Consider the following 57,671-nt stretch of genomic DNA (forward strand, 5'->3'; position numbering starts at 1 on the left):
TTGTTATTGTCCTTGGACTCGCGGATGAGGTCAATGATGCTATCTGCGGTGATAACATCCAACCCAGAAGTGGGTTCGTCAAAAATCAATACTTCTGGGTCATGAATTAGCGTTCTGGCAATGGAAACTTTTTGTTTCATCCCTGTACTCATTTGACCCAAACGCTTTTTTCTAAACTCGTTAATGCCCAATTTTTCAAAAAGATATTCTTTGCGCTCTTGATATTCCTTAATTGGTAACTGATAGATTTTCCCTATAAAATCCAAGGTCTCATCTGGGTTTAAACGTTCATAAAGCCCGGTGGATCCAGTAAGGAAACCAATCCGTTTTTTTACTTCATTATTGCCCTTGGCTATAGCTATGTTATCCACTACGGCAGTACCGGACGTAGGTTTAATGATACCGGCGATCATCCTTAAGGTAGTGGTTTTGCCGGCACCATTGGGGCCCAACAAGGAGAAGATCCGTCCTGGCTTACATTCAAAGGAAACCGAATTTACCGCGTTTACCGTTACCGTTTCTTTCTTAAGGCCTTTGCCTGTTTTTGAAGTGAACGATTTGGTAAGATTTTCTATTCGTATCATGTCATTGGTTTAAAATGATGTAAGTTAGAGTTATCTTGACCCAAAATGTTACATCAAAATAAAAATTATTTTCATTTATGGGATGTTGTACTTTCGTTATCACTGGCAGAATTGAAAAATGAATCAAAAAACCACATATGCCCAACAGATAAAAAAAGAGGCCAAACGCCTTGGTTTTTTGTCTTGTGGCATATCTAAGGCCCAATTTTTAGAGGAGGAGGCACCACGGCTAGAGCATTGGTTAAAGGAAAACAGGCATGGCAAGATGCAGTATATGGAGCGTTATTTTGATAAACGCCTAGACCCGCGTTTGTTGGTGGATGACGCAAAATCCGTGATCTCGGTGCTGTTAAATTACTATCCTTCTGAAACGCAAGGCACGGAAACCTATAAGATTTCCAAATATGCCTACGGACGTGATTATCATCATGTCATAAAGGGAAAACTTCGAGAGTTGTATGAATTTATCCAAGATGCCATAGGCGAGGTTAACGGACGGGCTTTTGTGGATTCTGCGCCAGTTCTGGATAAGGCATGGGCAGCAAAAAGCGGCTTGGGTTGGATGGGGAAACATAGTAATTTGTTGACCCAGCAGGTAGGCTCTTTTTACTTTATTGCTGAATTGATTGTTGACTTGGAATTAGCATATGATACGCCGGTAACCGATCACTGTGGCACTTGTACTGCTTGTATGGATGCTTGCCCTACGGAGGCCATTGTGGCCCCATACCAAGTAGATGGCAGTAAGTGTATTTCCTATTTTACCATAGAGCTAAAAGAGGAATTGCCCACTGAATTTTCCGGTAAATTTGATGAATGGATGTTTGGCTGCGATGTGTGCCAAGATGTCTGTCCTTGGAATCGCTTTTCCAAACCACACAGTGAACCACTGTTTGACCCACATCCAGATTTGCTCTCCATGACCAAAAAGGACTGGGAAGAAATAACGGAAGATGTGTTTAAGAAGGTATTTAAAAAATCTGCGGTAAAACGCACCAAGTTTTCAGGATTACAAAGGAATATCAAGTTTTTAAAGAAGGCAGACCGATAGCCCTCGGTTCTAGTACACCTGAATTATCGGGTAAAATTGCTATATTCAACCTTTACATCACAACCAACAAAGGAAACAAACTAACAAATGAAGATCAATAAACCTAAATTAAACTTTTGGCAAATTTGGAACATGAATGTTGGTTTTTTTGGAATCCAATTTAGTTTTGGATTGCAACAGACTGCAATTAATCCAATTTTTGAATTTTTGGGTGCGCATCATAATGAATTACCCCTATTAAATTTAGCAGGTCCCGTTACCGGACTTCTTATTCAGCCTATAATTGGTGCGATTAGTGATAAAACTTGGTTGCCAAAGTGGGGCGGCCGTAGGAAGCCATTTTTCTTAATCGGCGCAATTGCCGCCAGTTTATGTCTGTTTGCCTTTCCTTTTAGCCCTGGATTATGGTTTGCTGTTGGTCTGCTATGGGTTTTAGACGCTGCAAACAACACTGCAATGGAGCCGTATCGTGCTTTTGTTGGTGATAAACTGCCCGATGAACAATTGACTTTTGGTTATCAAATGCAAAGCCTCTTTGTAGGAGCGGGTATTACTTTGGCTAACTTCTCCCTGTTTTTGTTTCAGGACTGGTTCAGTGTACCTGCGGATGCTGCGGCTAGTCTATGCTCCGTGGGTGCGGATGATGTCAATGCAATTCCAACTTGGGTGTATTATTCTTTTTTTCTAGGTGCTTTTGCCTCCGTAGCCACAGTTCTTTGGTCTGTATTTAAAACCCCGGAAATTCCTCCAACCGATGAGGAATTGGTTAAAATGAAACAAGAAAAAGCAGATACCTCTTTTGGTAAAAGGTTATTTTTCCCCATACTTGAAATAGTCCACGCAATAGGTAATATGCCAAAGTTAATGTGGCGTTTAGCTGCAGTATATTTCTTTCAATGGTATGCTTTATTTTGTTATTGGCAGTTTATTACACCCATGGTAAGAAAAAGTTTAAAAGGCATCAGTGATGCGGATACAGATCGTTATGAAGGGATAATGGAAGCTTGTAAAAGCGGTGCGGAGATTAGCACTGTTGATACTGCGTTTGCTCAAAATATTCAGCTATTGTCTGAACAGGCTTTGGCGCAAACAGGTTTAATGAACGGTACTTATAATTTTGTTACTATGATAACTGCATTGGCTTTAGTACCCCTTGCTGTCAAATACAGCTCAAAAATAGTATATGTGGTCAGTTTGATTTTAACTGGTATAGCAATGTTAAGCATGCCATACATTAACAATGAGTATGCTTTATTAATACCAATGGTGCTCTTTGGAATAGGTTGGGCGGCAATGATGGGTATACCTTACGCTATGGTATCCCAAGTAATACCAGAGGATCGCAGAGGGGTATATATGGGTATCGTAAATATGATGATAGTCATTCCCATGTTGATTCAAACGGTAACTTTTGGAACAATTATTGAAAATTTTCTTGGAAACAACGCGGTAAATGCTATTTTATTTGGCGGGGTATTCTTTATAATAGCTGCATTATTGGCCACACGACTGAATGTAAAGAATAGTCATAGGGCTACGTGATGTAATTCTGTAAATAAGGGCCTTTCCAAAAGAACAATACTCTTCCCGAAAAATTCTTTTTTGGCCGAATACCTGTAACTTTACACCCTTTGAAAATGAAGCAATGAGCAAAGAGAAGAATCGCAGGGAAGCATTGGTTTATCATGCAAAACCCCAACCGGGAAAAATAAAGGTGGTTCCTACAAAACCCTACGCCACACAACGGGATTTGGCCCTGGCATATTCGCCGGGCGTTGCCCAACCCTGTTTGGAAATAGCAAAAAACAAGGAGGAGGTCTACAAGTATACGGCAAAGGGCAATGTGGTAGCGGTCATCTCCAATGGTACTGCCGTTTTGGGATTGGGAAATATTGGTCCGGAAGCTGCAAAACCTGTCATGGAAGGTAAAAGCCTGCTCTTTAAGATTTTTGCGGATATTGATGGAATTGATATTGAACTGGATACGGAGGATGTGGACAAGTTTGTGGAAACGGTCAAAACCATTGCGCCCACCTTTGGTGGCATCAATTTAGAGGATATTAAGGCCCCGGAAGCCTTTGAGATAGAAAGGCGATTAAAAGAGGAGCTGGATATTCCGGTTATGCACGACGATCAGCATGGTACGGCCATTATATCCGCCGCAGCCCTTTTGAATGCGCTGGAGCTCATTGGCAAGAAAATGGAAGATATCAACATTGTGGTAAGTGGTGCCGGCGCAGCTGCCATTTCCTGCACCAGATTGTACCAAGCCTTTGGGGCAAAAAGGGAACATATTGCGATGTTGGACAGTAAAGGGGTCATCCGTTCGGATAGGGAGAATTTAAGTCAGCAGAAAGCGGAGTTTGCCACCGACCGTGATATTTCTACTTTAGAGGACGCCATGAAGGATGCCGATGTTTTTATTGGGCTTTCCATGGCAGATATCGTAACTCCGGAAATGCTCTTGCTCATGGCCAAAGACCCTGTGGTATTTGCCATGGCCAATCCCAACCCAGAGATTGAGTATGGGTTGGCTTGTAAGACCAGGGAAGATATTATCATGGCAACGGGACGATCGGACCATCCCAACCAAGTGAACAATGTTTTGGGCTTTCCTTTTATTTTTAGGGGGGCTTTGGATGTTAGGGCAACCAAAATTAACGAGGAGATGAAGATGGCAGCAGTGAGGGCGCTGGCAGATTTGACCAAAGAGCCTGTGCCAGAGCAGGTAAATATTACCTATGATACCACGCGTCTTACGTTTGGTAAAAACTATATCATCCCCAAACCGTTTGATCCTAGGCTTATTGCAAAAATACCTCCGGCGGTTGCCAAGGCCGCCATGGAAAGTGGTGTGGCCAAAGCACCCATTCAAGATTGGAAAAAATATGAGGAAGAGTTACTGTTGCGTTCCGGTAATGATAACAAAGTGGTGAGGATGCTGCACAACCGGGCAAAAGTAAACCCAAAACGCATCGTTTTTGCGGAGGCGGAGCTGTTGGATGTACTTAAAGCCGCTCAAATAGTGTATGAGGAGGGTATTGCCACGCCTATTCTTCTTGGGCACAAGGAGACTATTTTAAAACTAAAACAACAGTTGGAGTTTGATGCGGATGTGGAAATCATTGACCCCCGATCGGAAGATTCCAAGGATATACGCACCATGTATGCGGATAAACTTTGGCAACAGCGCAAGCGCAAGGGGGAGACCCGTTACAGTGCCCGGGTCAATATGGGCAAGCGAAACTATTTTGGCTCCATGATGGTTCTTACCGGAGATGCGGATGGTATGATATCTGGGTATTCCCGGGCCTATCCTAAGGTATTAAAACCTGTATTTGAGGTCATTGGCAGGGCCAATAACGTAGGTAAGGCCTCCACCGTGAATATTATGATAACGGAAAGGGGCCCTATATTTTTAGCGGACACCTCGGTGAATATCAATCCCAATGCCGAGGAGTTGGCAGAGATTGCACAAATGACGGCCAATGTGGCCAGTACCTTTGGATTTAATCCCGTTGTGGCCATGCTGTCTTATTCCAACTTTGGTTCCTCCAACGATGCCGATGCCAAAAAAGTGAGGGAAGCGGTTAGGATTTTGCATGACCAAAACCCGAGTTTGGTGGTTGATGGTGAAATTCAAACGGATTTTGCGCTGGACCAAGAGTTGTGCTACAATAATTTTCCGTTTTCAAAATTGGCAGGAAAAAAGGTAAATACCTTTATACTTCCCAATCTAGATGCTGCCAATATTACCTATAAACTAATGAAGGGGCTTAACAAGGCCAGTTCTATAGGTCCCATTATGGTAGGCTTAAGAAAATCCGTGCACATTTTGCAATTAGGAGCCAGTGTGGATGAAATGGTGAATATGAGTGCGGTGGCCGTCATTGATGCCCAAGAGCGGGAAAAACGAAAAAGGGCAAAAGCTAGTGGAAATTAAGCGCCTGGTCATCCTTAATCAGTTGCCCTTGCCGCAAGTATCACTTGGAGCCAACCTTAACTCAAGTATCCATACAAAAGAAATAAAAAGAATATGATTCATCATCTTAAAGGGAAACTAGTAGAAAAATCGCCCACATATGTAGTTGTGGAATGTGGGGGCGTAGGATATTTTTTAAACATATCATTACATACGTTTTCCCAGCTTAAGAATGAGGAATCTACCCACCTATTCACCCACTTACAGGTTAAGGAGGACGCTCACACCCTTTTTGGTTTTGTCACCAAGGCAGAACGTGAAATTTTCCGCCTGTTGTTATCCGTTTCCGGTATAGGCGCCAGTACCGCCAGAACTATGCTATCCTCTTTAAACCCCAATCAGGTAAAAGAGGCCATAGCAGGGGGTGATGTAGCTACCATACAGGGTGTCAAAGGGATAGGGGCCAAGACGGCCCAACGTGTAATTTTAGACCTCAAGGACAAGATTCTTAAAGTCTATGATATGGACGAAGTTTCACTACAATCAAACAATACAACAAAGGATGAAGCGTTATCTGCTTTAGACGTTCTTGGTTTTGCAAGGAGGCAATCTGAAAAGGTGGTCGATCGGGTCCTTGCGCAAGATAGTGCTATGAGCGTGGAAGCTGTGATTAAACAGGCGCTGAAAAATTTGTAATTAGTTTGAAAAGAGGGGTAATACCACAACTTAAATCCAATAGATTTAAGCTCACTTTTATATGCTTTTTATTCTTGTCCCTATCCTATATAAGGGGTCAGGACCAAGACGCTGACCAAGCGGTGGATTCGGTTAAAACCGGTGCGGCCTTGGGCAGGTTGTTGTTGGAAAATCCCAACAGTATAGTCTCCAAGTACAGTTATGACGCCTCTATTGACCGCTACGTGTACACGGAAAGTGTTGGGGATTTCAATGTAAACTATCCGTTATTTCTTACTCCGGAAGACTATTATAAATTGGTCCGTGCGGAGGGTATAAAATCCTATTTCAAGGAAAAAATTGATGCATTTTCCGGTAAAAAGGAAGGTGCAGAAGAGGCACGCAAAAATCTACTTCCCAATTTTTACGTGAACAATAATTTCTTTGAGTCCGTTTTTGGTGGCAACACCATAGAAGTGATTCCACAGGGTTCCGTTGCCATGGATTTGGGTGTGATTTGGCAAAAGAATGACAATCCTGCCCTATCCCCAAGAAATAGGACCAACCTATCCTTTGATTTTGACCAGCGAATTAGTCTTAGCATGCTGGGAAAGGTAGGGGAGCGGCTTCAGGTAACGGCCAATTATGATACGGAGGCCACGTTCGATTTTCAAAACCTGGTGAAACTGGATTACACCCCTACCGAAGATGATATCATACGCTCCATTGAAGTGGGTAATGTGAACATGCCCTTGAACAGTTCCTTGATTACTGGGGCCCAGAGCTTATTTGGTATAAAGACCCAATTACAGTTTGGTAGGACCACGGTAACCGCCGTCTTTTCCGAGCAACAATCCCAAAACAATACCGTAGTGGCCCAAGGTGGTGGTACTATAAACGATTTCTCCCTTACCGCATTGGATTATGATGAAGACAGGCATTTCTTCTTGGCCCAGTATTTTAGGGACAATTATGATGCGGCCCTTGCCCAGTACCCTTTTATTCAGAGTCGTACCCAAATTACACGTTTGGAGGTTTGGGTAACCAACAGGAACCAGTTGACCACCAACGTGCGTAATGTAGTGGCCATCCAAGATTTAGGGGAAGGGGAAATAGGTCCAGACGGGCAGGCAAAAACTAGGATAGGTCGCCAAAATGGTGCGCCAACCGGCTTCTTTAATGTTGCTGGTACTGGGGTCTTACCGCAAAATAGGGCCAATGATTATGATCCAGCTGCTATTGGAGCCGGTGGTGCTTTAAATGAAAATATAAGGGACATTGCCACTGTGGCCAATGGTTTTGATATTCCTGGCTATACCGTTAATGAAGGTTTTGACTATGCTATTCTGGAAAACGCCAGAAAGTTGGAAGTGGGCAGGGATTACAGGTTTGATAGTCAGCTTGGGTATATTTCCCTAAACCAAAGGTTGAGCAATGATGAGGTGCTGGCCGTTGCGTTTCAGTACACTACCTTGGATGGTGATGTTTTTCAGGTAGGAGAATTTGCCAATGGCGGGGTAGAGGCCACTACCGTGACCGGTGGGGCAAACCCCATTATCGAAAATAATACGCTGGTATTAAAGCTTTTAAAGAGTAATATCACCAATGTGAGTGATCCCATTTGGGATTTGATGATGAAGAATATTTATTCCACCGGTGCTTTTCAGTTAAGTCAGGAAGACTTTCGGTTAAACATCCTATATTCCGATCCAACCCCAAGAAACTATATCACCCCAGCTAGGGATGAGAGCGGCGTGCCCGTGCCTTTTCCCGCAGCAGCCTCGGCCAATGGAAAACCCTTGGAAGAACGTATTCTTTTAAACGTATTTAATTTAGACCGCTTAAATCTGTATAATGATGTGCAGGCCGGAGGTGACGGTTTCTTTGACTATGTGCCGGGGATCACCGTGGATACACAAACGGGACGCATCATTTTCACCAAGGTAGAGCCCTTTGGGGAATACCTGTTTGATCTTTTGGGTGGTGGGACCTATGAGGTAGAGAATGATCAAGGATATAATGCCAATCAGCAACGGTACGTATTTAGGAACATGTACGCAAAAACCAAGGCCGCCTCATTGCAGGACGCCGAGAAAAATCGGTTTCAATTAAAGGGGCGCTACAAATCACAGGGCAACAACGGTATCCCGATCGGTGCCTTTAATGTGCCAAGGGGTTCCGTTAGGGTTACCGCAGGTGGTAGGCAATTACAGGAAGGTATTGATTATACGGTAAATTATCAGGCTGGTACGGTGCAATTGCTGGACCAGAGCTTGGAGGCTTCCAACGTGCCCATTAATATTTCCGTGGAAAACAATGCGGTTTTTGGGCAACAGACCAGACGGTTTACGGGCATAAACGTAGAGCATAAAATCAGTGAAAACTTTGTACTGGGTGGAACCTTGTTAAATTTAAACGAGCGCCCACTCACCCAAAAGGCAAATTTTGGGGTGGAACCTGTAAATAATACCATTTTTGGTTTTAACGGTAATTTTAGTACGGAAGTGCCATTTTTAACCCGTTTGGCCAACAAATTGCCCAATATTGACACGGACGTACCTTCTAACATCTCCATTCGTGGTGAGGTGGCGGTGTTGCAGCCCAATTCTCCAAAGAATGCGGATTTTTTGGGGGAGACCACCACCTTTTTGGACGATTTTGAAGGAGCCCAGGCATTGATAGATATCCGTTCTTCCTTAGGGTGGTCATTGGCAAGCCCGCCGGTTGGTGTGCCGCAAAATCCAGAAGGGCTAAGTGCCGGCTTTGAACGTGCCAAAATGGCCTGGTACACGGTTGACCCCATATTTTATACCAACCAAAGACCAGATGGGGTAACGGACAATGATGTGTCTTTAAACAGCACACGTAGGGTTTTTATTGATGAGGTTTTTCCCCAGATAGATATTGCGCAAGGCCAGACTACCGTTCAGGGAACACTGGACGTGGCCTATTATCCCAATCAAAAAGGCCCCTATAATGCCAGTGATACCTTTGGTGCCAATCCAGAGCGCCATTGGGGAGGTATTATGCGGTCCTTGAGCAGTACCAATTTTGAACAAAGTAATGTGGAATTTATCCAGTTTTGGGTTTTAGACCCTTATGTTGATGGTGAGACCACTGGGGCCAATAGTGGTGAGCTGGTATTGAATTTGGGTAATATTTCAGAGGATATTCTGCCAGATGGCAGAAAACAATATGAAAACGGGTTGCCAAGCCCTACCTCAACCGAAAATCCTAGGCCCACGGTCTGGGGTCAGGTGCCTTCCACCCAATCTTTGGTCTATGCCTTTGATGCAGATGAGAACAATCGTGAAATACAGGATATTGGTTTTGATGGGCTCAGTGATGCTGATGAGGCAAGTATCTATAATGGACCGGCAGAAGATCCTGCATTGGACAACTATGTGTATTACCTGAACAGGGAAGGCGGTATTCTGGAAAGATATCTGGATTTTAATAATCCAGATGGTAACTCGCCGGTGGAAGTGACCAATACCAATAGGGGTTCCACCACCCTTCCTGATGTGGAGGATGTGGATCGGGACCTTACCATGAACACGGTCAACAGTTATTATGAATACCGAATCCCGATCCGTCCCAATACCACAATAGATGATGAGTATGTGACCGATATCCGTGAGGGAGAAACACCCACACTTCCCAACAATACGCAATTAAATAGGCGATGGATTCAATACAAGATTCCTTTAAGTGATTTTACCGATGCCATTGGGGGTATTACGGATTTTAGGTCCATAAGTTTTATGCGGATGTACATGACTGGGTTCACGGATGATATCGTTCTACGGTTTGCTACCTTGGACTTGGTTCGGGGAGATTGGCGTACCTATACCAATAACCTGCAGGATGAGACCGTGGACGCCAATCCTTCAGATGACGGAACGGTTACCGATGTCAATGCCGTAAACATTGAGGAAAATGCAGGTAGGACCCCAATCCCTTATGTACTGCCACCGGGGGTCATCAGGGAACAATTGAATAATAACAATACCATTATACGCCAGAATGAGCAGTCGTTGTCCTTTTTGGTGGAAAACTTGGAGCCTCAGGACTCAAGAGGGGTTTTTAAGAACGTAAACATTGATGTGCGGCAGTATGAGAAGATAAAGATGTTCATGCATGCAGAAAAGGTGGTGAACAGTGACTATGCGGATAGTGATACACCTCTGGTGGGTTTTTTAAGGATAGGTACAGATTTTTCAGAAAACTTTTACCAATTGGAACTGCCCTTGCAGTTTACTCCTTTTGGCAGCACAGATGCAGAGGTTATCTGGCCAAGCGTTAACGAGCTAGATGTGGTCTTGGCAGATTTGAACAAGGTGAAATCTCTGGGCATTGCCAACGGTTCCCTTAACCAACTAAATTTTTATGAGGTGGTGAACGGTGAAGTGGTTCCTGTTGATGAGTTTGCCCCAAGGGATTTGGGTAGGTTACGCATAGGAATCCGAGGTAACCCCTCTTTGGGAAGCATCCGCGGGATGATGGTAGGTGTAAAAAATATTGATAATATTCCGGCAAGAGGTGAAGTTTGGTTCAATGAGCTCCGCTTGGCGGGGTTAGATAACAATGGAGGTTGGGCGGCCATTGCGGCCATTGATGCGAACATGGCAGATTTTGCCAACGTTACCGCTACCGGAAGCACCAGCACCTCCGGTTTTGGGTCCATAGATCAAATGCCCAATGAGCGGGCCAGGGAAGATGCCATGTCCTATGACGTGGTGACCAATGTTAACGTGGGCCAATTGTTTCCAAAGCAATGGGGCTTGCAAATACCCTTCAACTACGGTATTTCGGAAACATTGATTACCCCAGAGTTTGATCCGGTCTATGATGATTTAAAACTGGCCGATAGGATTGCTGCCGCAGATACACAAGAAGATGCGGAGACTATTAGGGAGCAGGCAGAGGATTACACCAAACGCACTAGCGTTAACCTTATAGGAGTGAGAAAAAATAGGGGGGACGAAGCAGAAGAGAATTTCTACGATATTGAAAACTTTACCTTTAATTTTTCACATAACGAAACCAATCATCGGGATTTTGAAGTGGCAGAGCTAATAGACCAAAACGTACAAACGGGCTTTGTGTACAATCACAATTTTAAACCCTTGCCCGTGGCGCCCTTTGCCAAAAAAGATTCCATATTTAAAAGTGATTATTGGAAATGGCTAAAGGAGTTCAATCTAAATTTGATGCCCACCAGCGTGTCCTTAAATGCCAATTACAATAGGTCCTTTAACCAGCAGCGTTTTAGGGATGTATTGGAACCGGGCGTAGAGGCACTGGATCTACCCTTGTTGCAGCAACGTAATTACCTGTTTAATTGGCAATACGCCCTTAATTACAGCTTGTCAAAATCGCTTAGGGTAAATTTAACCGCATCCAATAATAATATCGTTAGGAATTATTTTAATGTGGATGATGATGCGGATTCTGGTATCAATGAAATGTTGGACCTGTGGGATGGCTTTTTTGATATAGGGGAGCCCAACAGGCATTCCCAACAGATGCAGTTAAACTACGAGTTGCCATTTGATAAGTTTCCATTTTTGAGTTTCATCAACGGCCAATATACCTATACCAGTAATTTTGATTGGCAACGGGGCGGTGATGCCCTGTTTGAGGTGGCCGGGGAGGATATCAACACCGTCCAAAATGCCAGCACCCATACCCTTACCGCAAACATGACCATGCAAGGGTTCTATGATTATCTGGGCTTAAAAAAGCGAACGGGCAAAGGCGATACAAGGACCCGCCGTGGCACCAACAACACCGATGGGGATGGGGAAAAGGAAAAGACCAAGAAAAAAACCAGTAAAGGGGTAAACACGCTTATAGATATTGTGACCATGGTAAAACGGGTGAACGTGAACTATACAGAAAACAGGGGGCAGGTTCTTCCTGGGTACACCCAAAGTATCGGTTTTATAGGTACGGCAAGACCCACTTTAGGTTTTGTCTTTGGCAGTCAACGGGATGTAAGGTTCGAGGCTGCCCGCAGGGGCTGGTTAACCCAGTTTGATGGGTTTAACTCCCAATTTTTACAGAACAATACCAAACAACTCAATATAACGGCAACGGCACAGCCCACCCAAGACCTTACCATAGATTTAGTTGCTGACAGGCAGATTTCCAACAACCTACAGGAGACCTTTGCGGTGGTCCCGGACATTAGCACCGGAGAACTTACCTACAATCAGCTCTTGGGCAATAATTTGGGCAATTTCAGTATTTCAACCATGATGCTGGGCACGGCTTTTAGGAGGAGTGATGAGTTTAATTCTGCCACCTTTGATGAGCTTAAGGCCAACCGGGTGATCATTGCCAACCGTATCAATGAAGACAGAAATGCCAATGCCACCATTTTGCCAGATGGTTTCCCAGAAGGCTATGGGAAAACCAGTCAGGATGTGCTGCTTCCGGCATTTTTCGCGGCCATTACCGGCCAAGATGCGGAACGGGTGAATTTGGATGCCTTTAGGGAAATTCCCATTCCCAATTGGACCATTAAGTACACTGGTCTCATGAAGAACAAATGGTTTAAAAAGAAATTTAAGCGTTTTTCGGTGCAGCATGGCTATCGTTCCGCATACAGTATCAATTCCTTTCAGACCAATTTGGAACGCAACCAATTGCTAAAGGAAGGTCTGCCCTTGGTTAACGTGGAAACCGGAAACGTGCTGCCAGAGAACATCATCAATAACGTAATTTTAACGGATGAATTCAACCCTTTGGTACGCTTGGATTTTGAAATGAAAAATTCCCTTAGTGTCCTTGCAGAAGTAAGGACGGATAGGATGTTTTCCATGAGTTTTGACAATAATCTGCTCACGGAAATGAGCGGACAGGAGTATCGGGTAGGTTTGGGATACAGGTTTAAGGATGTAAAATTTGTGGCCAATATAGGAGGTGAAAAAACCCGTTTAAAGGGAGATTTAAATTTAAAGGCAGATTTATCGCTCCGGGACAATATTACCATTATAAGGAACTTGGATATTGATAGCAACCAAATTACGGCAGGCCAAAATCTATGGGCCGTGAAGTTTACGGCAGATTATGCCCTTAGCCAAAATTTAAACGCCTTGTTCTTTTACGATCATGCCTTTTCCCAATTTAAGGTTTCTACAGCTTTCCCCCAGACCACCATTAACGCGGGCTTTACCATACGGTATAATTTTGGGAATTGACAAAGGGGTCGTTACTTATTTTCCGGCTTCCGTGCATTGCCTATGCCATCTCATTAAGACCGTATTTTTTTCTTTGAATGCAAACATTTAAAACTTTACATTTGTGAACAAGACTAAACGATCACAAATGAATATTCCTTCAGAATTAAAGTACACAAAAGACCATGAATGGGTAAAGATAGATGGTGATATTGCCACTGTTGGCATCACTGATTTTGCGCAGGGCGAGTTAGGAGATATCGTATATGTAGAGGTTGAAACTGTTGACGAAACCTTGGAAAAGGAGGCTGTTTTTGGAACCGTTGAGGCCGTAAAGACAGTTTCTGACCTTTTTTTACCGCTCACTGGTGAAATTATTGAGTTCAATGAAAGCTTGGAAGATGAGCCGGAGAAGGTGAATACCGATCCTTATGGGGAAGGCTGGATGGTGAAAATTAAGATATCCAATCCTGGGGAGGTAGATGCCCTCCTGTCAGATGCCCAATACAAGGAAGTGGTGGGTGCTTAACAAAAACAGGTTTAAAATAGTATTCATAGGCTGGATGGTGTGCATTACATCGCTCAGCTTATTTTCTTTTAATGGGGTAACGGATATAGACCTTTCCTTCCCAAATACAGATAAGTTGGCACACTATTTCTTTCACTTGGGTATGGTGTTTTTTGGGGTCCTAGGTTTTATAGATACTTTTGAGAACAAGTCCGCACTCCAGAATAGCTTAATAAAGTGGCTAGTGTTTTCATTCCTTTACGGATTGGGTATTGAGTTTCTACAATTTTTAATGCCTTACGGCAGAATGGCCGATTTTTGGGATGTTATGGCCAATTTGGCGGGAGCGCTGACTGCGGTTTTACTCATTAAAAGATACCGTTTACGCATCAAGAAGATAAAATGACTCATTATAATTACCTATATTTCGAATTAATATTTAAATTAGCGAACATTAAAAAATAAGCAAATGGAACCAAAAAAGAATCCAAAAGCGGACGTAGGCAGAAATAGCGCACTTTATTTCGTTATAGGTCTTGCTATTGTTATGCTCCTAGTGTATACTGGTTTAGAGTGGAAAGACTATGAAGATGGTAACAATTATGATATCTCTTTAAATGTGGAGGACCAACTGGATGAGGAGGTACCAATGACAGAGCAGATAAAAACACCACCACCACCACCACCACCGGCAGCACCTGAGGTGATAGAGGTTGTGGAAGATGAGGAAGAAGTAGAGGAAACTGTGATAGAATCTACGGAAACCAGCCAAGAAGAAGAAGTAATGGAAGTTGAGGAAGTGGAAATGGAGGAAGTGGAAGAAGATATTTCAGTGCCATTTGCCGTAATTGAGGACGTTCCCGTTTTTCCAGGTTGCGAGGGTGCAAGTAATAAGAAAGCCTGTTTTCAGGAACAAATGCAAAAGCATATCCGCAAAAACTTTCGTTATCCCGAAATTGCCCAGGAAATGGGTGTGCAAGGTCGTGTAAGTGTGGTCTTTGTGATTCAAAAAGATGGAAGCATTGGTAATATTAGGATGCGTGGGCCAGACAAGAACTTAGAGGCAGAGGCTATGCGAATCATTAAAAAACTGCCTAAAATGACTCCCGGAAAACAGCGCGGAAGACCGGTTAAGGTGCCATTTAGTATTCCTATCAACTTCAAATTACAATAGGGAATTAGGAACTTTAGAACTTTTAATAGAAGCCTCGATGTACATCGGGGCTTTATTATTTTTTGGCACCGCTATAGGAGACCTTTATAAGGTTGGTGCAAAGGGCACTTTGTTTAAAATTAACTTAAAGAACTTCAATCCATTGCAAATAATGCCCTGCCAATGTATCTTTGCAAACTATTTAGATTTCATGAAATACGCAGCGGGTGCCGTAGAACATACCACATGGGAAATTAGGATTTCTGATTTAAAGGAGCTGACCAAAATGCGTCTTGCCCTTAGTGTGGTGTTTTCTTCCATAGCAGGTTATTTTCTTGGGGCCTATGAAATAGAGTTTACTTCCGTGCTACTTTTGGCCTTTGGCGGGTATTGTATGGTAGGGGCTTCAAACGCTTACAACCAGGTGATTGAGAAAGACCTGGATGCCCTAATGAAACGGACAAAAAACAGGCCTATTCCCGCAGGTAGGATGTCCGTGGGCTACGCCATGACCGTTGCCGTAAGCTTAACAGTGTTGGGTATCATAGCCCTGTATATGCTAAATCCTAAGACGGCCCTTTTTGGTGCCATCTCCATTTTTTTGTACACCAGTGTCTATACCCCACTAAAAACAAAGACGCCGTTGGCCGTTTTTGTGGGTGCGCTGCCCGGTGCCATACCTTTTATGTTGGGATGGGTAGCGGCAACCAATGATTTTGGGATAGAGCCCGGTACATTGTTTATGATTCAGTTTTTTTGGCAATTCCCCCACTTCTGGGCGTTGGGCTGGATGTTGGATGATGACTATAGAAAGGGAGGATTTAAAATGTTGCCAACCGGTAAAAAAGATGCAAGTACTGCTTTGCAGATCATACTATATACCATTTGGATGATCGTGATTTCTGTAATGCCCGCTTTTGGTATTACAGGTAGGTTGCAACTTTCTTTGGTCGCGGCCATTATAATAGGCTCAATGGGGCTGGGCATGCTAATTTTTGCCTTTAAGTTATATGAAAAAAGGGATAATAAGGCAGCACGGAAACTTATGTTGGCAAGTGTTACCTACATCACTTTTATGCAAATTGTTTTTGTGGCAGATAAGTTTATAGTTGCTGCCCTAAATCCGTAGGGCCATAGCTGGGTGTTAACCAGTGTTTTGTTATTGTTATTGAAAAAGAAAGAGAAAATGGATTTAACACAAGGAACGGCAAGGGAAAAAAATGACAGGGCCAAAAAAATGATGCTATGGTTTGGCATCGTAAGTCTTATCATGGGTTTCGCGGGTTGGACAAGTGCCTACATCGTGAGCAGTAAAAGAAAGGACTGGTTGGATAACATTGATCTTCCCCAGGCTTTTTTTATCAGTACTGCCATTATTATTACAAGCAGTATTACCTATTGGTTGGCCAAAAGAGCCATGAAACAGGGAAATCAAAAAATGACGGGTAACTGGCTTTTAGTAACCCTGGTATTGGGCATCACCTTCATTATCCTGCAGTTTGTTGGGTTTTCCCAGATGTTGGAAAGTGGCTACTACTTTACCGGGCCCACGAGCAACATTAAAATGTCCTATATTTTTTTAATTGCCTTTGTGCATATCGTACATGTGGTGGCTGGGCTTATTTCATTGATTACGGTGATTGTTCAGTTTTTTAGAAAAAAGTATAGTGCAGACAATATGTTGGGTCTGGAACTAGGGGCAACTTTTTGGCATTTTTTGGATTTTCTTTGGGTGTATTTAATATTGTTCATGCTTTTTGTAAGGTAAGGCGCACAACCATCTTTGGTAGGAAACTGAAGCTTCGTAGTTGCCTGTTTTCCCAGCACCGGTATACTATTTTTAAAAAATTTGGGTTTTCTAGAAAGATAGGCTTTTGCCAATAGGCCAAAAGATGTATTTTTGCTGCCAGTGTTGCACAATGTAGGTGCAGTATGCTTATAAAATAAAATCGGTCCGTGGAAAGGCCGGCAATACAAAACGACTAAACAACAGTGTATATGGACACAGCGGTAACTACCGAAAACGAAGGAAGTGTATGGGGGGGCGGTAACAGACCATTGGGCGCAAGCTACGGCAAGCTCATGATGTGGTTTTTTATTGTTTCTGATGCATTGACTTTCTCTGGATTCTTGGCAGCATACGGATTTTCCAGGTTTAAATTCATTGAAACATGGCCCATTGCCGATGAGGTATTTACCCACGTGCCATTTTTTCATGGCAATTATCCCATGATTTATGTGGCCTTCATGACGTTTATTTTGATTATGTCTTCCGTAACCATGGTACTTGCCGTGGATGCAGGACATAAGATGAAGCAGAACGCCGTAATCTGGTACATGTTCCTAACGATTATTGGCGGTGCCATTTTTGTAGGGTCCCAGGCTTGGGAATGGGCCACCTTTATCAAGGGAGATTTTGGTGCCTTGGAAACCAAAGGAGGTCGCATCTTACAATTTGTAAATGCAGAAACTGGTGAGCGGGCAGCCATAGATGAATTTGCCCTCAACTTAAACGAGGCTAGAATTGCTGATGCAAGGGATAAGGGTGTTTGGTTTACGGACAATGAAACCTTGACTACCTTTTCGTTGAATGAAGTGATAGAGGGTTTTAAGGCCAATCCCAACATTTTGATACGGACGGAAACGATAAATGAAAATGGCCACAAAACACTATTGACCAGAGAACAGTCCCTAGGACGTTTAAAAGATGCGGTAAGGGTTGTAGAAGGCGCCAATTTAATACGCAACGAATATGGTAGTAGATTATTTGCGGATTTCTTTTTCTTCATAACCGGTTTTCACGGTTTTCATGTATTCTCCGGAGTGGTCATTAATGCCATCATCTTTTTTAATGTGATTTTGGGTACCTACGAAAAAAGGGGACATTATGAAATGGTGGAAAAAGTAGGTCTTTACTGGCACTTTGTAGATTTGGTGTGGGTATTTGTTTTTACCTTCTTTTATTTGGTCTAACGCATTTTGGAATAAGCATAACATTGTAAGAGAGTCATATGGCACATGCACATAAATTAGAGATTTTTAGAGGACTGCTAAAGTTCAAATCAAACACCCAAAAAATTTGGGGGGTTCTGATTTTTTTATCCATAGTTACAGCAGTGGAAGTTGTGTTGGGAATCATAAAGCCAGAATTTATGTTAACCACTTCCTTTGCCGGAATGAAGTTGCTTAATTGGGTATTTATTATCCTTACCCTGGTCAAAGCCTATTATATTGCTTGGGATTTTATGCACCTAAGGGATGAGAAGGCCGCACTGCGCAGAACCATAGTTTGGACACCTATTTTCTTGGTATCCTATTTGGTATTTATTTTATTGTTTGAGGCCACGTATATCTATGACGTTTTTAAATCAGGCTTTTTGGCTTGGGATTTTTAAGAAAACCTTAAGCATTCAAGATAACCCTAAGGCAGCTATTTGGCTGCCTTTTTTTTAATTTTGTATTTCGTGTTGGAAGGTGCTTGATTATTCTTGAAACACGGGTAAACCAAGGCTGTTTTATAAGGCTATGAAAAAGAAGATTGTTCTTGTGATCCTGTTTGTTTTTCCGTTGGTGGCATACATGTTTTTTGCTTCTGGGGTAAACAATTTTGGAAAACTTCCCATTTTAACGGAAAATGTCACGGAGCTTGATGTGATTGACACAGATATTAGGCTTCAAGATAAGATAACCATCCTTGGTTTTTTGGGGCGGGATGTTGCCAATAAAAAGGGAAATGCCTTTAATCTAAACCAAAAAATTTATAAGCGGTTCCATGAGTTCGCAGATTTTCAGGTAGTGATGCTGGTGCTGGAGGAAGAGAAGGAGGCGGTAACAGAGTTAAAACAGGAGTTGAGCAATCTGGCGCCAATAGATAATTGGCAATTTGTATATACCACAAAAGAAGGTTTGCAAACCGTATTTAATGGTTTAAGAACCAACCTTACGTTGGATGGGACCTATGGCGTGCCAGAAATATTTATCATAGATAAAGACCGTAACCTACGGGGCAGGGATAATGACGAAGACCAAAAGACAGGCGTCAAATATGGATTTGATGCTACCTCGGTCGCAGACTTGAACAATAAAATGGAGGATGATGTAAAAATTATTCTCGCAGAGTATAGACTCGCCTTAAAAAAGAACAATGCCGACCGGAACTAAAACCAGTAAAAAATACACCTATGTCTGGATTTCTGCCATAGTGCTCATCTTTGGAGCCTTCGCGGTTTATGAAATAACGAAGCGGATAAAAAGTGGCGATGTGGTCAAGAACGATAGAATGGCTGGTGCCGCGACCATGGATAAGTTAAGTTTTATCACTAGTAATGGCAGGAAACGAAAAGTACCCAGTTTTGAATTTTTAAATCAGGATAGTGTTCTGGTCAGTAATGAAGACTATTTGGGTAAAGTTTATGTGGTAGATTTTTTCTTCACCACCTGTCCCACCATATGTCCAATCATGACCTCCAATTTAAAAGAGTTGGAAAACATGTTTTTGGAAGAGGAAGATTTTGGTATAGCCTCTTTTACCATTAACCCAAGATATGATACCCCTAGCGTGCTTACATCCTATGCGGAAAAATTTGGGGTAAGGGACACTGATTGGAATTTCTTAACAGGGGATAAAGAGGCCATATATAAATTATCAAGGGAAGGTTTTTATATCCTAGCCGCTGAAAACAAGGAGGCCCCTGGTGGTTTTGAACACTCTGGAATGTTTGCCCTAGTGGACAAAAACGGTTTCATACGTTCGAGATTGGATAAATTTGGAAACCCCATTATTTACTATCGGGGAACGGTTACGGAAAAACAAGGGGTGAACAAGGAAGGGGAAGTACAACAAATCACTATGCTCAAAGAAGATATTCAAAAATTACTATCGGAATAACATGGAAGTATCGGCATTACAGGAAAAGAGAATTAAAGTTTGGATAACCATCCTATCCATCGCCGTCCCTGCGGTGGTGGCCATACTGTTTGGATATAAGATTCCAAATGCAACACCACTCACCTTTTTGCCACCTATCTATGCCTTTACAAATGGGCTAACGGCGGTGTTGTTGGTTTTTGCGGTGGTGGCTATTAAAAATGGAAATAAAGGGCTGCACCAAAAGTTAATGACAAGCTGTATCGCGCTGTCAATCGCTTTTTTAGTTATGTACGTAGCCTACCATATGACATCTGATTCTACGCCTTTTGGTGGAGAGGGGTGGGTAAGAACACTTTATTTTGCCATCTTAATAAGCCATATCGTACTCTCCATAGCCATTATACCACTGGTTTTAATCACCTACAGTAAAACATATTTAAAGGATTTTGAGGCACACAAAAGATGGGCCAAGTATACTTTTCCTATATGGCTTTATGTAGCGGTGACCGGGGTTGTGGTCTATTTAATGATTTCCCCATATTATACACATTAAAAATAGGGTTAGGATGAAGAACTGGGTATGGGTAATAGTGCTGGTATTGTTCTGTTTGCCAGAGGTAATGGAAGCGCAATGTTCCATGTGCCGTGCCGCGCTGCAAAGTGAATCCGATACCAGTCAGGCAGAAGGAATCAATAATGGTATTGTATACCTCATGGCCATACCATACATTTTGGTGGGTGGTTTATTCTATATTATTTACCGCAAGCTTAAGGGATAAGCAAACTTGCCAAGCAAAAGCTCCTTGCCGGGTAACCTCCAATGTGCCGGAAAGGTGTAGAATATCAAAAAAAAATAAGTTTTTTTTAATTCTACTGTAACAAAACTGTTTTTTGATAGTCTTGTAAGTGCGCGTAAGCGTTTCATCAATCAAAAAGCCAATTCATGTTTGACATCGAAAGATGGCAAGAAATCTTTGATACCATCCGAAAGAACAAACTTAGGACGTTCTTGACAGGGGTTTCGGTAGCATCAGGAATTTTTATTTTAGTCATTCTACTGGGCTTTGGCCAAGGGATGCAAAACGGTATTGAGGCCGAGTTTAAGACAGATGCCGCCACAAGCATCTGGGTGTGGCCAAGGCGCACCACCATGGAATACAAAGGTCTAAACCCTGGCAGGCGCATCCAGCTCAGGAATAAGGATTATGAGGTTATTGCCAATGACCTAGGGGTAGATTATCAAAAAGCGTCCATCCTTTACTTTCCCAATAACATCCGTATTCTCTATAATAATGATGTCATTACATATGAGTTGGCCGGAACTACCCCTGATTTGCAGACTATTGAAAATGAGTACCTCTCAGAGGGCAGGTATGTCAATCAAACGGACATGGATACCAAGGCCAAGGTGGCCGTCATCAGTAACAAAATAAAACGGGAGGTTTTTCAAGATTTGGATTCGCCATTGGGGGAGTACCTGAACATTTCCGGGGTTGGATTTAAAATAGTTGGGGTGTTTGGGGAAGTAGGCGAGGACGAGGATGAGGAAGAACGGATTTTTATTCCGTTGACCACGGCGCAGCTGGTATTCAACGGAGGAGATAAAATAAATAACCTGAATTATATGCTGCCGGAAAAAGCCACCATTGAGGAGACTGTGGCCTCTTCGGAAGCCTTTGTCAAGGACATTAAAAAATACCTTCATGAGGAGCACGGGGTGGCTCCCGAAGATGAAAGGGCCATCAGGGTCTGGAACCCCATAGAAGAGGCCAAACGCTACTATGCCCTAACAGGGAACATTAAGTTCTTCTTTTGGTTCGTAGGTATCTGTACCATAATTGCAGGTGTGGTCGGGGTCAGCAATATCATGATGATTGTGGTAAAGGAACGCACCCGTGAGATAGGGATTAGAAAAGCCTTGGGCGCCAAGCCTTGGGGCATTATCAGTATGATATTACATGAGGCTATTTTTGTGACCGCAATATCCGGTTTTACCGGCTTAATTCTCAGTATGGGCCTATTGGAACTTATTGGGCCAAATATTGAAATTGACTATGTCCTTAATCCATCAGTGAATTTTCAGGTGGCTTTTACCACGGTAATCGTTTTGATTGTTGCGGGTACCATTGCAGGATTTTTTCCCGCTTGGAGGGCCGTACGGGTACATACCATAGACGCGCTGAGAGACGAATAATTAAAAAACAGCACATGTTCAACAGGGATCGTTGGAAAGAAATACTGGAGGTGCTTACCAAAAATTGGTTTCGCACCCTGTTGACCGCATTTGGGGTGTTCTGGGGAATACTGATTCTTATCATCCTATTATCCGCCGGGAAGGGGCTAGAGAATGGTATAAAACAGGATTTTAGCGGGGTGGCCACCAATACCATGTTTATGTGGACCCAGACAACCACCATGGCATACCAAGGACTTCCAGAAGGTAGAAATTTTAATTTTAAACTGGGTGATGTTGGCCTCATCAAAGACAATGTGCCCAATCTTAGGATTGTCTCTCCAAGAAATGGGTTACGCAACCAGCAGGGCGTGGATAATGTATTCTATAAAAATGAAAGTGGCTCTTACCGTGTATTTGGGGATTATCCGGAAATTATTTTTCAAAATTCCATGTATGTCAACCATGGCAGGTTTTTAAACTATGACGACATTAAAGAACGTAGAAAAGTCATTGTCATTGGGGATGGGATTCGTAAAGATCTATACAAAGAAACGGAAGAGGTGTTGGGTACCTATCTCAAGATTCAAGGCGTAAATTTTATGGTGGTGGGTACGTATAAGGAAAAATCCAGCAATGGTAATGGGGAAAATGCGGAACGGCAGATTTATATTCCATTTACCACCTTTTCACAAGCCTTTAACCGGGCAGATAATGTAGGTTGGATGGCCATTACGGCCAAAGATGGTTTTTCCATATCACAGCTGCTGCCCAAGGTGGTAAGTACCGTTAAGGAAAGTAGAAAGGTAAACCCCAAGGATGAGCGTGCCATTGGTTATTTTGATCTGTACGAACAGTTCAACAGGGTAGAAAGCCTCTTTGCCGCCATGCGATGGATTGCCATTATCGTGGGTACCCTAGTGTTGATCTCAGGAGTTATTGGCGTGAGCAATATCATGCTGATCGTAGTTAAGGAGCGTACCAAGGAAATAGGAATTAGAAGGGCATTGGGAGAGGACCCTTGGTCCATAAAAAAGCAAATCTTAATGGAGTCCATTTTTCTTACGATTATCTCTGGGATGACGGGAATCATCTTTGGTGCCTTGTTCATTTATGGGATGAACGCCCTATTGGACAGCATTGGCCCAGTGGATATGTTTTTAAACCCAAGTGTTAGTGTAGGGGTGGTACTCATGGCGTTGGCCGTTTTAATCATATCTGGCCTTTTTGCAGGTTTTATCCCCGCACAAAGTGCCATTAAAGTAAAACCAATTGATGCCCTAAGAACCGAATAAAAATCAATCAATAAATCAAATCAAACCAATGAAAAAATCAGTAACGGTCATTATTCTTTTGCTTATTGTGGTGGCTTTTAGTGCCGCTATGTACTATTTGTACCAAAAAAACGCGGAAGACCCAGTGGTCTATGAAACAGAGCAGGCAGAAACAAGGACCATCATTAAAAAAACGGTGGCCACGGGTAGTATCCTTCCCTTGGAAGAGGTTTTGATCAAACCCAATATTTCCGGTGTAATTGAGGAGGTCTACGTAGAAGGTGGTGATTACGTTAAAACAGGGGATTTACTGGCCAAAATTAAGGTAGTGCCCAACTTAAATGCCTTAAACGATGCCAGAAATGCCATTAACGAGGCCAAGATTACCTTGGATAATGAAAAGCGTAATTATGATAGGCAATTGTCCGTATTTGAAAAAGGGGTGATTTCACGGGCAGATTTGGAACGGGCGCAAGTGGCCTATGATCAGGCCAGGCAAGCGTACCGTGCGGCGAATAAACGATTTGATATCGTTAACACAGGTACCACAAGCGGATTTAAAAATGCGGCGAATACCCAAATACGTTCCACCGTGAGTGGTATGGTATTGGAAGTTCCCGTAGAAGTGGGGAACCAGGTCATAGAAAGCAATAATTTTAATGAGGGTACCACCATTGCGGCTATCGCAGATGTGGAGAAAATGATTTTTGAAGGTAAGGTAGACGAGTCCGAAGTAGGCAAAATAAAGGAAGACCTGCCTTTGGAGATTACTGTAGGGGCCATTGAAGACCAGGTTTTTGATGCTGTTCTAGATTACATCGCCCCAAAGGGCAAAGAAGAAAATGGTGCCATACAGTTTGAAATAAAGGCGACCTTAAACAAGCAGGATACCACCTTTATAAGGGCTGGGCTAAGTGCCAATGCATCCATTATCCTGGCTCGTGCAGATAGTGTTCTGGCCATTAAGGAAGCTCTGGTACAATTTGATGAAGAAACCAAAGCCCCGTTCGTAGAACTCCGTATTGGGGAACAGGAATTTGAACGAAAAGAGGTGGTACTTGGGATTACGGATGGGATATGGGTAGAGGTAAAATCTGGCGTTGCCAAAGCCGATAAAATAAAGGTGTGGAACGCCATTGAAGAGGATGAAGAGTAATTTTTAACATAACTTTTAAAACATTCTTGTAACAAATAAACACCTTGCGAGTCATATCAACGGATGTCAATTAGAAAGCTAACAAACCAATCATGATTGAAATCAAAGACCTTCATAAATCCTATAAAATGGGAAGCAATTCCCTCCATGTCCTTAAAGGCATTAATTTCTCCTGTGAAGCGGGAGAGCTTGTGGCCATCATGGGCTCCTCCGGTTCTGGGAAATCTACACTTTTGAATATTTTAGGGATGTTGGACGAGGCCGATTCTGGCTCATATACCCTAGACGGTGTACCCATTAAAAACCTTAGTGAGACCAAGGCAGCACAGTACAGAAACAAGTTTTTGGGCTTTGTGTTCCAATCCTTCAATCTAATCAATTATAAGAGTGCGCTGGAGAACGTTGCCCTTCCACTATACTACCAAAAAGTGGCCCGCAAGGAGCGCCAAGAAAAGTCCTTGCAATATCTGGAGCGCGTAGGCTTAAAAGAATGGGCAACCCACCTCCCCAGTGAACTCTCCGGGGGGCAAAAACAGCGGGTGGCCATTGCTAGGGCCATGGCTGCAGAGCCTAAGGTGTTGTTGGCCGATGAGCCAACAGGCGCCCTGGACAGTAAAACCTCTTACGAGGTGATGGACCTGATACAAAAGATTAATGACGAGGGAAATACCATTTTGGTGGTGACCCACGAACCTGACATTGCAGAAATGTGCAAAAGGGTCATCCATTTAAAGGATGGGGTTATCGTAGAAGATAAGCAAGTGGAACAAGTAAGGGCGGCGCAGTATGTTCAGTAGGGATACCTGGAAGGAAATATTTGAGACCATACAGAAGAATAAATTGCGTACGTTCTTAACGGGTTTTACCGTAGCCGTGGGTATTTTTATTTTTGTCACCCTTTTTGGAATGGGCAATGGGCTCAATAACACCTTTATGGAGTTCTTTGGTAACGATGCCACCAATATTTTCAGAATCTACCCTTCCCAGACCACCATCCCCTATGGAGGCTTTAAGGCTAAAAGACAGATCGAGTTCAAGAATGAGGATATTGATGAGATTGTAAAGGAATTTGCTCCTTTGATAGACTATACTACCCCGCAAATCCAAAGAAATGCCACGGTGACATACGGGGAGGAATCGGATAATTACAACACTAGGGGAGTTGCCCCAGGTATGCAGTTTGCCGAGAAAAATATCTTGATGAGAGGGCGCTTCATCAACACAAACGATTTAAAAGAACGAGCCAAGTTCGCCGTGATTGGCCGTATGGTCCAAAGAGACCTATTTAAAGGGGAAAACCCTATTGGTGAATACATTGATATTGGTGGTAGCGCATTTAAGGTCATTGGCGTATTTCAAGATGATGGAGGAGATAATGAGGAGCGATACATTTATATCCCGTACACCACCCGCCAGCTCATAGAGGGTAATAATGACAAAATAGACCAAATCACCTTGGCGTTCAAGGAATCTATTGGGTATAGTGGTGCCATGAGGTTTCAAGGGAAACTGGATGCCTTTATCAGACAGCAAAAAATTATTAGTCCAAAAGACCCACGCGGTATCTTTATTGAAAATGTTGCGGACAACCTTAAGAGAAACCAGCAGTTTGCCAATGTGTTAAAAATTATTATTTCGGGCATTGCCTTTGCGGTTATTATCTCCGGTATCATTGGAATTAGTAATATTATGGTGTTTGTAGTAAAGGAACGGACCAAGGAAATTGGTATCAGAAAAGCAATGGGGGCAACACCGGGTATTATTACGAGAACTATTCTTTTAGAGTCCGTATTTATCACCACATTGTTTGGATTTGTAGGTATGATCGCAGGTATCATAGTGCTTAATTTTATTCGTGGGGATGAATTAAAGGATAACTATTTTATTACGGACCCGGCCATTAATTCTGGAACGGCAATTTTTGTGACCATTCTACTTATTATCTGTGGAACCATTGCCGCCTATATTCCCGCACGTAGGGCGGCGCGGATTAAACCTATTGTAGCTTTAAGAGACGAATAAGGATGAGACAATTATTTGATAAAGATACTTGGATAGAGATTTTTCAGTCCATTTCAAAGAACAAACTACGGACGTTTTTGACAATGATCGGGGTTTTTGTGGGTATCTACATTTATATTGGTCTGGCCGGTGCCTCTAAAGGTTTGGATAACGGTTTTGAAAAAGAATTTGAGTCCGTGGCAAGAAATAGCATGTTTGTTTTTGCCCAAAGGACCAGTATGCCCTATGCAGGATTTAAAACCGGAAGACGGGTACAGTTAAAGATACAAGACGTGGACGAGTTAAGAAGACGGGTGCCAGAAATTATGGCTATTGCACCGAGAAACGTCCGTGGGGTTTTTGGGTCCAGTCCCGGGGTGATCAAAAGAGGAACCAAAATTGGAAACTACTCTGTTTTTGGGGATTATCCGGAATTTACTAAAATAGCCACTAAAAAGATTTACCGAGGCGGAAGATTTATCAATGACGAGGATATAGAGCAGCAACGCAAGGTTGCCGTTATTGGGGAGCGCACCCAAAAAGAACTATTTAACGAAGATGAAAGTCCCATAGGTGGGTACATAAACATTGATGGCATTAACTTTCAGGTGGTTGGGGTACATAAATTTACCGGCGGCGGCCCCTTTGATAATGATAGTGATATTTTTATTCCTTTTACCACCTATAAAAAACTCTATAATACCGGGGATAATGTAGCTTGGTTTACCATTGCTGCGTTTGATGATGCCGATGTGGTTAAGGTAGAACAAGATATTAAAGCAGCACTTAAAAGAATCCATAAAATAGACCCCGCTGATGAGCGGGGTATAGGGGCCTTTAACCTTGGAGCCATCTTTAAACGTATTTTTGGTTTCGCCAATGGTCTTACATTTTTATCCCTAATCGTTGGTATTGCCACGATTTTGGCTGGGGTAATCGGCATCGGTAATATCCTTTTGATTTCAGTTAAAGAAAGAACCAAAGAACTTGGGGTAAGGCGTGCGCTTGGGGCAACTCCGGCAGAAGTAAGAAATCAAATCATCATTGAAGCCCTGTTTCTTACCCTTCTTGCTGGTATCATAGGGATTATTTTTGGAGCCCTTACCTTAAAAGGTATCGATGCTTTTACATCTGGCGGGGACTTTCCATATGCCAATCCTACGGTACCCATACCTTATGTTATCGGCTCTTTGTTGTTGATGACTATTCTGGGCGTCCTTATTGGATTGATACCTGCGCAACGGGCAGTAAGTATAAAACCAATTGATGCATTAAGAGAAGAATAATAAAACCAATTATATACAACTAAATTATCTTGAAATGAAAAAAATTTTAAAATGGGTTGGACTTGGAGTTTTAATCATAGGTATACTCTGGGCAGCGGTCTTTTTTATGAAATCCAATAGTAAGGCCACTACGGAGTACGATACCTACAATCCTTTTATTTCCAGCATTGAAGTAAAATCAGTGGCCACCGGCAAGGTAATCCCCGAAGATGAAGTTGCCATAAAACCCCAGATTACCGGAATTATAGATAAAATCTATGTAGAGGAGGGGACCGCTATAAAAGCTGGAGACTTGATCGCGGTAATAAAAGTAGTGCCTAACGAACAGGCGCTGTATCAAGCCAGGGGTCGTGTCCGCAATGCGGAGTTGGCATTGAACAATGCTAAGATTGAATTTGATAGAAATAAGAATCTCTATGATAGGGGAGTGGTATCAAACCAAGAATTTATCAATCAAAAATTAAGGTTTGAGCAAGCAGAGCAAGAATTGCGCAATGCAAACGCGGACTATCAAATTATCCGTAAAGGTTCTATCGGTGGTTCTTCTGCGGCCAATACGGACATCAGGGCAACCGTTTCCGGAACCATTCTTGAAATTCCCGTAAAGGAAGGAGACCAGGTCATACAGAGCAACAACTTTAACGATGGTACCACCATTGCATCCATCGCGGATTTAAGTAAAATGATTTTTGAAGGAAAAGTGGATGAGGGCGAAGTTGCCAAGTTAAAAGTGGGCATGCCTTTGGAAATTAGTCTTGGTGCTGTAGAAGACAAAACCTTTGATGCCAAATTAAAGTTCATTGCCCCCAAAGGGGTTGAAGAATCGGGAGCGGTACAATTTAAAATTGAAGGGGATGTCACCGTTGAGGAAGATGTCTTTATTAGAGCGGGATACAGCGCAAATGCTTCCTTAGTTTTAGAGAGAAAAGACAGCATCTTGGTCATTCAAGAAGCACTATTACAATTTGATAGGGAGACCAATAAACCTTATGTTGAGGTGGCCATTGGCGATCAAAAATTTGAGCGCCGGGATATTGAAATAGGTATTTCTGATGGGGTAAACGTAGAAGTGGTATCGGGATTGGAAGAGGCAGATGAAGTAAAGGAATGGAACAAAACAGAACCCATTAAAAAAGGACTTGAGGAAGAAGGTGAAGAGAGCGAAGAAGAAACGACCGAAGAGTAATCAATCAAAGAACAAAATCAAAAAACGAATGAAACTTAAAGTAACTTTTGCCATACTCTTTTGTGCGGCGTTCATCACGCAGGCACAGATGAAGAAATGGACCTTGGAAGAATGCGTGAACTACGCTGTAGAGAATAACCTGACCATTGAGCAGTTTGAGCTGAATTTGGAGAACGTACAAATAGATGAGGTGGACGCCTGGGGCAACTTTATTCCAAATTTAACGGCAAATACCGTAGCCAGTGAGCGCTCCGGTTTGGTGACCAACCCAAATACCAATATTATTGAGCCAGGTCAGATTTTTTCTACTTCGGCAGGCATCAATTCCGGGATTACGCTCTTTGATGGTTTGCGCAATATATACCAGTTGCAACGCGCTAAATTAAATGCCATTGCCACGCAATATGGTCTGGAAGATTTAAAGGATGATATCCGTTTAAATGTGGCAGAGGCCTATTTGCAAGTATTGTCCAATAAGGAAGCCCTAAAGGTGGCCCAAGCACAATACCAGGTAACGGAGCAAGATTTAAAAAGAACCAAGGAACTGGTGGAATCCGGGGTTTTACCAAGGGGTGATCTATTGGATATTGAAGCCACGGCCGCTACCCAAGAACAGCAAATAGTCAATGGGGAGGCCCAGGTATTAATTGCCAAGGTAAACCTTGCCCAACTTTTACAAATAACCGATTATCAAAATTTTGATGTAGCGGATGAGTCCTATGAAGTACCGCCTTCTGAAATTATGGCAACCTCACCAGAAACCATATTTGCAAAGGCCTTGACCTTTAGAAACGATATTAAGCTTTCTGAGGCCAATATAGACATAGCCAATAAAGATCTGCAAATTGCAAAGGGGGCAAGGTACCCCACCTTAAATGCCTTTTTTAATTACAATACGTTTTATACCAACCAATTTAGGACAATACCTGATGGTATGGGCGGTTTTATCCCATTTAGGGCAGATTTTATAGACCAGTTATGGCTTAATGACGGTATCTCCTATGGGTTTCAATTAAACGTTCCTATTTTTAACGGTTTCTCTACGGAGAATTCCATTAAGCGGTCTAAAATAGATGTTAAGCGTGCGGAGCTGCAATTGGAGCAGACCAAATTGGAGTTGGAAAATACCATACAGCAAGCGCATGTAAACGTGGCCACTTTTGGAAAGGCCTATGAAGCGGCGCAAAAAACATTGGACGCCAGGAAACTGGCATATGATTATGCCAAAGAGCGTTATGAGGCCGGTTTGTTGAACTCGTTCGATTTTGGCCAGGCACAGGCCCGTGTTGATAATGCGGAGGCAAGTGTGATTAGGTCTAAATACGATTACATTTTTAGGCTAAAAATATTGGAGTTTTTCTATGGCGTTCCACTTTCCTTGGAATAGCATATAAAAATCTTAAAAGTAAGACCGTCAAAAAAAGCCGTAGTTTTGACGGTCTTTTTTGTAGGCAAATCTTAAGGGTATAAAAAGGGCTAAATCCGTTGTAAAATGGCAGTAATACTCAATCTGGAAACCGCAACCACCAATTGCTCCGTTAGCATCGCCATCAATGGTAGCACCATTGCGTTGAAGGAGGAGAACACCCCTAACTATTCCCATTCGGAACAATTGCATCTGTTCATCCAAAAGGCCGTGGCAGAGGCAGGGATAACAATGGAATCCCTAGATGCCATTGCAGTAAGCAAGGGCCCTGGCTCTTACACAGGATTGCGGATTGGTGTCTCTGCTGCAAAGGGATTATGCTTTGCCTTGGAAAAGCCACTGATTTCCGTACCAACCTTACAGAGTATGGCACTCCAGATACAGGCAGCCAATAACGAGTTGATTATCCCAGTCTTGGACGCCAGAAGGATGGAGGTATATTCTTGTGTGTTTGGCAGTAACCACAAAGAAATCCAAGAGACCAAGGCAGAGGTTGTTACCACTACGTCCTTTGCGGATTGGGACAACTATGACCGTATCCATCTGGTGGGCAGTGGTGCGGGAAAGTGCAAAGCACTGCTTACAGATGAGCGATTTGTTTTTTGGGAAAAAGTAGTTCCAAGTGCCAAGGAGATGGCAACATTATCCTTTGGCAAATATCAACAACAAGAATTTGAGGACGTAGCCTATTTTGAGCCTTTTTATTTAAAGGATTTTGTGATGCAACGCAAAAAGGCCTAGGCCTTTTCGGGCTGGTGTAGCACGCGCTGGGGAAAGGGAATTTCAATTCCTGCCCCGTCAAACCTTTTTTTGGTTTCTTCCACGACATAAAAATGTGCCGCCCAGAAATCTTCGTTTTTTGCCCAAAACCGTAAGGTAAGGTTTACGGAACTATCTGCCAGCTCGCCAACATACACCTCGGGCATGGGGTCTTTTAAAATGGTGTCCCTATCTGCACAAATGGCCAACAAGATATCTTTTGCCTTTTTGATATTGGAGCCATACCCAATGCCAATATCAAACTTGTCCCTTCTGGTATTTTCTGCATTGTAGTTGATGACATTACCGTTGGACAACTGCCCATTGGGAATAATGGCCAGTTGATTGCCAAAGGTGTTCAGTTTGGTGTTAAAGATGGAAATTTCCTTGACCGTGCCATCCACTCCTTGGGCCGAAATAAAATCACCTACCTTAAAAGGTTTAAACAACAAAATTAAGACGCCACCTGCAAAATTGGCCAAAGAACCCTGTAAGGCCAATCCTATGGCCAGGCCAGCGGCTCCTATCATGGCCACCAAGGAAGAGGTCTTTACCCCTAATTGGGTGACCACCAAAACAAATAAAATGACCTTTAGGGCAATCCGGATAAAACTTTGGAGAAAGGTTTCCAAGGTTGGGTCGTAATCCTTTCGCTCAAAAAACTTTCTTACCATTCGGTTTAAAAACTTTATGATCCAAAGACCTACTATCAACAAGATAATGGCCAAGGCAAGATTGGGTAGTAACTTCCATATCCAGTCAATGGCTTTGTCTACATGTGCTTGTAAATCGGCTATCTGTTCCATGTGTTTTAAGGTTATTTAAATTGCTAATTAAGTGGTAAAAAAATCTGTTTAGGCCGTAGCCCCTAGGGTGTTGTTGAAAATGGTAATGCCACAACTTCTGGGACGGCAAAAACCTACCGTATTAACATAAAAAATCTAATGGAAATGTCAAGTTATGACTCTTAAGTTTAGGTTAAAATCCAAGAAAGCCTATAATTGGTCCAAGGCCTTTTTTGCGGATTGCACGGGAAGTTTGCAACTACCTTCAATACACACATAGATCAATGTTTCCCCCTCATTGTACCTGTTTTGCAACAAGGCTAAATTGCCTTCGTCCTTACTGCCCACAAGGATGCTATTGGGAACATACGCTGCGGCAAGTTCCCGCCCCAGCTGCTTGTGGTCCTTGCCTACCACGGCAATCTCATAGTAGTTGAGGTTGTTAAACAAGGTCAGGTGCATCCAGTTAGAGAAGCCCTGTCCATTGTCCACAAAATTGTCTTGCACGTTGGCCAACATCTGTGCAGATCGTTCCCCATATCCTTCCGCACTGTAAAGCTTATGTAATTTAAGTAGGTTGTTGGCCATAATGGAATTGGAGGAGGATATCACATTGTCATTGACTTCAATAGTCCTCCGGATTAAGGCATCGGCATCATCCGAGGTAAAAAAGAGCATTTTGCTTTTGGGGTCACTAAAGTGTTCCAAGGAATAATCCGTGAGTTGTTTGGCGTGTGCCAACCATTTGTGCTCAAAAGTAACTTCATAGAGACCAATAAATGCCTCAATGGTGGTGGCATAGTCTTCCAAAAAGCCCTGTATGCTCCTTTGGCCATTTTTATAATTTCGGTAAAGACCGCCCGTGGGGGCCATCATTTCCCGTTCAATAAAGGTGGCGTTGGCAAGGGCCATTTCTAAGTAATCATCATCACCTAAATACCTGTAGGCGTCTACAAGGCCTTTGAGCATTAATCCATTCCAAGAGGTTAAAACCTTATCATCAAGACGTGGCTTTTCCCTGTCCTTACGAACCCACTTTAACCTCTCTAGGGCCCCTTTGATTTTAACGTTCAGACCATGCTCATCAAGCCCAAATTTTTTGGCGACTTCAGCGGTACTTTTATCCCTTATCAACACATAATTCCCCTCCCATTCTCCATAGGAATTTATATTAAAGTAATCTTTAAAAAGGTCAAAATCCTCATTTATGATGGTTTTCAACTCGGTTTCGGACCAAACGTAGTACGCGCCTTCTTCCAGTTCTTTTTGCTCGTTTAAGCTGTCTGCATCCAAACTGGAATAAAAACCACCGCTTGCATCGGTCAGTTCTTCCTTTACAAAGCCAATGGTTTTACTTACCACGTTTTTGTAAAGTTCATTTTTGGTTACGGCATAAGCCTTGGCATAAAGACTAACCAGTTGTCCGTTATCATAGAGCATCTTTTCAAAATGGGGAACATGCCATTTGGTATCCACGGAATATCTGGAAAAACCGCCGCCAACATGGTCAAAAATACCACCATATGCCATACGCGTCAGGGTGGTGTTCACATATTCCATGATGTCCGCGTCTTCCCTCGCCGTGGCATAATGCAGCAAAAAATCTAAGTTGTTGGGCATCATAAACTTTGGAGCCCTTTTGTACCCACCCAAAAAGGTATCAAAGGCAGAGGACCAATTTTTAACGGAGGTATCTATCTCCTGAAGCTTAAATTTGGTGTGTTCCGTTTTGGCCTCTACCAAGTTAATTTCTTGGATACCGCGCTCCAGATCGGTAGCATATGCGATGATCTTATCTGGATTTTTCTTGTACAATGTGGATAGTTGCTGTAATGCCTCTAGCCAATTGTCTTTTGGTACATAGGTAGCCCCCCAAAAAGGTTTACCATCCGGTAGGGCAACAACATTCAAGGGCCAACCTCCGCTGCCTGTCATCATTTGCAGTGCATCCATATAGATTTGGTCCACATCTGGCCGCTCTTCTCGGTCTATTTTAATGTTGATGAATTCCTTGTTCATCAATTGGGCCACTTCCTCATCTTCAAAGCACTCTTCTTCCATGACATGGCACCAGTGGCAGGCAGCATACCCAATACTTATGATGATGGGCTTGTTTTCTTGTTTTGCCCGTTCCAAAACTTCTGGTTTCCATGCTTCCCAGTTCACCGGGTTATGGGCATGTTGTAAGAGATAAGGGCTACTTTCTTCAATGAGTGCATTGGTATATTTATGCTGCATTTTTTGTTTTTTTGGTGAGCACTGGGTTAAAAACAACAACAGTAAAAAATAAAATGGGAAATGGTGGGACCGCATCATCATGGTATTCAATAAAAAAAAGCGCCAAAAAGGGCGCTTATAGGTACATGGATTTAACTGTTATTTCACCTCAAAAGTGATTTTTACGTTCACACGGAAGTCAGTGATTTTACCATCGTCAACGCTGGCGCTTTGCTCATTGATGTACACGGAACGAATATTTTTCACGGATTTTGATGCCTGTGCAACGGCCTTGGAGGTGGCATCTTCCCAACTTTTTTCAGAATTGGCCAAAACTTCTATTACTTTTAAAACTGCCATGTTTTGTGTTTTTTAGTGTTGTTGTAAGATACTGATAATTACCGAATATTTCCCTCCCCACAAAAAGAAGTGTTTAGCCATTAAGGGCGATAACCTGGTTCACCTTTTCGCCCAGCATATTTTTAAGCATGGTCTCTATGCCATTTTTTAAGGTAAAGGTGGATGATGGACAGCCACTGCATGCCCCCTGCAAAATAACGTTCACAGTTTTACTGTCTTCCTCATAGGACTGGAAAAGGATGTTGCCCCCATCACTTGCCACGGCAGGTTTTACGTATTCCTCTAAAATATCAATAATTTGTTTTGAGGTGTCGTCGTAGACTTTTTCTTGGGTTTCCTTATTGTCCAACTCATGTTTCTGTTGGATATAATCTGGGGCCACCACTTCTTTGCCCTCACTTAGAAAATCCCTGATGAACTCCCTGAGCTGCATGGTAATCTCCTCCCATTCCGCAACATCGTACTTGGTCACGGAAACATAGTTTTGGTCAAAGAACACCTCTTTTACAAAAGGGAAATGAAATAACTGCTTGGCCAGCTCGGAATGTTTGGCCTCATCGATATTTTTAAACTCAAAAATGGACGGTACTATGGCTTTGTTGGCAACAAACTTCATCACCCCGGGATTTGGGGTTACCTCTGCATATACCGTAATGGCCACTTTTTTCTGGGTAGCTTCCTCAATGACCACTGGTTCTCCAGCATTTAGGTATTCCACCAGTTGCTGTGCCACTTCATCCTTAACATCGTTCCACTGAACAATATCAAAACGTTCTATGGCAACGAAATTGCCGGAGATATAAACGGCCTTTACAAAGGGCAAGTAAAACAATTGTTGTGCCAAGGGAGACATTTTAGCCTCGTCTATATTGTTGTATTGATAGTTCTCCTTCACCAAAAAGTGGTTGGCCTCAAACTTTAGGATAGCTGGATTACTGGTTTCTTGCAGTGTGATATGATATTCTTTCATTGCTCGATTTTTTGCAAAAATACAACGGAATTATGGGTATCGAAAGACATAATAATCTTACATTTAAATCGTTATTAACGTTGGTTCCAACAACGAACGCAGAGCACATAGCCCCATATTGAAGATGAAAAAGTTACTTCTACTATCCGTTTTCACCCTTTTTATTGTTTTTAAAAGCAATGCACAAGAGGGTATTCCAGTATATTTTGATTATTTGGCAGACAACTACTATTTGGTATACCCATCCATGGCCGGTATTGGCCAAGGGGGTAAAATACGCCTAACGGCCAGGCAGCAATGGTTTAGCGTGGATGAGGCACCTAACCTGCAAACTTTTAACGGCCATTTTAGGGTAGGCGAAAATAGTGGGGTTGGAGCCATATTGTTCAATGATAGCAATGGTTATCATTCCCAAACAGGGTTTAAGGCCACCTACGCGCACCACCTGCAATTAAGTGGTGATTTTAGAAGTTTAAACCAGCTGTCCTTTGGTCTTAGTGCTGGTGCCATTCTCAGTAGTTTGGATGAAACTGAATTTAGGTCCGTTATTCCAGATCCCATAATATCGGGAACAAAAAATACCATCAGTTACTTTAATGTGGATTTGGGCGCCTCTTATAATTATCTGGAATTTTATGCCCATGTTGCGGTTCTTAACCTTTTGGGGACTGGCCGGGACCTATATACGGCCGCAGAATTTGATAATCTCAGAAGGTACCTATTTTCCGTGGGTCATATTTTTGGTAGGGGAGATTTTAGGGTAGAACCATCTGTGCTTTTTCAAATGACGGAATTCACGGAGGAACGCACCTTGGACGTTAACGCAAAAGTGTATAAAGATGTGGGCAACGCCACGGTATGGGGCGGTTTGTCCTATCGAAGAAGTTTTGACGGGGCCCAGTTTCAGCAAAATGGGACTTTTGGGGAGCAGCGCCTGCAGCTTATTACCCCTATCGCAGGTGTGAACATCAATAGGTTTATGATTTCTTACAATTACTCGTATCAAATGGGTGATATCCGTTTTGATGATGGTGGTTTCCATCAAATAACCCTAGGTATAGATTTTGGGGAACAACGCCAAAATCGATTCGACTGTTTCTGCCCGGCGGCCAATTATTAAAAGCCCATCCTTATTAAGGGCAGGCTTTCAATAATGTTGGGTACTTTGCTTACCATTTAAAATCTTTGGTGGCAGCCTGTTTTTTAATTGCGCTTAGCATCGCGTTTTCCAGTTTTCCATCTTCTTCTTTGGTGTGTTCTTCTATAAACTTTTGGCGTTTTGCATTTTGCTTTTGGATTGCTTGTTGAATTTGGGCACGCTCCGCTTTCTTTAATGTAATGTAGGCCTCTATTTCTTTTTCGGTTTTGTTTTTAAGAACTTCAGGAAGCTGTGATGGTTTTAAATCCGATAATGCTATTTGGTCCTTGTCATAAGCATCCACAAGGTCCCAACTTGCATTGTTGTACAATCTTGAGCTTTTGCTCACTGCTCTTTTTACGGCCACTTCCTTGGCTACGTATGCCGCCTCTGCATCCTGGGCAGACTGGGCCTCGTATTTCTTGGCGCCCAGGCTGCCATACTGGATATAGGTATTGTTCAATTTGTGGTTCAATTTTATGATTACCTCATCGTATGGCGTTTCTATGTGCACTATTTTTTTGTTTTGGTCTATGGCCATGTATTCCCCGCCGGTAAGGGTTGCGCCGTCTTTCCAACTAGAGCGGATACCTTGTTCATAAGCGCCGCAGAAAATAGTATTGACCACTACATTCTTTTCCTTTGCCTGCGTTGCAGCGTCCTTGTAGTTAAGTTTTCCTTGGGTAAAAGGTTCGTTTCCAGCAATAAAGATTAGCTTAAGGTCATCCTCGTTTTTACCCCATTGTAACTGTTCTAGGGATTTATGGATTACCTCGCCACAGTACTCCTCCCCGCCATTGGTGCTCAATGAAAATAGTTTTTCCGAAATCAGGTCCAAGTCCCCGCTAAAGTTCAATACCTGTCTCATATACCCTTCTGTGGAGGCCAGGTCATCATTACCGTACTCATAAAGCGCTATTTGTAACTCTGGTCTGCTTTCATTGGCACACTTGGCATAGGAAAACTCGTTTACGATATCCCAAAGTTGGGATTTGGCTTGGTTGATCAAGCCATCCATACTATTGCTCGTATCTAGTAAAAGAGCAATTTTCACATATTGTTTTTTGGGTTTGTCTTTTTGCAATTCGGCGAGGGTTGTACTGGTTGTATTGGTCTGGTCATCCATGGCGTTGCCGCTGTTGGCATAAATGGCTCCTATTAATAAGGTGAACAGCCCAAATAGCGTAAAATTTATCTTAGTTTTCATCTTTTAATTTTTTTTATTTATCGTCAAAGCTATGGGTGTCGGATAGGCCGTAAAACTTAAAATGAGTGACCGGGCCATTTGGTTGAGTGATGGTAATCCTACATTTAGCTAAGGGTGGTTTTTTAGTGATTTTATACCGCTTTTTGGCATTTACGCATTTTTCAAACCGCTTGAAATCAACTAAGTTTACGGACTTGAATGTCATACATGATCAGGAATTTTAACATGTTGATTTTTCTTGTTTGGAGTGTTTTGCTACTTGGGCAATATCAAAACAAACAAGAAGCTATAGACCTTAAAGGTGCCGTTAGGGGGAAGGAAAACTACACCCCCATTTCTGATGTGGAAGTTTCTACCAATAGGGGTATCTATACCACTACAAACGCTTTGGGGGAGTTTAGGATTAAGGTTTATAAAGGAGATATCCTATTTTTTAGAAGCAGCGAGTTTGAGATGGTGGAGCATAGGGTTACCTCAGATGAGGACGTTATTGTTGAGGTTGAGAATTACGGGGCCGCGTCACAACGCATTGCCAATTTGGACAAACAGCAAGAAATGTATACGCGAGCTTTGGACTCCGCCCGGTATTACAAGAAATTGGATATTGAAAAAAGCACGGATTTTGTCGCGGAGGCCATAGCATCCATGGGTGCTAAAACGGATAAAAAGGAGCTAGCTGCCGCATTGGCTATCCTTGGGGAGGTTTTTTTATACCATAAACAGTACGATTTGGCCATATCCAACTTCCAGGATGCTACCAAGGCCAGTAAGACGGTGGCCACCACCCTTTTATTGGGTGAGGCTTATGTCATGAACCAGCAATTTGTAGACGCTAGGGAGACCTTGGAACCCCTTAAAAAACTAAAACGCTTGGTTCCTTACCAACGGATAGCCCTTTATGAATTGCTTGGTGACACCTTTAACGGGCTTGGTAACCTAAAAACTGCGTTGGAGTTTTATAGGGAAGGTCTAAAAGTGGCAGAAAAAAACCAGGTTTCGCCCAAGGTCATCGACCTTAATTCCAAAATTGCAGCTGCTTACGCTGCTGCCGATAGGGACATAGAGGCGCAAGGATATTTTGACAATTCTTTACAACTCTCCAAAAAACAAAACCCGCAACGTGCCATATTGGAAAGTGAAAAAGTGGCCGATTTCTATAACCAGTCCAACCGTTTTGATGACGAGATAAAATTAAGGAAGCAAACCCTTAAGGAGCTGAGCCAATTGCCCGGTGAACCCAAAGTAAAGAAACGTGCGGCACCGGATTTAGATTCCATAACCTCTCAGCGCATCAATTATAAAATAGCCAACGCCTATATTTCACAAGACAGACTTAATGAAGCCATTCCTTTCTTGGAGCGCAGTATTGTAGAAGCGGACAAGGAGGATGACCTTGTGGTACAAAAGGACGCTACCAGAAAGTTGTCCGAGGTTTATCGGTACCAAGGAAATATTGAAAAAGCATTTGAAAATTACCAGAAATATGGTGCCATAGTGGATACCCTATACATTAAAAAAGAACAGGAAATATCTAGGTTGGCACGTTTAAACCGTCAAATTACCTCCAACCAAAACCGTATTAGCAGTTTAGAACAGGAACGGGAATTGTCCCAAAGCAAATACAGTCTTGCCCTAACGGAGCAACAACTTTTTGAGGAAAGTAACAAGCGCCAAAAATGGCTTATCTATTCCTTAATGTTTGGGATGTTGCTTTTTGCCCTGGCCGCTTTTCTATACTACCGTACCAACCAGCAACAGAAATTGGCCAACAACCTATTGGCCTTAAAATCATTACGGAGCCAAATGAACCCGCATTTTATCTTTAATGCCCTTAATTCGGTCAACAATTATATCGCCAAGAGTGATGAGCGTTCCGCCAATAGGTTTTTAAGCGAATTTTCTTTGCTGATGCGCACCGTGCTGGAGAATTCGGAGGAGGATTTTATTCCACTTTCCAAAGAACTGGAACTGTTGCAGCTCTATGTAAAATTGGAGCATTCCCGTTTTCCTGAAAAGTTTGATTATGAGGTCAAGATAGATGAAAACGTGGCCATAAATGCCTTTGAAATTCCACCAATGTTGTTGCAACCCTACATAGAAAATGCCATTTGGCACGGTCTGCGTTACAAAGAGACCAAGGGTTTTCTTAACATCGTTGTGAGTGCAATTACGGAAAAGATGCTTAACATAGAGGTGATTGATAACGGCATCGGCAGAAAAAAATCCGCGGAACTTAAGACCCAAAACCAAAAAAAACAGCGTTCCAAAGGTATGGGCAATATTAAAAAACGCATCGCTATTTTAAATGATATGTACAAAAATAAAGTAGAGGTTTCCATTAATGATTACAAGGAAGATGGCACAGGTACAAGGGTAGTTTTAAAACTGAAAAGGGACTAAAATAGGCTTATGGAATTAAAAACGATCATAGTGGAAGATGAGGCAAATAGTAGGGAAATCCTACGGAATTATTTGCATAAATATTGCAGTAATGTGGACATTGTAGGCGAGGCCGCTTCCATAAAGGAGGGATTGGACTTAATTGAACTTCACCAGCCAGATTTGGTTTTTTTAGATGTGGAAATGCCCTTTGGTAACGCTTTTGACCTATTGGACCAAGTGCCGGATAGAACGTTTGAAACCGTTTTCGTGACCGCATATAACCACTATGCCATGGAGGCATTGAACACCCATGCGGCCTATTATCTAATGAAGCCCATAAATATTGATGAGCTTGTTAAGGCCGTGGCTTATGTGGCAGAGGTAAAAGAAGGGGAAAATGCGCTGGAAGGTAAAGTGTTGCCTGCCAAATTAAAGCGTGCAGAAGGGAAAATCACCTTGCCACAACAAGATGGGTTCCAAGTTTTAGAGGTGGCCGACATTTATTTTTGTAAGGCCGATGATAACTATACGGAAATCTATTTGGAACATAAAAAAATATTGGTGAGCAAAACCTTAAAGTATTTTGAGGAAGCGTTGCGGGAGTTTCCTTTTGCTAGAATACATAAGTCCTATTTGGTGAATGTAAACGAAATTGTAAAGTATAAAAAAGGCAAGGGCGGTAGTGTAATTTTATCCAATGGAAAGGAGCTATCCGTTTCTGCATCCAGAAAGTCCGAGTTATTGGGGTATTATAAATAGCGTTAAAAAAAAATCCAAACCAGTTCAACATCATGATAACATATACCATCAACGGAAAAAGTCCACAAATTGGGAAAGATTGTTTTATTGCGGAAAACGCCACCTTGGTAGGGGACATTGTCATGGGAGCGGAATGTAGCGTTTGGTTCAATGCAGTTTTACGGGGGGATGTCCACTTTATAAAAATGGGCAACCGGGTAAATGTGCAAGATGGCGCGGTAGTGCATTGTACGTACCAAAAGTCCCCGACCACCATTGGCAATAATGTTTCCATTGGGCATAATGCCATAGTCCATGGCTGTACCATAAAAGATAACGTGCTAGTGGGCATGGGTGCCATTATTATGGATGACTGCGTCATAGAGAGCAACGCCATTATTGCCGCAGGGGCAGTGGTGACCAAAGGGACCCATGTTCCATCCGGAACGGTATTCGCAGGAATGCCAGCAAGGAAAATCAAGGAAGTGGATGAGGCATTGAGCAAGGGAGAAATTGACCGTATTGCAAGAAACTACGTAACATATAGTAGCTGGTTTAAATAGCATCATTAACCTGGTTAATACTTTTTGGATCAAAGCGAAATGCTGCAATTGTTTTAGCCAGTTTAAAAAAGTTGAATGGACATTATTATTAAAACTGAACCAAATCCGCATTGGGGCATGGTATGCCGCTAATTGTGTATTTTCGTACCATAAAATACCATGAATGAACGCATATATCTTTCCCGGACAGGGTGCCCAATTTGTTGGAATGGGGCTAGACCTTTATGAGAACCATCCAAAAGCCCAAGAGTTGTTTGAAGCGGCAAATGAAATCCTTGGTTTTTCCATAACGGATATCATGTTTGAAGGGACATCGGAAGATTTAAAACAAACCAAGGTTACCCAACCTGCCATTTTTCTGCACTCGGTCATTTTGAGCAAAGTGTTGGGAGATACCTTTAAACCAGATATGGTGGCCGGCCATTCCTTGGGGGAGTTTTCTGCCTTGGCGGCCACAGGTTGCCTTAGCTTTGAGGATGGCCTACAGCTAGTGGCAAAGCGGGCGCAGTACATGCAAAAAGCGTGCGAAGCGCAATCCAGCACCATGGCGGCAGTACTTGGTCTGGAAGACGCAGTGGTAGAAAAAATTTGCCAAGAAACCCCGGGGGTTGTGGTGCCCGCCAATTACAACTGTCCCGGGCAACTTGTCATTTCTGGGGAACTGGAGGCTGTGAACCTTGCCTGTGAAAATTTAAAGGAAGCTGGTGCTAGGCGCGCACTTTTGTTGCCCGTGGGGGGGGCGTTCCATTCGCCATTAATGGAGCCTGCAAGGGAAGCTTTGGCCGCGGCCATCAATGCGACCGCTTTCCAGGAACCAACTTGCCCCATCTATCAAAATGTGACCACAACGGCCGTAACCTCCCCCGAGGACATAAAAACCAACTTAATTGCCCAATTGACCGCTCCCGTAAAATGGACCCAGAGTGTACGGCAGATGGTTGCGGACGGTGCCAAACATTTCACGGAGGTAGGGCCTGGGAAAGTACTCCAAGGATTGGTAGGAAAAATAGAACGCAAGGTGGAAACTGCTTCGGCATCCGTGGCCTAAGGGGATTCAGGTATTTTAACTAAGATATGTAAGATTTAACCCATGATTTTATGGGTTTGCTACATATTTTAGTAATATTGCCCGTCTCCCTTTGGAGCAGCTGAATTTTTAGGAAAAGCCTAAAAACCAAAGCACTAGCCTCATGAAAGTAAAGAACACCTATTTGCATCGCCGCAGCCAAGCCTTTTACCATATTTTCCTGTTTGTTATTTTTGTATTAAGCTCGGTAACGGCTGGTGCACAGACCATCTCCATGGGAATTGTGTCCAACCGGGATACGGCTGCGGAGGACGGTTCGCCAGATGCCCGCATTAGATTCGAATTGGTAAATGGTGACTTCGATAGCCAGACAACATATTTTTTAGTTTTTTCCTTCGGTGGTGTGGCCCAAAATGGGGTGGACATCCCAGATTTGACGGCCCCTAACTTTAGCTTACAGCCAGACAACACTGGAAGAGCAACCTTAACCGTTGACATTGAGGCCATACAGGATAACCTCATCGAAGGTGATGAGGAGTTGATCATAACGCTGGAAGATGGCGCATATACGGCAGACCCGTTAAACAATCAGGTTACACTAACCATCCAAGATGATGACGAAGGTTTGGTTACCATTGTGGCCACGGATAATGATGCTTCTGAGGCAGGGCCGGATTCCGGTCTTTTTACCGTAGACTTGGGCGGGGTTAACAATACCACGGGCCCCATTACGGTTAACTACGGTAGAGGTGGAGCTTCAACCGCCATTGTTTCGGATTACGAACCACTTGTATTTTCTTTGGATATTGGTATTGGTGAACAAACGGGCACCATTGAGTTGATACCCGTGGACGATGCCTTAATTGAACCTGCAGAGGTGCTCCGCATCAATTTGATACAAACCAGTGAACCGGCCTTATTTCCCATTGCGGATGCGGGCGTCGTTAGTGTTGGTGTCAACAGGGACGATGTTTTGATTCAGAGCGATGATATTGCTGGTTTTACTTTTGTTGAAGTGGGAGGAACTACCGTAACTGGTGAAGATGGTACCAATCAAACCTTTACCGTGGTGCTGGATGCAGAACCAACCTCAGATGTTGTGATAGATGTAGCGTCTACTGATACCACCGAAGGTGACGTTGATTTGCCTAGTTTAACGTTTACTCCAACAAATTATGACACCCCCCAAACGGTTACGGTAATAGGCCAAAATGATCCCTTGGTGGATGGGGATCAGAATTATGATATCGTCCTAAGCATACGGGCAGCTGCCAGTGATGATGATTTTGATGCCGTTCCCGATCAAATAATCAATGCCATTAACCTGGATGATGAGAATTTTCAGGCCAATGTCATTGCAACGGTAGATACTGCCACAGAGGCTGGTACAATTCCGGGAACCTTTGCCTTTAGTCTAAGTCAGACCAATAATACGGGTGGCCCAATCGCTATCAACTACACCGTAAGCGGCACCGCCACCCCAACGGACGATTATGTTCCTTTGACAGGAACCGTTACTATACCTAATGGACTGGATGTGGTGGAGGTAGATGTTGTGCCCGTGGATGACACCTTGGTAGAGGATGATGAGACGGTAATCGTTACCCTACAAGCTGGTGCGGTGTACACGGTGGGCAGTAATGATGAGGATGCCATAACCATTGAAAGTGATGACGTAGATGCACTTGTCATAGATGATGTGAGCATTGTGGAGGGCAATTCGGGCACTAGGAATTTAGTGTTTACCGTATCGCTCGTAGATGGTGTTGCAGCTTCTGATGATATTGCATTTGATTTTGCGACAAGTCCGGGCAGCGCCTCCGTTACCGCAAGTGACTTTATTGCCAATACGGGCACGGGTACCATTCTCCAAGGAAACCTATCAACGACCATTACGGTCATTATCAATGGGGATACGGATATTGAGACGGATGAGGATTTTTCGGTTGTCCTTTCTAATCCGGTCAATGCCATTATCGCAGATGCAACGGGTGTTGGCACCATTGTAAATGATGATTTCAATAGCATCAGTATTGCTAACCTATCCAGAAATGAGGGGGATGCGGGTACAACCACCTTTAATTTTGAAGTACGTATTGATGGTGGTGCGGCTGCCCTACAAGACATTCAGTTTACCTATAGCACGGCCAATATAACGGCAACCGCAGCAGATTACGTTGCTGTGGCAGGAGCCTCGGGAACCATAACGGCAGGTAATTCCAGTACATTGGTTGCCATTTTGGTCAATGGGGACGTACAATTGGAGGCTGATGAGAGCTTTGAGGTGCGTATAAGCAATCCTGTCAATGCCATTTTGGGAACTGCTGAGGCAGTTGGGACCATTCAAAATGATGATAGTGCATCTGTGCAAATTGCAGATGTTTCCGTCAATGAGGATGATGGAAGCGTTACCATGGTGGCTATTTTGGACAACCCGGTGGCTGGCGGTTTTAGGGTAATGGTGTCTACCAACGATGGCACAGCTACTTTGGCTAACGATGATTATACCCCGATAAATAGTATACCATTGTTCTTCACCGGTACTGCCGGTGAAATAGAGAATTTTTCATTTACCCCAACCGCGGATATCATCATAGAACCGGATGAAACTGTGTCCATTAGCATGGATAACCTCACCAATACCTCCTTGCCGGTCAATATAGGTGATACGGCCACGGCAACCATACTTAATGACGACAGTTGTGCTTCCGGAACCGCCGCTCCCGTCCTAAACACTGCCCAATCACGTTTTTTCTGCGATGATTTTAGTGTTGATTTGGATGCTTTTACCGTGAGTGCCGTTCCCGTTGGCGCCCAATTGGTTTGGAGTGATACCGATACGGATGTTACCAATGTAAATACGCATCTTGCTACCAGCGTGGTCAACCAAGCGGGTACATATTTTGGGTTCTTTTATGATAGTGCAAACACCTGTGCAAGTGCTGTTTTGGAAGTTACCCTAGTAGGTAACCAAACCCCATCAGCAGGCACGGGAGCAAACGCAGCAGCTTGCAATACTGTGGGTAATGGCGGTCCAACCTCAATAGACCTGGACAATCAAATTACCGGTGCGGACGCCGGTGTATGGACGGTCTTGTCCACGCCTGCTGGAGGTAATGTGATTATTGGAACGGGTAATAACGTAGATTTCAATGGCACGGCGGCCGGAGACTACATCTTCAGGTATACCACCTTGGGTGCCGTGGCACCCTGCACGGAAGATACCACGGACATCACTGTGACCATTTCGGATTGTTCCGTAAATTGCGATGCTGGAGATACTGCTCCTATTATCAATGACACCTTGCCCACAAACTTCTGTGATAGTATAGAGGTAGATTTAAACGAATATGTGACCAACAATGCCCCTACGGGCAGCGTGCTTACTTGGAGCACCAGCAGCAACCCACTGCAGGTAAGTGCCCACAGAAGCAATGTGGTCACCAGTCCCGGTACGTATTTTGGCTTCTTCTTTGACGACGCGGACAATGTGAATATTCTGGACTGTTCCAGCCCCGTGGTGTCCATTACCTTGGTGTTGAATACATCGCCAAGTATCGTGGAAACCAACGGTGGGGTAGGCTGCGAATTGGGTAGCGTGGATTTGACCGCTAGAGGAACTGTTGGAGCCACCCTAAATTGGTACGATTCCCCAACCAGTGATGTCATCCTAGGGGTAGGTGCAACATTTACTACCCCAGAGATATCGGAAACCACAACCTTTTACGTAGAGGCATCCGCCAATGGTTGTACCTCGGAGCGGGCAGCGGTTGTCGCTACGGTAAACAACAACCCCTCAACCGGAACGGTAAATACTGTTTTTGGGTGTAATGAGGTTCCGGAAGGGGAGAGCACAGTGTTAGATTTGGATAACGCCCTTACCGGTGCCGATGCCGGTTTCTGGGAAATTGTGGACGACCCATCTGGCCAAGTGGTTATAAATGCCAATAACGAAGTAGATTTTGCTGGTTTGGCCGAAGGAAACTACGTCTTTAGATATACCACGAATGTTGCGGAGGCGCCGTGCACCGATCAATCCATAGAAGTTGCCGTAGCAGTGGTGGACTGCCTCTTGGATGCGGATAATGATGGTTTAAATGATGATGCAGAAGAAACTCTAGGGACGGACCCACAGAATCCGGATACGGATGGAGATGGTATTTTAGACGGGCAAGAAGTTAATGTTGATGCCACAGACCCTTTGGATGATTGTGACTCCTTAGGAGGAACTGCCTTACCGGACAGTGATTGTGATAATGATGGGTTGACCAATGCTGAGGAAATGGATTTGGGAACCAATCCAGAATTGGCAGACACCGATCAAGACGGCCTTACAGATGGTGAAGAGGTATTGGGTGAGGATGATAGCACAACGCCCTTGATACCTGAGGGCCTAAGTGACCCGCTAGATCCCTGTGATCCCACAATCTCGGAAAACTGTAATGCGGCCCCTACTGATTTGGAGGTATTAAAAAGTGCCAACAGGGCGGCAGCCCTGCCCAATGATGAGGTGATATTTACAGTTACCGTAAGGAATATTGGAGAGAACCCAGCCATCAATATCAGTATCCAAGATGAAACTGTTTTGGTGCCAACTAACGGCGTGTCTGCGGGAACAGGCTTTGATGTTATCAACACGGAACCTTCCATAGGGGTATTCACTGCGTCTACCGGACTATGGTCCATACCAGAATTATTACCAGAAGCAGAGGCTGTGCTGGAAATTACGGTCCGTGTGAATGTATTGGGGGATTTAACCAATACGGCCAGTTTGGCATCTTCTGTTCCAACGGATATTGAAACCGAGAACAACTCGGCCTCGGTCACGGTCCGGGTTAGGGAAAGCGATTGTATTGCACCTGGTACTATTTGTAATCTATTTTCGCCCAATGGTGATGGTGTCAATGATTTCCTGATTTTGGTAGACCACTTAAATTACCCCAATAACCTCCTTCAGGTTTATGATAGGTACGGCAATGAGGTGTTTCGCCAAAGTGCTTACGATAGTACCTGGGATGGAAGGGGAAAAAATGGCAACCTCCCCAAGGGAACTTATTTTTATATCCTTGATTTAGGTGATGGTACTGAGGTAACCAAAGGTTGGATTCAAATCATAAGACAATAGCCCTGAAGCATATGAGAGTATTTATGAACCATAGCATCGGCTTTTTACTTCTTGCCCTGTTTTGTACGTCCCATAGTTTTGGGCAAAAGGAACCCCAGTATACACAGTACATGTATAATATAGGCAGTTTTAATCCAGCTTATGTGGGGTCCGTGGAGTCCACCGAGATTATGGGCCTTTATAGGGCTCAATGGATTGATATTGAGGGTGCCCCACGGACCATCCGTTTTGGAACCAATATTCCGTTGGCCAATGAAAAAATGGGGCTAGGTTTTAACGTCATTAATGATGAGTTGGGACCGGTGTCGCAAACCTATATTGATATTGCGTATTCTTATCAAATTGCAGTTTCTGATGATACATGGCTGTCTTTTGGGATGGACGCCGGCGGTGCATTGATTGATGTGAATTATGCGGACGGCACTTTTCAAAATCCGGGTGAGCCGCTATTGTTCGGGGAAGAAATCAATAATTTTTACCCCACTATTGGTGCGGGGTTATTCTTATACGCGGAAGATTGGTACCTTGGAGCGTCCATCCCCAATTTTTTGACCAATGGTATTTATAATGATGAAGTAGCCACTTTGGTCGAGGATAAAATTCAATACAACCTTATTGCTGGTTATGTTTTTGATATTGGGGATAGATCAAAATTTAAGCCGGCCCTTTTAATGAATTATTTGGAGGGCGCGGGGGCTACGCTTAACCTTTCGGCTAACTTTTTATTTATGGACGCACTAACGCTAGGTGGGGCCTATCGTGTGGACAATGCCGTAAGTGGTTTGGCAGGGCTCCAAGTTTCTCCCGGCATGTTTTTGGGGTATTCCTATGATTATAACACCAATGGATTGGGAGAGTTTAACAGTGGTTCCCATGAAATTATCCTAAAATTCTTTTTAGGTAGGGGTGGGGATGGTTCCGGTTCCAATACTAGGGATAAGAATAAGAAATTAAAGGGCAAACCAAAGCAAATTGATAGCCCCAGGTTCTTTTAATCGTAAGATGATGAGATATTTTGTAGTGTCGATGTTTTTGTGCAATATGCTCCTAGGTTTTTCTCAAGATAAACCTTCCAAGGGAGATGCGTATTTTTTTGAGTATGCCTACCAAAAGGCAATAGACGCTTATACCAAGGCTATTCAAAAAGGGGAAATGTTGACTGATGTCCAAAAATTGAACCTTGCGGATGCCTATTTTAAATTGGAAGAATACGATAAGGCTGCCACGGGCTATTTGGCTTATTTTTCCAAGGATTCCATCCAGGACGATTTTAGACTAAATAGGTTGTTCCAAGCCTTGAAGGCAACCGTGAACCAAGAAAAATTTGAAGACCTTTTGCAGGAGAAAGTCACAACTTTTGGAACGGAATTTATGGAAAACATCAACTTTAACCGTCAAATTCTGGCATCAGAAGTTACAGACACTACTTTGGATTTTGAATTGTTTAATTTACAATGCAATACCAAACATGCAGATTTCTCTCCAACTTTTTATAAGGAAGATATACTCTTTACGAGCGGAAGGCCTTATGGAAAGCAAAAGGAGGCATCTGGGTATCTGAACATTTTTAAAGGGAAAGTACAACTAGATGGTCAAGTAGGGGGTGTATATCCTTTTGATGCCATTGAATCCTCTGATTTTCATCGGGCTACGCCCAATTATTCGGAGAAACTAAACAGTGTTTTTTATGTGTTGAGCAATACGGTTGAAGGTCAGTTAGATTATGATGAAAATGGCAAAAACGCCTTGGCCATAGGCATACAGCCCATTGATGGTGAATTCCGATTTCTATGGCGTGATTTAAGTACTTCCTTTTACTATCCTTTTTATGATGAACATAATGAACGCTTATATTTTGCGGCAGATTTTGGTACCGGTTACGGAGGAACGGATATTTACTACGTAAATACCAATAGGGGAACCCTTATGTCCGCCCCTGTAAATTTAGGGCCAAGAATCAATACACCGGGAAATGAAATAGCTCCGTTTATTTTTGAAAATAATATGTATTTCTCCTCCGACGTTTTCTATGGCCTTGGGGGTATGGATATCTATAAGTCCACAATGGATGCCAATGATAATTTTAGTATACCGGTAAATTTGGGAAGCACAATAAATACGGAAAAAGACGACTTTGGTTTTGTTATCAGGGATTTTGGGGAGGGCCTTTTGGGATATTTTTCTTCCAATAGGGCCGGAGGTAAGGGTGCGGATGATATTTACGGTTTCCGTGTGGCACAAAAGCCTGGAATTAAAACACTTGTAGTGAAGGGCAACATCACAAGAAGAAGCAATAGCCGGGAGTTAGGTGACGTAACCGTGCAATTGGGTAGCTCAGATGGTACACTTATGAAAGAAGTGGTCTCTAACCCAGATGGCAGTTACAGGCTTGAAATTCCCTGGCAGGAGTCCGTAGTGCTTAAGGCTGACCAGAACGGGTTTTCCGAGTATTCCAAATCATTGGACACTACTACTTTTTCAGATGAAGAGAATATTACCCTAGATATAGATTTGGTTGCCTATTCCGATATTGTTGAGGAAGTGGAAGGTCAAAAGGTGGTAAAGCTCAAAAAATTTTATTTTGAACGTGGTGGTGCAAAGATTACCCCAGAGATTGCCATGGAATTGGATAAGGTAGTGGAGGCAGTTAGCCTTTTTCCGCAATTGCAGTTGCGCATTGAAACCCATACGGATAGTCGTGGGGGCGGAGCCACCAACTTTAGGATTACACAGGCAAGGTCAGACGCCATTAAGGCCTACCTCTTAAGTAAAGGGGTGCCAGAAAGCAGCATTTTGTATGCCATTGGTTATGGAGAGGATAAAATCCTAAATAACTGTACCAATGGGGTATATTGTTTGGAGATGTTGCACAAACAAAATCAACGTTCGCTAATCGTTATTTTAAACGATAATGTCCTTTTTAATTAGGTCTAGGCAGACAGGGTACACTGGTCACAGTCTTTTACTTCTCCATAATACGTTTCCCTATATTTATGCAACGTGCGCACCGGAATACCTAAAACATATGTTTTTATGTAGGTGACCCTTGCCAGAAACATGCCCATTTTTTTGGTATACCGTCTTTCTTTTTTAGTTTTTCGTTTAATGGAAATTATTTTCATGGCACAAAGGTGTAAAGTTTGGGAAAGAAAGTCAAGTGAGCAATGTTAATTGTACCTTAAGCCATGAACCAGACCAACCAACAGTAATAGATGGCAAAAGCGCTTAAAAAGATGATGCCCACATAAGCCAGTATGCGCAACCATAGTTTGGGCCGCTGCTCAGAGTTAAGTTCTTTGGTGGTTACTGCCTTAAGGTTCATCCAACCAATGATTGGGGCAAAAACAAAGGACACAAAGGTAGCCAAGGCCACCAAGCTGCCCATATTTGCGCCAAAGGCATTGATAACGATCCAATTGATAAGTGCCAAGAGAAACACCAGATATCCAAACGAATTTGGATTTACCGGAATTTTGGATTTAGGAAACAGTTTTTTTAAAACATCCAAGCTTACGCGGGATACCGCATCATGGGCGGTCATACAGGTGCTGAACATGGTAGCGAAAGCGGCAATGGCAATGAGCAGATACGCCCAATTCCCCAAATGGGTGGTAAAGAGGTTCACCAACTGGTGGGCAAAAATAGCGGAATTACTACTTAATTCCGTGCTGGTGCCGTATAGGGTGTAACAGCCAATAATCAAAAAGAATACGGCCAATACCGAGGTGATGGCGTATCCTATGTTAAACTCTTGTAAGCTGGTCTTTAAGGTAAAGGCCTCCTTAGATGTGTTCATTTTTTCTATGCTCCACATACTTACCCAACCAGAGGCCTCCACTGCGGTGGGCATCCACCCCATAAGACTTATTAAGAACAGAACGCTGGGACCGTCAAAAACAAAGGAACCAAAAACGTGCTCCATTTCGACTACCGGCCCTTTTTTAAGTACCAATATAGTCGTCAGTAAAAGTGCCATAAATAATAGGGATACCAGCCATTTTAGTGATATCTCCAACAAACGGTATTTACCGATCACCAAAAGTACGCTAACAAACAAGAATAGGTACAAGGCTATGGTACTTGTGGCAATATGGTTCAGTTCCAAAAGATTACTGAGCAAGCCAGCGGTAACGATGTAAAGTGCTGCCAGAATGGTGAACACGCTAATCAGGGTGATAAAAGCATAAAACCAAAGGTATCCCTTGCCAAGTTTGTGATATCCTTCAATTAAGGTGGATTTTGTAGCATTGGTGTATCGAACACCAAACTCAAAAAATGGGTATTTTAGGAGGTTTGCCAGGAGTATAGGGACAATCATGATAAAGCCATAGGCCGCTCCAGCCTTAGTGGAGAGCACCAAATGGGAGGTGCCAATGGCCATACTGGCAAAAAGAAGCCCTGGACCTACTTGCCTAACAATAGCTTTGAGTTTTTCCATATAAAATGTGGCAAGAAAAGTAGCCAATTTTTAAGTTTTGATAAAATTGTATTTTTGCAAGGCTATGAAGAAAATAAGATACGTCTTTTTTATCAGTTGTACATTAGGTTTACTGCTGGGTTGTTCCACGGATGCGGAAATGGGATTGGAAGAGCAAATTCCCAATGAGATAGGCGTGGCCACTACGGAAATTGGGGATAGGGCATTTGAGCAAGCGTTGATTGACCTTAATTTTGATGAAGTTCTGGACGGAGCCATCGTTGATAGTAGGGTAAACAGCGTTACCAATCTCAATTTGGATGGTTTGGGCATCACGAGCTTGTCCGGTATCGAAGCTTTTGAAAACTTGGAAAATTTAAGTGTCCGAGGCAATCAGCTCATGACCTTGGATGTTAGTAGGAATTCCAAGCTTAAATTTGTTTGGGCAGAAGACAATCAACTTGCCAATTTAGTTGCCAATGGCCTGCCGATAATAGAGAAAATAGGCGCGGACAACAACCAGCTTAGTGTATTTAACCCAAGTGGATTAACCACATTGCAGTATTTGGGTCTGAGTAATAACCGTTTGGGTTCCATTAATGTGTCCAACAATTTGGCCCTCACCGATTTTTTTATCGCCGAAAATCCACTTAGTTGCATCCAAGTGAATCCAGAACAATTGGCCAACCCGCCTAGCGACTGGGACAAAGATGAAAATGATATCTTATCACTTGATTGTCAATAGGGCATCCTTGCCAATGATTAGGTGCCAGACATGGTTTCAGGAGTTCTTTTGTGCTTTTTATGTATCACTTTTCTAGTGTATGCAGGGTTGTGGTTAGTTGGGCAAAATAACGATTCTTTTGATTGGGCTATCAAGTTTAGGATAAAGCAGTACATGTCTTCTTCGTTCTGAAGGAATGGCAAGAATGGTTCGCTTGCTGAGGCGGAAGGCCCAAAATTCGTTTCACAGTTACTGCCTCGATAAAGAATGTCCTGTCCTTTAGTATTTGCATTGACTTTAGAGCCAGTTGGCTCTTCCCGTTCATCCCGTTTTTAGGTTGACTTTTTTTGACGTCTTTTATTTTTATAAAACTGTTTGTCAGCGATATAGATGGTCTTATGTACCTCGCAGAAGGTGGTAGTTTTTCCAAGGTCCTTTAGATGGGTCACTTGAACAAATTCAATTTCCCTTTCAAGTACGATACGCTTTTTAATGCTTTCCAGGTCGCTAGGGGTAACATGAAATTCTGCATATAAGGTTTGGGTACCAGGTCGTTTAAAAAAAATCTGGGCAGCCTTGTCCCAAACCACATAATCATCGCCCAACAGTTGCATGTATTGAACCATGGGTATGGGATCAACCGAGGCAAAAAGGCTGCCGCCAAAGATGGTGCCAACAAAGTTTTTGTTTTTATAGGTGAGGGGTAGTTTTACCCTAATGTTGGAAAGATCTGGGGAAACATAGATAATGCGGCCAGTTGTTCTCCTGTACATGGGCGATAAATTAAACCCATATTTAAATAGGACATGCTTTGGTACAAAACGTTCTCCAATTTTGGCAAGTTTTTGGTAAAAGGCCATAATTTAATTCGATATGGTGACACCACTAAGGCTGAATTTCCAGTGGGCTTGTTTGCATATTAAGGTTTGCTTCATAAGATATTCTCGCAGGTTGTCATTAGCTGTATTTACTCAAACATCAAGCTCAGAAATTCTGCTACGCATGCCGGCTTTTCCTGCCCTTTAATTTCTATAAGACAATCCCATGTGATCTTTACCGCCTTGGTATCGTACGGTTCTACAGATACAATGGTACAGTTGAGCCTAATTTCACTGTCTACCAACACGGGGCTTGGGAAACGTACTTTGTTAAGTCCGTAATTCACCCCCATTTTTAAGGAGTTGACAGTAACTAGGTCCATAAGCAATTTGGAAAGCAGGGCCACAGAAAGAAATCCGTGGGCAATAGGTTTTTTAAATGGCGAATGCTCCTTAATTTTTTCAATATCTACATGTAACCATTGAAAATCTTGTGTGGCCTTCGCAAAGTCATTGATCATTTCTTGGGTTATGGTCATCCATTCCCCCGTGGGAAGCCTTGTGCCCTCCATCTTTTTCAAGGTCTTTAAATCTGTTATTTTAGTCTGGGCCATACCGTGTTTTCTGTTTTTTTTATCAATAATAACTTTCCTTATCTGGCCATGCCACCATCGATAGTTAAGCATATACCCGAAACAAATCTAGCTTCATCAGAAGCTAGATACAGATATCCATAGGCAATGTCCAAGGGTTGCGCTGCGGTTTTTAGCGGAATACTGGCTTTAATTGCCTCAATTTGCTGCTCCGGTATTTTGGCTACCATATCGGTGAGGGTAAAGCCTGGAGCAATGGCATTGGCAGTTATCCCGTATTTGCCAAGTTCCATGGTCCATGTTTTTGACATTGCAATGACACCCGCCTTGGTCGCCGCATAATTGGTTTGGCCAAAATTGCCGCGTAGCCCCACATTGGAAGCAGCGCTTACGATACGTCCATACTGTTGCGCCTTCATGTAAGGAACTACTGCCTGCGTGCAGATAAAAACCCCTTTAAGGTTCACATCTATAACCGCATCCCACTCTGGGATGCTCATTTTTTCCAGTGTACGGTCCTTGGTAATCCCCGCATTATTGATGAGGATATCAATTTTTCCATGGGTGTTATAAACCGATGCAAACAGCCGGGTTATCGCTTCTTTATCAGTTACTGAAACGGAATGATAGCTTGCCTTACCACCACGGGTGGCGATACGTTTGGCCACTTCTTCTCCCTCTTCCAGCACATCAATGATGATGACGGTTGCTCCTTCCTTGGCAAAAAGCTCGGTAATGGCTTCTCCAATTCCCCTTGCACCACCGGTTACAATGGCTATTTTATCCTTTAGTCTCATGATGTTTTCTTTAGCTTTTATTTGTTTGCGCGATTGGTTTTTGTTGTTGGTTAGTGCGTTCCCGGGTTATCTCAATAAACGGTATTAAAATGCCACGGTTTGTTTGTCTAAATGAATCATCGTGTTCTTTTTAATGCCTTGCAGATTTGCTCCGAGTATTTTCAGCTTTATATTGATTTTTTGACATTGCATGTTTGGTTTTACTTAATTACAAATTTTTGTTTCCCCTAAGAATTTATCAACCTCTTTTTTTCTTGGCTAAGGTTTGCATGAACACCAATACTAAAAACCCTATTTTGTTACAAGAGGCTCAAATTCGTTCTAAACCCTCATCATGTTCAAATAGTATTTACCACAGGATAGGAGGTAAGGGCGTCACTTTTTTAGTTGGTTACACTTCAATGACCAATTTACCTTTTACTTTTCTTTCCATCATGGCTTCCAGGGCCATTGGTGCGTCTTCTAGGGAATAGGTCGCATCAATATGCGGGAGCAGTTGTCCTTTGGCTTGCCATTGCATTAAGGTTTTGGTATTCTCAAGGTTTTGCTTTGGGAATTTCATCGCAAAAGCACCCCAAAAAACCCCAACCAGAGATGCCCCTTTCAATAGGGGCAGGTTTAACGCTAGCTTAGGGATATCTCCTGATGCAAAGCCCACGACCAAGTACCTTCCGTTCCAACCCATACCCCTAAAGGCAGGTTCGGAAAACCTTCCGCCAACGGGATCATAAACCACATCAACACCCTTTCCCTTGGTAAGTTCCTTAATCGCTTTTTTAATAGGTTCATTATGATAATTAATGGTGGCATCGGCCCCATATTTTTCGCAGAGGTCCAATTTTTCCTTGGATGATGCCGCTGCAATAACGTTTGCACCCATGAGCTTGCCCAGTTCTACCGCGGCCAATCCTACCCCACCAGAGGCGCCCATAACCAATAGTGTCTCTCCTTTTTGAAGTGCTGCCCTATCTTTTAGTGCGTGATAGGAAGTGCCGTAGGCCATCATAAATGATGAGGCTATGGCAAATGACATGGAATCTGGTTTTGGAAAACAAGCATTTGAGGGAACTAAGACCGCTTCTGCCATAGCCCCATGTGCCACAAAACCAAATACCTCCATACCAACTTTGATATGGGTCACATTTTTACCAACAGCCATCACAATACCGGCAAGGTCACTACCGGGGGTAAAGGGCAGTTCTGGTTTAAATTGATATTTCCCCTGAATGATGAGGGTATCCGGAAAATTGACCCCGCAGGCCTTTACCTTTACCAAAACCTCATCAGGTGCAGGGGTTGGTTCCTTAATGGTTTCTAAGACCAAGGTTGATGGTGGCCCGTAGGTGTTACATCTAATTGCCCGCATCAATCCTCAATTACCTTTAATACCAGTTTCCCAAGCTTTTCTCCCGTAAAAAGGCGATCAAAAGTTTTGGGGAAGTTCTCAATACCTTCATAAATGGCCTCCTTGCTTTTAAGTTTCCCTTGGGCCATCCATTGCCCCAACTGCATGGCACCTTCTTTATAACGGTCTGCATAATCAAAAACCACCATCCCCTGCATGGTGGCCCTGCTGACCAGAAGTGCTAGGTAGTTGCTTGGTCCTTTTATGGCCGTTTTATTGTTATATTGGGATATGGCGCCGCAAATGACAATCCTTGCATGCATTTTTAGGCGGGATAGTGCAATATCCAGGATATCACCTCCCACGTTATCAAAATATACATCAATCCCTTTTGGACAGGATTCCTTAAACTTTGTTGCTACGTTGTCGTTCTTGTAATCTATACAAGCATCAAAACCCAGTTCATCCACGACATACTCACATTTGTTTTTTCCGCCAGCTATGCCTATGACTTTGCAGCCTTTGATTTTTGCGACCTGGCCTACAATACTGCCAACCGCACCGGCCGCACCGGATACCAGTACCACATCACCCTCTTTAATCTTACCTACCTCTGTGATGCCAAAATAGGCGGTCATACCAGGCATTCCCAAGGTTCCGATGTAGGTGGGCAAAGGTGCAAGTTTTGGGTCTACCGCGTAATATCCTTTACCGTCCGTAGCGGTATATTGTTGCACCCCACCAGTGCCGGCAACAAAATCACCTACCTTAAATTTAGTGTTATCGGAGGCAATGATTTCGCCAACAGATCCAGCTCTCATTACCGACCCAATTTCCATAGGGGCAATGTAAGATTTGGTATTGTTCATCCAACCGCGCATGGCGGGATCGAGTGAGATATAATGTTGTTTGATTAGGATTTGTCCTTTTTCAATCTTTGGAATTGGATTGCTCACCAGCTCCCAAGTGTCTGCTTCTGGTTTGCCCAAAGGGCGTTTTACAAATAATAGTTGTTTGTTCATAGTTATACCGATTTAATACTTCCCTACAGGGTAAAATAAGTTCTTTCTTCTTAGGTTACTGGCCGTTGTATCTACTAGTTTTTTGACCTCTTTTTGCTACTTTTACTAGGTATTGGTTTAAGCTTTTTTTTAACGTGAAGTAGCTTATCTTATGAAAAAAAGAAAGCACTGCGCTCTATGTAAACAGTCCTAAAGTTCGGTGGCCTCCACATATAAAGCTTAGTTTTTTCTC

The 57,671-nt window shown here is 43.1% G+C and carries 48 protein-coding genes (2 of these 48 only partly in view); 34 read left to right on the plus strand and 14 right to left on the minus strand.

Annotated elements, in window-relative coordinates; genetic code table 11:
- A protein-coding gene (locus tag I595_RS11900) for an ABC transporter ATP-binding protein (RefSeq protein WP_054559652.1) crosses the window boundary here: on the minus strand, window positions 1-584 show its 5' portion. 172 nt of this gene lie to the left of the window's left edge; 584 of the gene's 756 nt are visible here — the first part of the coding sequence; its start codon is at window positions 582-584; its stop codon lies off the left edge, out of view.
- A gap of 118 nt (window positions 585-702) precedes the next feature.
- On the opposite strand from I595_RS11900, the gene queG reads away from it, so the two are divergent.
- From queG to tsaB, 25 genes are all read left to right on the plus strand, one after another.
- Complete coding sequence (queG, locus tag I595_RS11905; RefSeq protein ID WP_054559653.1) at window positions 703-1,635, plus strand: tRNA epoxyqueuosine(34) reductase QueG; 933 nt, start codon at window positions 703-705, stop codon at window positions 1,633-1,635.
- 87 nt (window positions 1,636-1,722) lie between these two features.
- Window positions 1,723-3,177 carry an MFS transporter gene (locus tag I595_RS11910; protein WP_054559654.1) on the plus strand — a complete coding sequence of 485 codons (1,455 nt, stop codon included), beginning with the start codon at window positions 1,723-1,725 and terminating at the stop codon, window positions 3,175-3,177.
- A 103-nt stretch (window positions 3,178-3,280) separates the two neighbouring features.
- Window positions 3,281-5,578 carry an NADP-dependent malic enzyme gene (locus I595_RS11915; protein ID WP_054559655.1) on the plus strand — a complete coding sequence of 766 codons (2,298 nt, stop codon included), beginning with the start codon at window positions 3,281-3,283 and terminating at the stop codon, window positions 5,576-5,578.
- A 93-nt stretch (window positions 5,579-5,671) separates the two neighbouring features.
- The gene (gene ruvA / locus I595_RS11920) at window positions 5,672-6,253 is read left to right on the plus strand and encodes a Holliday junction branch migration protein RuvA (RefSeq protein ID WP_054559656.1); all 582 of its coding nucleotides are present in this window, start codon (window positions 5,672-5,674) and stop codon (window positions 6,251-6,253) included.
- A gap of 5 nt (window positions 6,254-6,258) precedes the next feature.
- Window positions 6,259-13,440, plus strand: coding sequence for a T9SS outer membrane translocon Sov/SprA (sov, locus tag I595_RS11925; protein WP_054559657.1), 7,182 nt, complete (start codon window positions 6,259-6,261; stop codon window positions 13,438-13,440).
- A 127-nt stretch (window positions 13,441-13,567) separates the two neighbouring features.
- The gene (gene gcvH / locus I595_RS11930) at window positions 13,568-13,948 is read left to right on the plus strand and encodes a glycine cleavage system protein GcvH (RefSeq protein WP_054559658.1); all 381 of its coding nucleotides are present in this window, start codon (window positions 13,568-13,570) and stop codon (window positions 13,946-13,948) included.
- On the plus strand, window positions 13,917-14,333 hold the full coding sequence (locus I595_RS11935; protein ID WP_172675945.1) for a VanZ family protein: 417 nt from the start codon (window positions 13,917-13,919) through the stop codon (window positions 14,331-14,333). Before gcvH ends, I595_RS11935 begins: the two co-directional genes overlap by 32 nt.
- Before the next feature lie 63 nt (window positions 14,334-14,396).
- Entirely contained in the window at window positions 14,397-15,101 is a 705-nt protein-coding gene (locus I595_RS11940) for an energy transducer TonB (RefSeq protein WP_054559660.1), read from the plus strand.
- 190 nt (window positions 15,102-15,291) lie between these two features.
- Window positions 15,292-16,209, plus strand: a complete 918-nt coding sequence (gene cyoE / locus I595_RS11945; protein WP_054559806.1) for a heme o synthase — start codon at window positions 15,292-15,294, stop codon at window positions 16,207-16,209.
- A 57-nt stretch (window positions 16,210-16,266) separates the two neighbouring features.
- Window positions 16,267-16,848 carry a cytochrome c oxidase subunit 3 gene (locus I595_RS11950; protein WP_054559661.1) on the plus strand — a complete coding sequence of 194 codons (582 nt, stop codon included), beginning with the start codon at window positions 16,267-16,269 and terminating at the stop codon, window positions 16,846-16,848.
- Window positions 16,849-17,078: 230 nt separating this feature from the next.
- Window positions 17,079-18,053, plus strand: coding sequence for a cytochrome c oxidase subunit 3 (locus I595_RS11955; RefSeq protein WP_054559662.1), 975 nt, complete (start codon window positions 17,079-17,081; stop codon window positions 18,051-18,053).
- 38 nt (window positions 18,054-18,091) lie between these two features.
- Window positions 18,092-18,475 carry a cytochrome C oxidase subunit IV family protein gene (locus I595_RS11960; protein ID WP_054559663.1) on the plus strand — a complete coding sequence of 128 codons (384 nt, stop codon included), beginning with the start codon at window positions 18,092-18,094 and terminating at the stop codon, window positions 18,473-18,475.
- Window positions 18,476-18,605: 130 nt separating this feature from the next.
- Window positions 18,606-19,241, plus strand: coding sequence for a hypothetical protein (locus tag I595_RS11965; RefSeq protein ID WP_054559664.1), 636 nt, complete (start codon window positions 18,606-18,608; stop codon window positions 19,239-19,241).
- Window positions 19,225-19,968 carry an SCO family protein gene (locus I595_RS11970; protein ID WP_054559665.1) on the plus strand — a complete coding sequence of 248 codons (744 nt, stop codon included), beginning with the start codon at window positions 19,225-19,227 and terminating at the stop codon, window positions 19,966-19,968. The genes I595_RS11965 and I595_RS11970 overlap by 17 nt, the downstream gene beginning before the upstream one ends.
- 1 nt (window position 19,969) lies before the next feature.
- Window positions 19,970-20,503 carry a DUF420 domain-containing protein gene (locus tag I595_RS11975; protein ID WP_054559666.1) on the plus strand — a complete coding sequence of 178 codons (534 nt, stop codon included), beginning with the start codon at window positions 19,970-19,972 and terminating at the stop codon, window positions 20,501-20,503.
- A gap of 13 nt (window positions 20,504-20,516) precedes the next feature.
- Window positions 20,517-20,729 carry a hypothetical protein gene (locus tag I595_RS11980; protein WP_054559667.1) on the plus strand — a complete coding sequence of 71 codons (213 nt, stop codon included), beginning with the start codon at window positions 20,517-20,519 and terminating at the stop codon, window positions 20,727-20,729.
- Window positions 20,730-20,893: 164 nt separating this feature from the next.
- Window positions 20,894-22,144, plus strand: a complete 1,251-nt coding sequence (locus tag I595_RS11985) for an ABC transporter permease (protein ID WP_054559668.1) — start codon at window positions 20,894-20,896, stop codon at window positions 22,142-22,144.
- A 14-nt stretch (window positions 22,145-22,158) separates the two neighbouring features.
- Entirely contained in the window at window positions 22,159-23,418 is a 1,260-nt protein-coding gene (locus I595_RS11990; RefSeq protein WP_054559669.1) for an ABC transporter permease, read from the plus strand.
- 28 nt (window positions 23,419-23,446) lie between these two features.
- The gene (locus I595_RS11995) at window positions 23,447-24,553 is read left to right on the plus strand and encodes an efflux RND transporter periplasmic adaptor subunit (RefSeq protein ID WP_054559670.1); all 1,107 of its coding nucleotides are present in this window, start codon (window positions 23,447-23,449) and stop codon (window positions 24,551-24,553) included.
- A 92-nt stretch (window positions 24,554-24,645) separates the two neighbouring features.
- Window positions 24,646-25,350 carry an ABC transporter ATP-binding protein gene (locus I595_RS12000; protein WP_054559671.1) on the plus strand — a complete coding sequence of 235 codons (705 nt, stop codon included), beginning with the start codon at window positions 24,646-24,648 and terminating at the stop codon, window positions 25,348-25,350.
- Window positions 25,340-26,575 carry an ABC transporter permease gene (locus I595_RS12005; RefSeq protein ID WP_054559672.1) on the plus strand — a complete coding sequence of 412 codons (1,236 nt, stop codon included), beginning with the start codon at window positions 25,340-25,342 and terminating at the stop codon, window positions 26,573-26,575. The genes I595_RS12000 and I595_RS12005 overlap by 11 nt, the downstream gene beginning before the upstream one ends.
- Before the next feature lie 2 nt (window positions 26,576-26,577).
- A complete protein-coding gene (locus tag I595_RS12010; protein ID WP_054559673.1) occupies window positions 26,578-27,840 on the plus strand; it encodes an ABC transporter permease in 1,263 nt (420 codons plus the stop codon).
- A 34-nt stretch (window positions 27,841-27,874) separates the two neighbouring features.
- A complete protein-coding gene (locus tag I595_RS12015) occupies window positions 27,875-29,026 on the plus strand; it encodes an efflux RND transporter periplasmic adaptor subunit (RefSeq protein ID WP_054559674.1) in 1,152 nt (383 codons plus the stop codon).
- A 28-nt stretch (window positions 29,027-29,054) separates the two neighbouring features.
- A complete protein-coding gene (locus tag I595_RS12020) occupies window positions 29,055-30,413 on the plus strand; it encodes a TolC family protein (RefSeq protein WP_054559675.1) in 1,359 nt (452 codons plus the stop codon).
- 105 nt (window positions 30,414-30,518) lie between these two features.
- Window positions 30,519-31,193, plus strand: a complete 675-nt coding sequence (tsaB, locus tag I595_RS12025) for a tRNA (adenosine(37)-N6)-threonylcarbamoyltransferase complex dimerization subunit type 1 TsaB (protein WP_054559676.1) — start codon at window positions 30,519-30,521, stop codon at window positions 31,191-31,193.
- On the opposite strand, the gene I595_RS12030 is transcribed toward tsaB, so the two are convergent.
- The 4 genes from I595_RS12030 to I595_RS12045 form a co-directional block, all read right to left on the minus strand.
- Window positions 31,190-32,017 carry a mechanosensitive ion channel family protein gene (locus tag I595_RS12030; RefSeq protein ID WP_054559677.1) on the minus strand — a complete coding sequence of 276 codons (828 nt, stop codon included), beginning with the start codon at window positions 32,015-32,017 and terminating at the stop codon, window positions 31,190-31,192. The genes tsaB and I595_RS12030 overlap by 4 nt on opposite strands.
- Before the next feature lie 189 nt (window positions 32,018-32,206).
- Window positions 32,207-34,234 (minus strand): thioredoxin domain-containing protein, encoded by a 2,028-nt coding sequence (locus I595_RS12035; RefSeq protein ID WP_054559807.1) that lies wholly within the window; start codon window positions 34,232-34,234, stop codon window positions 32,207-32,209.
- 138 nt (window positions 34,235-34,372) lie between these two features.
- Window positions 34,373-34,573 carry a dodecin family protein gene (locus I595_RS12040; protein WP_054559678.1) on the minus strand — a complete coding sequence of 67 codons (201 nt, stop codon included), beginning with the start codon at window positions 34,571-34,573 and terminating at the stop codon, window positions 34,373-34,375.
- Between the two features lie 73 nt (window positions 34,574-34,646).
- Window positions 34,647-35,543 (minus strand): NifU family protein, encoded by an 897-nt coding sequence (locus I595_RS12045; protein WP_054559679.1) that lies wholly within the window; start codon window positions 35,541-35,543, stop codon window positions 34,647-34,649.
- A gap of 124 nt (window positions 35,544-35,667) precedes the next feature.
- Here I595_RS12045 and I595_RS12050 point away from each other — a divergent pair, with 124 nt between their 5' ends.
- Window positions 35,668-36,663 carry a PorP/SprF family type IX secretion system membrane protein gene (locus tag I595_RS12050; protein ID WP_083467594.1) on the plus strand — a complete coding sequence of 332 codons (996 nt, stop codon included), beginning with the start codon at window positions 35,668-35,670 and terminating at the stop codon, window positions 36,661-36,663.
- A gap of 49 nt (window positions 36,664-36,712) precedes the next feature.
- Here I595_RS12050 and I595_RS12055 read toward each other — a convergent pair whose 3' ends face one another.
- A complete protein-coding gene (locus I595_RS12055; RefSeq protein ID WP_054559681.1) occupies window positions 36,713-37,888 on the minus strand; it encodes a vWA domain-containing protein in 1,176 nt (391 codons plus the stop codon).
- A gap of 207 nt (window positions 37,889-38,095) precedes the next feature.
- On the opposite strand from I595_RS12055, the gene I595_RS12065 reads away from it, so the two are divergent.
- The 7 genes from I595_RS12065 to I595_RS12095 all read left to right on the plus strand — a co-directional run bounded on the left by I595_RS12065 (window position 38,096) and on the right by I595_RS12095 (window position 50,651).
- On the plus strand, window positions 38,096-40,288 hold the full coding sequence (locus I595_RS12065; RefSeq protein WP_054559683.1) for a tetratricopeptide repeat-containing sensor histidine kinase: 2,193 nt from the start codon (window positions 38,096-38,098) through the stop codon (window positions 40,286-40,288).
- Between the two features lie 9 nt (window positions 40,289-40,297).
- Window positions 40,298-41,029: a LytR/AlgR family response regulator transcription factor gene (locus I595_RS12070; protein ID WP_054559684.1), complete on the plus strand. Its 732-nt coding sequence runs from the start codon at window positions 40,298-40,300 to the stop codon at window positions 41,027-41,029.
- 32 nt (window positions 41,030-41,061) lie between these two features.
- Window positions 41,062-41,571: a gamma carbonic anhydrase family protein gene (locus I595_RS12075; protein WP_054559685.1), complete on the plus strand. Its 510-nt coding sequence runs from the start codon at window positions 41,062-41,064 to the stop codon at window positions 41,569-41,571.
- A 163-nt stretch (window positions 41,572-41,734) separates the two neighbouring features.
- Complete coding sequence (gene fabD / locus I595_RS12080) at window positions 41,735-42,619, plus strand: ACP S-malonyltransferase (protein ID WP_054559686.1); 885 nt, start codon at window positions 41,735-41,737, stop codon at window positions 42,617-42,619.
- Between the two features lie 142 nt (window positions 42,620-42,761).
- Entirely contained in the window at window positions 42,762-47,723 is a 4,962-nt protein-coding gene (locus I595_RS12085; RefSeq protein WP_054559687.1) for a Calx-beta domain-containing protein, read from the plus strand.
- A 23-nt stretch (window positions 47,724-47,746) separates the two neighbouring features.
- Window positions 47,747-48,718 carry a PorP/SprF family type IX secretion system membrane protein gene (locus I595_RS12090; RefSeq protein ID WP_054559688.1) on the plus strand — a complete coding sequence of 324 codons (972 nt, stop codon included), beginning with the start codon at window positions 47,747-47,749 and terminating at the stop codon, window positions 48,716-48,718.
- A 10-nt stretch (window positions 48,719-48,728) separates the two neighbouring features.
- Window positions 48,729-50,651 (plus strand): OmpA family protein, encoded by a 1,923-nt coding sequence (locus I595_RS12095; RefSeq protein ID WP_054559689.1) that lies wholly within the window; start codon window positions 48,729-48,731, stop codon window positions 50,649-50,651.
- Window positions 50,652-50,653: 2 nt separating this feature from the next.
- On the opposite strand, the gene I595_RS12100 is transcribed toward I595_RS12095, so the two are convergent.
- A complete protein-coding gene (locus I595_RS12100; protein ID WP_054559690.1) occupies window positions 50,654-50,845 on the minus strand; it encodes a hypothetical protein in 192 nt (63 codons plus the stop codon).
- A 56-nt stretch (window positions 50,846-50,901) separates the two neighbouring features.
- A complete protein-coding gene (locus I595_RS12105; protein ID WP_316934164.1) occupies window positions 50,902-52,188 on the minus strand; it encodes an NRAMP family divalent metal transporter in 1,287 nt (428 codons plus the stop codon).
- Window positions 52,189-52,225: 37 nt separating this feature from the next.
- Here I595_RS12105 and I595_RS12110 point away from each other — a divergent pair, with 37 nt between their 5' ends.
- Window positions 52,226-52,885: a leucine-rich repeat domain-containing protein gene (locus tag I595_RS12110; protein WP_054559692.1), complete on the plus strand. Its 660-nt coding sequence runs from the start codon at window positions 52,226-52,228 to the stop codon at window positions 52,883-52,885.
- A gap of 311 nt (window positions 52,886-53,196) precedes the next feature.
- Here I595_RS12110 and I595_RS12115 read toward each other — a convergent pair whose 3' ends face one another.
- The 6 genes from I595_RS12115 to I595_RS12140 form a co-directional block, all read right to left on the minus strand.
- Window positions 53,197-53,724: a DUF4442 domain-containing protein gene (locus tag I595_RS12115; RefSeq protein WP_054559693.1), complete on the minus strand. Its 528-nt coding sequence runs from the start codon at window positions 53,722-53,724 to the stop codon at window positions 53,197-53,199.
- Between the two features lie 107 nt (window positions 53,725-53,831).
- Window positions 53,832-54,296, minus strand: coding sequence for a MaoC family dehydratase (locus I595_RS12120; RefSeq protein WP_054559694.1), 465 nt, complete (start codon window positions 54,294-54,296; stop codon window positions 53,832-53,834).
- A gap of 38 nt (window positions 54,297-54,334) precedes the next feature.
- Window positions 54,335-55,072 carry a 3-oxoacyl-ACP reductase FabG gene (fabG, locus tag I595_RS12125; RefSeq protein ID WP_054559695.1) on the minus strand — a complete coding sequence of 246 codons (738 nt, stop codon included), beginning with the start codon at window positions 55,070-55,072 and terminating at the stop codon, window positions 54,335-54,337.
- 391 nt (window positions 55,073-55,463) lie between these two features.
- Window positions 55,464-56,438 (minus strand): NADPH:quinone oxidoreductase family protein, encoded by a 975-nt coding sequence (locus I595_RS12130; RefSeq protein ID WP_054559696.1) that lies wholly within the window; start codon window positions 56,436-56,438, stop codon window positions 55,464-55,466.
- Entirely contained in the window at window positions 56,438-57,439 is a 1,002-nt protein-coding gene (locus I595_RS12135) for an NADP-dependent oxidoreductase (protein ID WP_054559697.1), read from the minus strand. Before I595_RS12135 ends, I595_RS12130 begins: the two co-directional genes overlap by 1 nt.
- A 219-nt stretch (window positions 57,440-57,658) precedes the next feature.
- On the minus strand, window positions 57,659-57,671 hold the 3' portion of the coding sequence (locus I595_RS12140) for an enoyl-CoA hydratase/isomerase family protein (protein ID WP_054559698.1). The gene runs 758 nt beyond the window's last position; only the last 13 of its 771 coding nucleotides appear in the window; the start codon falls outside the window, past its right edge; its stop codon occupies window positions 57,659-57,661.

The sequence above is a fragment of the Croceitalea dokdonensis DOKDO 023 genome, assembly GCF_001306415.1.
Lineage (GTDB): Bacteria > Bacteroidota > Bacteroidia > Flavobacteriales > Flavobacteriaceae > Croceitalea > Croceitalea dokdonensis.

Bases quoted from the DNA above. Each gene is read 5' to 3' on its own strand.
- queG (WP_054559653.1), top strand. From the start codon at position 703: ATGAATCAAAAAACCACATATGCCCAACAGATAAAAAAAGAGGCCAAA.
- I595_RS11910 (WP_054559654.1), top strand. From the start codon at position 1,723: ATGAAGATCAATAAACCTAAATTAAACTTTTGGCAAATTTGGAACATG.
- I595_RS11915 (WP_054559655.1), top strand. From the start codon at position 3,281: ATGAGCAAAGAGAAGAATCGCAGGGAAGCATTGGTTTATCATGCAAAA.
- ruvA (WP_054559656.1), top strand. From the start codon at position 5,672: ATGATTCATCATCTTAAAGGGAAACTAGTAGAAAAATCGCCCACATAT.
- gcvH (WP_054559658.1), top strand. From the start codon at position 13,568: ATGAATATTCCTTCAGAATTAAAGTACACAAAAGACCATGAATGGGTA.
- I595_RS11935 (WP_172675945.1), top strand. From the start codon at position 13,917: ATGCCCAATACAAGGAAGTGGTGGGTGCTTAACAAAAACAGGTTTAAA.
- I595_RS11940 (WP_054559660.1), top strand. From the start codon at position 14,397: ATGGAACCAAAAAAGAATCCAAAAGCGGACGTAGGCAGAAATAGCGCA.
- cyoE (WP_054559806.1), top strand. From the start codon at position 15,292: ATGAAATACGCAGCGGGTGCCGTAGAACATACCACATGGGAAATTAGG.
- I595_RS11950 (WP_054559661.1), top strand. From the start codon at position 16,267: ATGGATTTAACACAAGGAACGGCAAGGGAAAAAAATGACAGGGCCAAA.
- I595_RS11955 (WP_054559662.1), top strand. From the start codon at position 17,079: ATGGACACAGCGGTAACTACCGAAAACGAAGGAAGTGTATGGGGGGGC.
- I595_RS11960 (WP_054559663.1), top strand. From the start codon at position 18,092: ATGGCACATGCACATAAATTAGAGATTTTTAGAGGACTGCTAAAGTTC.
- I595_RS11965 (WP_054559664.1), top strand. From the start codon at position 18,606: ATGAAAAAGAAGATTGTTCTTGTGATCCTGTTTGTTTTTCCGTTGGTG.
- I595_RS11970 (WP_054559665.1), top strand. From the start codon at position 19,225: ATGCCGACCGGAACTAAAACCAGTAAAAAATACACCTATGTCTGGATT.
- I595_RS11975 (WP_054559666.1), top strand. From the start codon at position 19,970: ATGGAAGTATCGGCATTACAGGAAAAGAGAATTAAAGTTTGGATAACC.
- I595_RS11980 (WP_054559667.1), top strand. From the start codon at position 20,517: ATGAAGAACTGGGTATGGGTAATAGTGCTGGTATTGTTCTGTTTGCCA.
- I595_RS11985 (WP_054559668.1), top strand. From the start codon at position 20,894: ATGTTTGACATCGAAAGATGGCAAGAAATCTTTGATACCATCCGAAAG.
- I595_RS11990 (WP_054559669.1), top strand. From the start codon at position 22,159: ATGTTCAACAGGGATCGTTGGAAAGAAATACTGGAGGTGCTTACCAAA.
- I595_RS11995 (WP_054559670.1), top strand. From the start codon at position 23,447: ATGAAAAAATCAGTAACGGTCATTATTCTTTTGCTTATTGTGGTGGCT.
- I595_RS12000 (WP_054559671.1), top strand. From the start codon at position 24,646: ATGATTGAAATCAAAGACCTTCATAAATCCTATAAAATGGGAAGCAAT.
- I595_RS12005 (WP_054559672.1), top strand. From the start codon at position 25,340: ATGTTCAGTAGGGATACCTGGAAGGAAATATTTGAGACCATACAGAAG.
- I595_RS12010 (WP_054559673.1), top strand. From the start codon at position 26,578: ATGAGACAATTATTTGATAAAGATACTTGGATAGAGATTTTTCAGTCC.
- I595_RS12015 (WP_054559674.1), top strand. From the start codon at position 27,875: ATGAAAAAAATTTTAAAATGGGTTGGACTTGGAGTTTTAATCATAGGT.
- I595_RS12020 (WP_054559675.1), top strand. From the start codon at position 29,055: ATGAAACTTAAAGTAACTTTTGCCATACTCTTTTGTGCGGCGTTCATC.
- tsaB (WP_054559676.1), top strand. From the start codon at position 30,519: ATGGCAGTAATACTCAATCTGGAAACCGCAACCACCAATTGCTCCGTT.
- I595_RS12030 (WP_054559677.1), bottom strand. From the start codon at position 32,017: ATGGAACAGATAGCCGATTTACAAGCACATGTAGACAAAGCCATTGAC.
- I595_RS12035 (WP_054559807.1), bottom strand. From the start codon at position 34,234: ATGCAGCATAAATATACCAATGCACTCATTGAAGAAAGTAGCCCTTAT.
- I595_RS12040 (WP_054559678.1), bottom strand. From the start codon at position 34,573: ATGGCAGTTTTAAAAGTAATAGAAGTTTTGGCCAATTCTGAAAAAAGT.
- I595_RS12045 (WP_054559679.1), bottom strand. From the start codon at position 35,543: ATGAAAGAATATCATATCACACTGCAAGAAACCAGTAATCCAGCTATC.
- I595_RS12050 (WP_083467594.1), top strand. From the start codon at position 35,668: ATGAAAAAGTTACTTCTACTATCCGTTTTCACCCTTTTTATTGTTTTT.
- I595_RS12055 (WP_054559681.1), bottom strand. From the start codon at position 37,888: ATGAAAACTAAGATAAATTTTACGCTATTTGGGCTGTTCACCTTATTA.
- I595_RS12065 (WP_054559683.1), top strand. From the start codon at position 38,096: ATGATCAGGAATTTTAACATGTTGATTTTTCTTGTTTGGAGTGTTTTG.
- I595_RS12070 (WP_054559684.1), top strand. From the start codon at position 40,298: ATGGAATTAAAAACGATCATAGTGGAAGATGAGGCAAATAGTAGGGAA.
- I595_RS12075 (WP_054559685.1), top strand. From the start codon at position 41,062: ATGATAACATATACCATCAACGGAAAAAGTCCACAAATTGGGAAAGAT.
- fabD (WP_054559686.1), top strand. From the start codon at position 41,735: ATGAACGCATATATCTTTCCCGGACAGGGTGCCCAATTTGTTGGAATG.
- I595_RS12085 (WP_054559687.1), top strand. From the start codon at position 42,762: ATGAAAGTAAAGAACACCTATTTGCATCGCCGCAGCCAAGCCTTTTAC.
- I595_RS12090 (WP_054559688.1), top strand. From the start codon at position 47,747: ATGAACCATAGCATCGGCTTTTTACTTCTTGCCCTGTTTTGTACGTCC.
- I595_RS12095 (WP_054559689.1), top strand. From the start codon at position 48,729: ATGAGATATTTTGTAGTGTCGATGTTTTTGTGCAATATGCTCCTAGGT.
- I595_RS12100 (WP_054559690.1), bottom strand. From the start codon at position 50,845: ATGAAAATAATTTCCATTAAACGAAAAACTAAAAAAGAAAGACGGTAT.
- I595_RS12110 (WP_054559692.1), top strand. From the start codon at position 52,226: ATGAAGAAAATAAGATACGTCTTTTTTATCAGTTGTACATTAGGTTTA.
- I595_RS12115 (WP_054559693.1), bottom strand. From the start codon at position 53,724: ATGGCCTTTTACCAAAAACTTGCCAAAATTGGAGAACGTTTTGTACCA.
- I595_RS12120 (WP_054559694.1), bottom strand. From the start codon at position 54,296: ATGGCCCAGACTAAAATAACAGATTTAAAGACCTTGAAAAAGATGGAG.
- fabG (WP_054559695.1), bottom strand. From the start codon at position 55,072: ATGAGACTAAAGGATAAAATAGCCATTGTAACCGGTGGTGCAAGGGGA.
- I595_RS12130 (WP_054559696.1), bottom strand. From the start codon at position 56,438: ATGCGGGCAATTAGATGTAACACCTACGGGCCACCATCAACCTTGGTC.
- I595_RS12135 (WP_054559697.1), bottom strand. From the start codon at position 57,439: ATGAACAAACAACTATTATTTGTAAAACGCCCTTTGGGCAAACCAGAA.